Below are 54,928 nucleotides of genomic sequence, written 5' to 3'. Positions count from 1 at the left end.
GGACGAGGTCGAGGCGCGAGTGGGCAGGGGAAGTTCCGATGGCTAGATGGTTGCTGGCGGTGCCGCCTTTGCTGTTCGCGGGGCTGGCAGCGATGTTCCTGGTAAAAATGGAGGATGGCCGCAGCGCGGATGATCTGCCTTCGACCTTCATCGGCAAGCCCGCGCCCGTCTTGCCCGAAACCGGCCTGCCCGGCGTGCCAGTCCTGTCGGCCGAAGACCTGCGCAGCGGGAAGGTGACGGTGGTGAATTTCTGGGCCTCGTGGTGCCCGCCCTGCCGGGCCGAGCATCCGGTTCTGCTGGAGATGCAGAAAAAGGGCGTCCGCGTGGCCGGGATCAACATGATGGACCGCGAGGCGGATGCCGTCGAATATCTGGCCGAGGGCGGCAATCCGTTCTTCGCGCTGGCGACCGATCCCAAGGGCCGTAACCGGGTGGAATGGGGTGTCACCAATCCGCCCGAGACCTTCATCATCGGCGGCGACGGCACGGTGCTGTTCAAGTTCATCGGCCCGCTGGTCGGCACCGATTACGAAACCCGGTTCGTCCCTGCGCTGGAAGAGGCGCTGAAATGAAGGCCGCGCTGCTGCCGGTTCTTCTGGTGGCAGGGGCGGCGCAGGCAGAGGTGCCGCCGCCGGACTATTTCACCGGTCTTTATGAGCGCGTCGGGCGGTCTGCCGGGCCGGAGCCTGCACTTCTGGACGATCTGGTACGGATCGATCCGGCGCCGGATGGCGCGGCGCTGGAGCTTCGGGTCTGTGCGCCCGGAGGCGCGCCGGGCAGTGCGGCGCTGCGGCTGGACTTTGCTGAGCTGGGGGATGTGGAGAACCTGCTGCAAGGCGGGACGGGGGCGGCTGCGCTGTATTGCCAGTTCTTCAATGATGCCGGGAATTACCCGATTCTGGCCTGCAATGGCGGGGCGGAGACGGACGAGGCCCCCGCGCGCTTCCTGCTCTGGGCCAGGACGGATGCGATCCCCGAGGATTGCGGCGGCTGAGGCCGGGTGCGGCAGCCGGGGGCAAGCGATTTTTCGGCGAAAAATCGAGGGCCGATCCTTAGGCGAGGAAAAGAAGTCGATCAGGCCAGGGCCAGAAGCAGGACGAAACCGCCGAAGACCAGCCATTCGGCAAGGGGAAGGACGGGCAATGGCCGCGTTTCGACCCTGACCCGCGATGCGGCCCGCTGGGCGCGCGGTTGCGGGGCGAGGGGCGGGAAGCGCGGGTCCATGGCGGCAGCCTTTCGGTGAGGTCCCGCCAGACTGGCAGGCAAAGGTGAACACCGATTTAACGACGAAGGGGCCGGAACGATCCGGCCCCCCGTTGATCTGCAGGCATTTTGCAGCCTGAGGCTGTGTTGCCGAAATCAGGACGCGGCAAGGTTGCGCAGCACGTAATGCAGCACGCCGCCATTTTCGACATATTCGATCTCGATCGCGGTATCGATCCGGCACTTGATCTGGATCACCTTCACCGAGCCGTCGCCATAGGTGATGGTGCAGGGCACCAGGCTGAGCGGTTTCAGATCGCCTGCAAGGCCCGCGATCGAGACAGTCTCGTCGCCCTTGAGGCCCAGCGACTTGCGGGTGTCGCCATTGGTGAACTCGAAGGGGATCACGCCCATGCCGACCAGGTTCGAGCGGTGGATACGCTCGAAGGACTCGGCGATCACCGCCTTGACGCCCAGCAGCGCCGTGCCCTTGGCCGCCCAGTCGCGCGAGGACCCGGCACCATATTCCATGCCGCCGAAGATGACGAGCGGGGTGCCAGCCTCCTGATAGGCCATCGAGGCGTCGAAGATCGAGGTCTGCTTGCCATCCGGCCCGAGCGTGTAGCCGCCCTCGACGCCATCCAGCATCTCGTTCTTGATGCGGATATTGGCGAAGGTGCCGCGCATCATCACCTCATGGTTGCCGCGACGCGAGCCGTAGGAGTTGAACTCGCGCACCGGAACCTGACGCTCGACCAGATATTGCCCGGCCGGTGTCTTTTCCTTGAAGGACCCCGCGGGCGAGATGTGGTCGGTGGTGATCATGTCGCCCAAGAGCGCCAAAACGCGGGCATCCTTGATGTCCGAGATCACGCCCGGCGTCTTGGACATGCCGCGGAAATAGGGCGGGTTCTGGATATAGGTCGAAGTCGCGGGCCAGTCATAGGTTTCCGAGTCGGTGACCTCGACCGCCTGCCACATCTTGTCGCCCTTGAAGACGTCGGCATATTTCGTCTGGAACGCCTCGCGCGTGACGGTGGCATGGACCAGATCGGCGATTTCCTTGTTGGTCGGCCAGATGTCCTTCAGGAACACATCCTTGCCGTCCGGGGTCTGGCCGATCGGGTCCTTGGTGATGTTGATGTTCATGTCACCCGCCAGCGCATAGGCGACGACGAGGGGCGGCGAGGCCAGGAAGTTCGCGCGCACATCGGGCGAAATCCGGCCTTCGAAATTGCGGTTGCCCGACAGGACGGCGGCGGCCACGAGATCATTCTCGTTGATCGCCTTGGAAATTGCCGGATCGCCCAGGGGGCCCGAGTTGCCGATGCAGGTCGTGCAGCCATAGCCGACCAGGTTGAAGCCCACGGCATCCAGATCCTCTTGGAGACCGGCGGCTTCCAGATATTCGCCCACGACCTGCGATCCGGGCGCGAGCGAGGTCTTGACCCAGGGCTTGCGGGTGAGGCCCAGGGCGCGCGCCTTGCGGGCCACCAGACCGGCACCGATCATCACATAGGGGTTCGAGGTGTTGGTGCAGGAGGTGATGGCGGCGATCACGACCGAGCCGTCGCGGATGGTGTAATCGGTGCCTTCGACCTTAGCGGTCTTGCGCGCATCGACCGGGGCCGCGACCACGCCGCCGCCTTCCCCCGCCATTTCCTGCGCCGGGCTGCTGACGTCGATGCCGCGGTAATCGGCCACGACCTTGTAGAAGGTGCGGGCGGCATCGGTCAGCGGCAGATAGTCCTGCGGCCGCTTCGGCCCCGAGATCGCGGGCACGATGGTGCCCATGTCGAGTTCCAGCGTCGAGGTGTAGACCGGGCTGTAATCGGCGCCGCGCCACATGCCATTTTCCTTGGCATAGGCCTCGACCAGCGCGATGCGGCCCTCGTCGCGACCGGTGTTGCGCAGGTAGCGCAGGGTTTCATTGTCGATCGGGAAGAAGCCGCAGGTGGCGCCGTATTCCGGGGCCATGTTGGCGATCGTGGCGCGGTCGGCCAGCGGCAGGTGATCCAGCCCCTCGCCGTAGAATTCGACGAACTTGTTCACCACGCCATGCTTGCGCAGCATCTGCACGACCTTCAGCACCAGGTCCGTGGCGGTGGTGCCTTCGACCATCTTGCCGGTCAGCTTGAAGCCGACAACTTCGGGGATCAGCATCGAGACGGGCTGGCCCAGCATCGCCGCCTCGGCCTCGATCCCGCCCACGCCCCAGCCCAGAACGGCCAGACCATTGACCATGGTGGTGTGGCTGTCGGTGCCGACCAGCGTGTCGGGATAGGCGACCATCTCGCCATTCTGGTCGGTGTCAGTCCAGACGGTCTGGGCCAGATATTCCAGGTTGACCTGGTGGCAGATGCCGGTGCCGGGCGGCACGACGCGGAAATTGTTGAACGCCTTCTGCCCCCATTTCAGGAAGACGTAGCGCTCCATGTTGCGCTCATATTCGCGGTCGACATTGGCCTGGAAGGCGCGGGGCGTGCCGAATTCGTCGATCATCACCGAATGGTCGATGACCAGATCGACCGGGTTCAGCGGGTTGATCTTCTGCGCGTCGCCGCCCAGGCCCAGGATGCCGTCGCGCATGGCGGCCAGGTCGACCACCGCCGGAACGCCGGTGAAATCCTGCATCAGCACGCGGGCCGGGCGATAGGCGATCTCGATCGGGTTCTTGCCGCCCATCTTGCCCCAGTCGGAGAAGGCCTTGATGTCCTCGACGGTGACGGTCTTGCCATCCTCGAAGCGCAGCATGTTTTCCAGCACCACCTTCAGCGAGGCAGGCAGGTTGGCGAATTGGCCCAGACCTGCGGCCTCGGCGGCGGGGATCGAGTAATAGGCGACGCTCTGGCCGCCCGCGGTCAGCGTCTTGCGGGTCTTTTTGCTGTCATGTCCGACGGTGACGGTCATCTCGATGCTCCCTGAAAGGTAAGGTGGCGGGTTCTGGTCCGGCCCCCGGTCCGCGGCGCGGACAGGCTGTCACGCGCGGTCGGGCGGGGGAGTCGCGGTCGTTGTATGCAATTGTATGCCAAAAATCCAGACCCCTTGTCGCGGTCGCGCGGGCCGCCGTTTTGCAGCCCTATCATGCCCAGATCGGGGCGTGATGCAAAAGACCCGATGCGCAGGATGTGACGGAACACTCGCAAAACCTTGATTGGCGGGGTGCGGCTGGCTTTCCTATAAGCATTGTACGGGTTCAGGGGACCGGGAAAGCGAAGATGCGACAATTGGTCAGTGCCGCTTGCGGCCTCTGGGCTGCTTTTGCGCCCATGGCGCAGGCCGAGAATCTGGTCGTGGTGGAGCTTTTCACGTCGCAGGGCTGTTCGTCCTGTCCGCCCGCCGATGACTTCGTGGCCATGCTGGCCGCCGACCCGCAGGTCTTGCCGCTGTCGCTGCATGTCGACTACTGGGATTACATCGGCTGGGCCGACAGTTTCGCCGATCCGCGTTTTACCGAGCGGCAGAAAAGCTATGCCCGCGCCATCGGCAGCCGCACGATCTATACGCCGCAATTCATCATCGGCGGGCAGGACCGGATCGAGGGTTTTGCGCCCGAAGAAACCGCGATGCGTCTGGCCAAGCATCTTGCCAAGGGCTCTCCCGTGACGCTGACCGTGACGCGGGACGGCGACAATCTGGTGATCCATGCCGAGGCCGATCCCCCGTTGGGCCAGGCGGTGCGGGTGCAGCTTGTCCGCTATATGCCTGAGCAGACGGTTGAAATCCAACGCGGCGAAAACGCCGGCAAGACCATCACCTATCGCAACGTGGTGACAAGCTGGGAGCATGTCGGCGACTGGTCGGGGCAGGGCGAATATGAGCTGACCGCCTCAGCGCCCGGCGATGAGCCTGCCGTCGTCATTCTTCAAAACGAAGGCCCGGCGGCGATCCTGGCGGCGGCGCGGGCGGATTAATCCGCCGTGTGCTGCGCGTTGCGGCCCTTCCAGCGCCGATGGATCCAGAACCATTGTCCGGGGCGCTTTCGCACCAGCGCTTCGAGACTGTCGTTCAGGGCCTGGGTCATCTCCTCCGGCGTGCCGGGCGGGATTGGCTGCTCGACGACGACCTGGAAGCTCAATCCATCGGCCTGACGGATGCCATAGGTTGGCACCAGCAAAGCGTCGTATTTCAGCGCCAGTTCGGCGGCGGAGAGCGCCGTCAGCGCCTGATGGCCGAAGAAGCTGAGTTCCGCACCATGGCGCATGCGCTGATCGACCAGAAGGCCCAGCATCCCGCCGCCGCGCAGATGGCGCACCATATCGGCAAGGCCTGCCCGGCCGCGCGGGAAAAGCGGCGTGCCGATGCGACTGATGGCCTTCACGTAATGCGCATTGAAGAAGCGGTTGGTCATCGGCATGTACAGCGCGCCGACGCGGTAGCCGCGCGCGATCAGGGCGGCGCGGCTGGCGTCGTAGTTGCCGAAATGCGCGGTGACCAAGATGACGGGGCGGTTCTCGGCATTGGCCGCGGCCAGGGCATCGACCCCGGTGCCGGTCAGGGGCAGGCTGGCGGCGCGGGCGATAAATTCAGGGCCGGAATAGATCTCGATGATGGTGCGTCCGACATTGTCGGGCACCTCGCGCACCAGGCGATCGACATCGGCGCGGGGCATGTCGGGCAGGATGAGCGCCAGATTTTCGCGGATGCGGCGGCGATAGCCGGCAAGCGGCGCGACCACGCGGCTGACGACCCAGCCACACAGCGGCACGCGGACCGAATAGGGCAGAAGCAGCAGCCCGCCGATCAGCGCGCGATAGGCGCGATCCTGCAGCCAGTGGCGCAGGGAAAAGGGCGGTGTATTCTCTGGCATCCTCAGGTCCGGGCGCTGCGGGTCTCGCGGTGCCAGACATAGAGACCGGCGCCCACGATCACAAGCGCGCCCAGGATCGTCCAGCGATCGGGCCACTCGTCATAGAGCAGGATGCCCCAGCCCGTGGCAAAGATGATGCCGACATAGGTGAAGGGCGCGACAAGCGAGGCCTCGGCCAGCGAGAAGCTGCGGATCAGGCAAAGCTGCGCGGCGGTGCCAAGGACGCCGATCAGGCCGAACTGCCACAGATGGGCGGGGTCGATCGGGGTCCAGACGAAGGGCAGCGCCAGGCCGGTGAACAGCGCGCCGATGCCGCCGCCCCAGAGCATCGCGGTCCAGACTGGTTCGCGCAGGCCGAGGGCGCGGGTGAGAAGGGCGTTGGCGGTGTAGCAGATGGCGCCCAGGAACGGCAGGATCGCCCAGACGGAGAAGGTGCCGGCCCCGGGGCGGATCACGATCATCGCGCCGATCAGGGCCGCAACGATGCCGGCGATGCGGCGGGGGCCAAGCTTCTCGCCCAGAAACAGCGCCGCGCCCAGGGTGATGAGCACGGGCGAGGTGTCCGCGATGGCGGTGGCCTCGGCCAGACCGATATGGGTGATGGCGAAGAAGAAAAAGCCGATGGCGCCGACCTGGGTCATTGCGCGCAGGACATGCAGGCCGGGATGGGCGGTGCGCAAAAGCGCCGGGGTGCGGCTGCGCAGGATCAGGGCGGCGAGCAGGAACTGGCCGAGGAAGCGGATCCAGACCACCTGCGGCGCGGGGTAATGGGCGACGAGCGACTTGGCGGTCGCGTCCATGCCGGTGAAGAGCAGGATGGCGAAGAGCATCAGCCCGATCCCGAGCGCGGGGTTCTGGGCGGGATGGGGCGCAGTGATCGGGGGGGCATTCATGGCGCGGACCCTAGGGGCGGGCCGGGGCGACCACAAGGGGTGTGAGGGCTATCGGTGCAGACCGGGAGGCCGTGGCGCGACGGGGCGCGCGTACAGTGGGGTTTTGACCGCTTCTGTGACGCAGGCTGAAAGCAAGGTGGGACCCGGATCTCGCCCCTGCCGACATATCCAGGACAGGGGCCCGATGTCGGCCTGTCGCCTTGGGTGTTCAGCGCCTTTCGGCCGGTCGGGTCACGGCTTGCCTAGCCCTCATCCTCGGGGGCAACCAGCGTGACCATGCCCAAGGCCTCGGCCGCGCGCAGGGCGGTCATGAGACGGCGCAGCGCGGTTCCTTCGGCCTGCAACCCCGGCGCTGCGCTGGCGGCCGCTGCCGATGGCCGGGGGCTTGCCCTGCGGCCCTTGTCGGCGATGCCTGGCATGTGGCGCGCCGTGCCGGTTTCGGGGCCGGGATGCTGCGGAGTTGGCATCATCCGTCTTCCTCGGGCTGAACCATCACCAGTTCTCCCGAAGCCTCGAGCGAGCGGATGGCGCTGATGATCTGGTTCATCGCCTCTTCGGCCTCCTTGTCCTTGACCTTGCCGCGCGCGGCCACTTCTTCGCGGATACCCTGCGCCATGCGCTGCGAGATGTTGGACAGGATGAAATCGGTCGACGGCTCAAGATCCGGCTTGCCCGCGGACCAGGCCATCGCTGCGACCAGCGCGGTCTGATCGGTGACGCGCAGGATCTTGGGCACATCGCGCGGGCTGATCCTTGTGGCGATATGCACATAGGTGAAGATCGCCTTGCGCACTTCGGCGGCGAAACCAGCATCTTCGGCTTCAAGCCCCGCCAGAACATCGTCGCGGGTGATCTGGGGCGAGATGTTGAGGATGGCGCCGACGCGTTCCACCGGCCCCTTGTCGAAAGCGCGGGGCGGCTGGCTGTCGATCTGGCCAAGGATGGCAAGGCCGATGCGGTGGACGGTTTCGGGATCGACATTGCCAGTCAGCGAGACGGCAAAGGCGATGCGGCGGGCGCGGTCGCCGGGCAGCTTGCCCAGAATGTCGGCGGCGCGCTGGACGGGCAGCTTGGACAGAATAACGGCCGCGACCTCGACCGATTCCTCCCCGATCACCGGCAGCAATTTGTCCGGGGGCAGGGTGACCAGACGCTCCCACGGGTCGCCCTTGGTGCTGACGCCCGCCTTGCGGCGCAGACGGCTGGCGGCGGTTTGCGAGATATGACCGTCCATCACCGAAAGCGCGCCCTCAAGCCCGCCGGGAAAGGCGAGGCCGACAGAGTCCAGTTCGGCCACGAATTCGGCGACGACGCGGTCCAGCGTGTCGCGGTCGATCAGCCGCATCGCCCCCATCTGCTCGGCCAGCGCGGATTGCATATGGTCGGGCAACTGGTTCAGCGGCAGGACGGCGCCCTGCGCCAAGAGGTAGCGCACGATCACGGCGGCCTTTTCGCGCGGGTTCAGGACCCGGCGCATCGGCCCATCGCCCGACAGGGACATCAAGCCCTGTCCGGCCCCGAACGGCGCGAGAGGAAGCCCCTCTGCGGCCATGCTGCCTCCGATTCTACGACTCGGAGGCAGGCTGGCAGGACCCGGTTAAGAAGGGGTTGCGCGGGCTAGGACGAGGGCTGCACCACGCATTGGCCCTTTTCCGCATCCCAGACCGCACCTTCGATGCAGGACGAGGCGGTCACATCCTTCTTCATCGTGCCATGGCAGCCTTCGGCCAGGGCCAAGGCGGGGGAAAAGGCCAGAGCGAGGGCCATGAGGGCGGTGGCAGGTTTCATCGTCGTCCTCCTTCCGGGGTTGGGCTGGGCTTGGGTGTCAGAACTGATAGGTCAGGCCGGTCGCGATGGCCGAGGCGAGGGCGGTTTCGGCCCAGCTTCCCGCGCCACCCGCCCTGCGGATCGCGGCAAGATGGGCCTTGGCGGCCTCGGTTTCGTTCATCTCGACCAGAAGCTGGCCGTAATAGCTGTGGGTCAGGATGTTGTCGGGGTTGAGGGCGAGGGCGGCCTCATAGGCGGCGATGCCCTTTTCCAAATGGCCAGTCTTGCGCAGAAGGAAACCGCGATAGGTGAGAACCCGGTCGGTCGCGCCCTCTCGCATCGCGGCAAGGACAAGCTGCGCCTCGGAAAAGCGCTCGGCATGGGCCAGTTCGCGGACGGCCCGGAAGCGGCGGTCATCGTCCAGCGCGCCGGATTGCGGATCCACGCATTTCTGCTGGGTGTCGTCATAGACCTGACCGTCCTTGCATTCGGTCGTGGTCTTGGTGCTGGCGGGCGGCGCGCTGTCATCCGAGCCAACGGCAAAGGCCGCCGTGGCGGCCAGGAGCGTGACAAGAGGCAGGACGGGCAGCAGGCGCATGGCAGAGTTCCCGAAGATGGGGAATTCTAGCATGAAATGGCGCCGCACCGAGGCGAGAATTGCGGCGCTGGGCGGAAAAGCCCGGATCGCGCCCGGGGATTGAGGCGGCTGCCCGCAGAACGGGCAGCCGGACAGCTAGCCGAAGACGCGCTTGAAGATCGTGTCGACATGTTTGGTGTGATAGCCAAGGTCGAATTTCTCTTCGATCTCGGCGGGCGACAGGGCTGCGGTGACTTCGGGATCGGCCAGAAGCTCGGTCTTGAAATCGGCGCCCTTCTCCCAGACCTTCATCGCGTTGCGCTGGACCAGACGATAGCTGTCCTCGCGCGACACGCCCGCCTGGGTCAGCGCCAAGAGCACGCGTTGCGACATCACGAGGCCTTTGAACTTATTCATGTTCTTCAACATGTTCTCGGGATAGACCACCAGCTTTTCGACCACGCCCGCCAGGCGGTGCAGCGCGAAATCCAGCGTGATCGTGGTGTCGGGGCCGATGGCGCGCTCGACGCTGGAATGGCTGATGTCGCGCTCATGCCAGAGGGCGACATTTTCAAGCGCCGGGACAACCGACATGCGAATCAGGCGCGCCAGACCGGTCAGGTTTTCGGTCAGTACCGGATTGCGCTTGTGCGGCATCGCCGACGAGCCCTTCTGGCCGGGCGAGAAGAACTCTTCCGCCTCAAGCACTTCGGTGCGCTGCATGTGGCGAATCTCGATCGCGACATTCTCGATCGAGCTGGCGATGACGCCAAGGGTGGCGAAGAACATGGCATGGCGGTCGCGCGGGATGACCTGGGTCGAAATGGTCTCGGGAATCAGACCCAGCTTCTCGCAGACATATTCCTCGACGCGCGGGTCGATATTGGCGAAGGTGCCGACCGCGCCCGAGATGGCGCCGGTGCGGATTTCTTCGCGCGCGGCTTCCAGGCGGCGCTTGCCCCGCGCCATTTCGGCGTAGAACCGGGCGAAGGTCAGACCCATGGTGGTGGGTTCGGCATGGATGCCATGGCTGCGGCCGATGCGGACCGTGTCCTTGTGCTCGAAGGCGCGGGACTTCAGCGCGGCAAGCACGCGGTCCATGCCGGCCAGCAGCAGATCGGCGGCGCGGACAAGCTGGATGTTCAGCGTGGTGTCCAGCACGTCGGAGGAGGTCATGCCCTGATGGACGAAGCGGGCATCCTCGGACCCGATATGTTCGGCGAGATGGGTCAGGAAGGCGATGACGTCATGCTTCGTCACGGCCTCGATCTCGTCGATGCGCGCGACGTCGAATTCCACATCCTTGGCGCGCCAGACGGCCTGGGCGTTCTCCTTGGGGATCACGCCAAGTTCGGCCTGGGCGTCGCAGGCATGGGCCTCGATCTCGAACCAGATGCGGAAGCGGGTCTCGGGCGACCAGATCTTGACCATGTCGGGGCGGGAATAGCGGGGGATCATCGCGGGCCTCTGGCAGATGGGCGGGATGGCGCCCCCTTAGGCGTTCGGGGCTGCGGACGCAAGGGAAGCGGGTGCCGGAAGGGATTGGTTAACCCCGGGCTGGCAGGGTGGCCGCAGGGGGCCTTGCCGGGCGGCACAGGCAGGCCCGGGACCGGGCGGATAGGGCAGGTGACGATGGCGATGGCGACGAAAGCAGAGGCGAGGGCGCGGTTGACGCGGGCGGACTGGATTCTCGCCGGGTTCCAGGCATTGCTGGCGCGCGGCCCAGATGCGGTGCGGGTTGAGCCCATCGCACGGGCGCTGGGCGCGACGAAAGGGTCTTTCTACTGGCATTTCAGGGATCTGCGTGCATTGCATGGTGCGATGCTGGATGCCTGGGAACGGTTGGCCGCGACCGCAGTGACAACGGCGGTGCGCCAGTCGGACCTGCCGCCGCGCGAGCAGGTTCTTCTTCTCGCCGACCGGGTTTCGACCCTGCCCGAAGCCGAAGTGGGCGGGCAGGCCATCGAACCCGCGATCCGGGACTGGGGCCGGGTCGATCCCCTGGCGCGGGATGTGCTGGCGCGCGCCGACCGGCAGAGACTTGAGGATCTGCGCGGGTTTCTGGGCGATGCGGGCCTGGGTGAGGCAGCGGCCGAAGAGGGCGCGACGCTGTTCTATGCCGCGCTGATCGGGCTTGAGGCGCTGCGCGCCACCACTGGCACGCCGATGCGCCCGGCACTGCGCGCGGTGGCCGAGGGCATCCTGGGGATGCGCGCAGTATAGAAGTTCCAATTTTTCAACGAAAAATCGGCGTGTTGCACGGTGATCCTCCCACGCTGGATCAGCATCAGCCCAGAAGTCTCGGATCGAACGGGTAGCGGGTCAGGTTCTCGCAGCCGGTTTCGGTGATCAGCACCTGATCTTCCAGCTTGATCGAGAAATCGCCGCCTTCCGGGCTGACCAGTGCCTCGGTGCACAGGACCATGCCGGGTTGCAGCGCGACGTCAAAGGCGCCGTCGACCCAAGCATCTGCATAGGGCACGAAGGGCCATTCGTCGCACAAGCCGACGCCATGCATCTTGCAGGAGTATTTCTGCTTCCAATACTGGTCTTCCAGCCGGTGTCCACCGAAGGTCAGCTCCTTGATGGTGACGCCGGGCTTCAGCCGCGCCTGATGGTCGCGGATATGATCAAGCGCATGATTCATTGCGGAAATCATCGCATTGGACGGCCGGGTGTCCCCGATCCACCATGTGCGCGAGATATCGACGCAGATGCCGTAGCTGCCGATCAGGTCGGTGTCGAAGGCGACGATTTCGTTCTCCTGCACGATGCGGGGGCCGCATTCCTGGAACCAGGGGTTGGTGCGCGGGCCGGAGGCGAGGAGGCGGGTCTCGATCCATTCGCCGCCGCGGCGGATATTGCCCTTGTGCAGCTCGGCCCAGATGTCGTCTTCCGAGACGCCGCCTTTCGGCACTTCGGCGCGGGCGAAGGCTTCCATTTCGGCGATGGCGGATTCGCAGGCATGGTGGGCGCAGCGCATGGCGAGGATCTCGTCCTTGCCCTTGATGGCGCGGGTGCGTTCGGTAACCTCTTCGCCCTCGAGAACCTCAAACCCCTTGCGTTCCAGGGCCCTGAGTCCCGCAACCATGATCTTGTCAACGGCAAGACGGCGGTTCGAGCCGGCATGGGCACGCATCACCTCATCCACCTGTTCGGCGAAGCTGGAGGCATCTTCCGAGGTGCGGTCACCGCAGACATTGTAGAAGAAAGAGGCCCCGGAGCGCAGTTCCTTGACCAGCGGATTGAAGGTCACAAGGAAGGGTGCCTGCTTGTACTCCCAGATCACCATATGGCCGTCAGCGCAGAGAAGAACGGCCCGGAAGGGATTGTGACTGTTCCATAATTGCATGTTGGTGGTGTCGGTCGCATAGCGGATGTTCAGCGGGTCGAACATCAGCAATCCGCCATAGTCGCGGTCGACCAGCGCCTGGGTCAGCCGCTGCCAGCGATGGGTGCGCATGGCGGTCAGATCGGGGGGCGTCAGGCCCGCCGCCGCCCATTCCGCGAAGGCGAGCTGGGTTGGCCCGATCTCGACCCGGTCATTGTCATTGGGGCTGCCATCGGCCAGGCGGTCGGCGCGGGTCGGGTCGATCTTGCGGCGGGTTTCGGCATAGGTCGCGGTCATGGCATCCCCTTGGGCTGGGGGCAGGTTCGGCCCGCGGGGGCCGAACGTCATGCCGGAAGGCGACGCAAAATGTCGCCTTCCGCCTGTCTTTGCCAGGTCTTGCAAAGGTCTTCCGAACGTCTTCCAAACGTCTTCCGTTCGGGACCCGTCAGGGATCAGACCTTGAGCGCCTCGGCCCGCGCCGCCACGGCCTGTTCCGCCTCGCGACCCGAGAGCTGTTCGAGATGGTGGAACTGCGCGCCGTAGAAGCCCGCGCCCAGGGTCTGCGAGCGCAGCTCGGTGATCAGCCCGTCGCAATCGGCCTCGGGGATCAGGGCCGAGACCTCGTCCCAACCTTTCCAGCCGGGCTTGGCGTCGAAGCCGAGGATCTGGCCGCGCCTTGCGCTGACGATGCGCTGGGCGCGGGGGGTGAAATCCGAGGGGACGGAGAGCGTGACCTCGAGCACGGGTTCCAGGAGCACCGGGTTGCAGCTTGGCAGGATCTCCTGCATCGCCTTGGCCCCGGCCTTCTGGAAGGCGAAGTCGGAACTGTCGACCGCGTGATAGCTGCCATCGGTCAGGCAGACCGCGACATCGACGACCGGAAAGCCTTTAGGCCCGCGATCCAGCGCCGTCTCAACCCCTTTCTGCACCGCCGGGATATATTGCTTCGGCACCACGCCGCCGGTGATCCGGTCCGAGAAGGCAAAGCCCTCGCCCCGCGTGCGTGGGGTGATTTCCAGATGGATATCGGCAAACTCGCCATGGCCGCCCGATTGTTTCTTGTGCCGCGAATGATGGGTGGCGGATTTTGTGATCGTTTCGCGATAGGAGATCGCCGGGCGAGCGGTGCGCAGCGACAGGCCGAAGTCGGATTTCAGCCGGGCCAGCGCGATCTGAAGATGGATCTCGCCCTGGCCTTGCAGAAGCGTCTCGCCGGTGGCGACGACATGGTTGGTGGACAGCGAGGGGTCTTCATCGACCAGACGCGCTAGGGCAGTGGCAAGCTTGGCCTCTTCCGCCGGGTGTTCGGCGCGGATGGCCAGCGCGGCCAGCGGCGCGGGGGGCGCGGGCCAGTTCGGGAAGGGCTGCGCCGCGCCTTCGGTCAGGACTTCGCCAGCCTTGGCCGTGGCCATACGGCCAAGCGCCACCACCTCGCCCGCGGCGGCGCTGCCCTTGGCGGTCTGCTTGCGGCCGAAAAGTGCCGAGACCGAGCCGACGCGATCGGTCCCGAGGGTCATGCCGTCGCGCACCTCGCCCTGCCAGATGCGGGCCAGCGCGGCGCGGCCGGCCTGACCGGACTGGAAGGTCTTCAACACGCTGACCTGGGTGCCCTGGGTTTCGGGCAGGCCAAGGCGGGCGGCGGTCTGGGCCGGGAAGGGGCAGTCATGGCGCAGCGCCTTCCACAGCCGGCGGACGCCGTTTTCGTGTTCGGCCGCACCGAAGAAGACGGGAACGACCAGATCCTGCGCCAGATCGCGCGACAGCGAGGCATAGATCTGGTCCGGCGGCGGGGTGATGTCGGTCAGCACCTGTTCCAGAATGGCATCGTCGAAATCGGCCAGCGCCTCCAGCAGCGCGGCGCGGGCGCTGTCTTCATCGCCCTTCAGCGCCTCGGGCAGCGGAATCAGGTCGGCGGGTTGGGTCGCATTCCAGCGCCAGGCCCGTTCCGAAACCAGATCGACGAGGCCGGTCACATGGCCCGCCGCATCGCGCAGGGGAATTTCGCGCAGGGCGAGCGGGCGGTCGGAGATGGCCTGCAAGGCGTGCAGCGTGGCGCGGACCCGAGCCTCGGGCGCGTCCATGCGGTTGATGAAGATCACATGCGGGATGGCGCGGTCATCAAGAAAGCGCAGCAGGGCCGAGACGGCGACGGCGCGTTCGGGAAACGGGTCGGCCACGACGATCACCAAATCGGCGACCATCATCGCGGCGCGGCTGTCGGAAAGAAGCTCGACCGAACCGGGACAGTCGATCAGCGCCCAGTCCTGGTCCATATAGCGGCAGGCGGCGACGGAAAGCTCGGTCGAGATGCCGCGGGCGCGGGCCTCGGCCGTGCTGTCGCCCACGGTGGTGCGATCCTTGGCGGTGCCGCGCCGGTCGGTGGCGCCGCAGGTATGCAGCATCGCTTCGAAAAGCGTGGTCTTGCCGCTGCCATGCGCGCCCGCCAGCGCGGCGCATCGGGTGCCGGTTGCGGTCCTGTCGGTGGTGCTCATGTCTTCCCTCCCATGGGCCCTGGGCGGCCGATGGGGCGGGGCGCGGGGGCCGGACCACGAAGACCGGGCCTGGCGGCCCGCGTCTGCCCGGCCGCCGGTGCGGGGGCGCCGGTGTCGCGCCCCCTGGGACAAGGATGCACCGGATCGGGCGCGGCGTCTTGCGAAATCTTCGGGCCGGGCGCGGCGTCTTGCGAAATCTTCGGGCCGGGCGCGGGGCCGCCCGGGCGCTCTGCCCCCGGACCGCCGGAGGATCTGGGCCAGAATGAGGGGGATTTTCCTTTTTCATGGCGCACTTTAGGGTGGCGGCATGGAAAACGCCGTCTTTCAGTCCCGCCTGCCGTTCCTGCCCTGGATGGACCCGCGCACCGCGCGCCTGCCGGGGATATTGCCCGTCGAGGGCGATGACTGGTTGCGGGTGGATGAGGCTTTCGCCGGCCAGATGGCGCTGCGCGACGGGCTGATCGCCGGGAAGCGCGATCTGGTGCATGGGCTGTTGCCCGAGGGGCAGGCGGCAGCGGAAGAGCTGTACGATCTGGTGCTCGCGCGGCTGGCGGGGGTTCCGGGCTATCGGGTCGGCGCGGGATCGGTGCAGCGACCCGACGGGGTGGAGGTGGCGCTGGACCGGGCGGCACCCCTGCTGGTGCTGGGGCGGCTGGTGCAGGAGGATCTGTGTATCCTTGAGCAGGCGGGCGAGGAGCATCGCCTGACCGGGGCGATCCTGTGCTTTCCGGCAAGCTGGACGCTGAGCCAGAAGCTGGGCCGGGCGCTGATCTCGATCCACGAGCCGGTGCCGCCCTATGATGGCGGCATCGCGCGGCGGGTGCAGCGGCTGTTCGACGCGATCCGGCCCGAGCAGGCGCTGTGGCGGATGAATTACCTGACTTATGACGACCCCGAGCTGTTCCAGCCGCGGCTGGAGGGGCAGAGGCGGCCGCGGCCGGTGGCGCATGTCTTCGTGCGCTGCGAGCGGCAATGCCTGTTGCGGCTGCCGCGGACGCGGGCCGTGGTGTTCACGATTCACACTTATGTGGTGCAGTCGGACACATTGTCGGCGGACGAATTGCAGGCGCTGCACGAGGCGCAGCACCCGCGGGCGCCATGAGGCGGCCATGAGCGGCGGGCGGCGCTGTCTGATCGTGCTGGCGCATCCGGGGGCGGACAGCCTGGGTCGGCATCTGGCCTTGCGCCTGGAGGACCTGGCGCGGGGGCAGGGCTGGCAGGTGGCGCTGCGCGATCTCTGTGCCGAGGGGTTTGACCCGAGGCTGACGGCCGAGGAGATGGCGCTCTATCGGCAGGGCGTGCCCGGGGCGGCGCGGGCCGAGATGGCCGAGCTGGCGGCGGCGGAGGTGCTGGTGCTGGTCTTTCCGACCTGGTGGTTCGGCTTTCCGGCAGCGCTGAAGGGCTGGTTCGACCGGGTCTGGGCGCCGGGCGTCGCCTATGCGCCCGTACCGGATTTGCGCAAGATGGAGGCGCGGCTGACCGGATTGCGCGCGGTCCTGGCGGTGACGACGCTGGGCGCGCCGGGGTTCTGGGACTGGCTGGCCATGCGGCGGCCGCTGCGGCGGGTGTTGAAACGCGGCATCGTGGCACCCTGCGCGCCGCAGGCGCAGCTTGTCTGGCGCGCGCTCTACCAGGCCGAGACGGTCGCGCCAGATCGGCTGGCGCGGTTCGAGGCGCGGCTGGCGCGCGATCTTGCGGCGCTGGCGCGGCGGCTGGATTAGCGGTCGAGCTTGCGCAGGTCGACGCCGTCGAGATGGGCGATGCCCGCGCGCAGCGCGCCCCAGGGCAGGGCCATGACAAGGATGCCATAGGCAAGCGCACGGGCGGTAGCTTCGGCCATCAGGCGACGGAGGCTGCCATGCCGGGGCGGCGCCACCGGCGCGGCGGCAGGCGGTTCGGACGCTTCGCCCAGGCCCAGCATGTCCTGCGCGGGCGGCGGCGCGGCGGGGCGGATGCGGCGGGCGGCAGCGCGCCGGGGCGCGGCGGCCGTGTCAGGTTTGCCGCCCATGATCAGGCGGATGGCGGCGAGCGAGCTGTCGCGCTGTCCCGGCGGCGCGGCGCCGTCGACCGGATCGTGGGCCAAGGGCGCGGCCTCGGCATCCGGGGCGGCCGGGACAACCGTCAGGACCGGCGCCGGGCGCCGGGCCGGGCTGGCTGGGGTGAAAAGCGTGGCGGGCGCGGTGGGTTCCTGGGCCGGGCCGAGCAGGTGGGAGGAGCGCGACAGGATGCCCCCCGCGCCGCGAATGGTTGCGGCGACGGTCTGGTGATGCGGCAGGTAGCGCCCGGTCCGTCCGAGCCGCGCCTCGGGCACGCGCCAGCGCCCGGAAGCGACGGCATCGCCCGCCGTTCCGGCGGAGAGGGCGCAGCGGCCGAACAGGCCCGCCAGCGCCTCGCGCCCCAAGATCAGGCTGGCCCGCGCGAAGGCGCGCGGCTCGAAAGGGGGGTTCTGCCGGCCCTCGGACCAGATCGGCGTGCGGCCCGGACGGTCGGGATCGGCGGAGGGGCTGCGGCGGGAGGTTTGCTTGGCCATCGGTCTCTCGGAAGTTCGGCAGAATGCGGCAGAGAAAGGCGATGGGGGCGAGTCTTGGGTCGGTTAACGGCGCGAGAGAGGCCGGAACATGGCAGAGCCGTGGAATTGCGCGCGGATTGCCGCGGCCCAAGCGCGGCGGCGGTCACGGAAAAGGGCGGCCCCGAAGGACCGCCCTTTGAAGTTCTGCTTAAGAGACGCGCTCTTAGCAGGAGTAATACATCTGGTATTCCACCGGATGCGGCGTGTGTTCGAAGGCGTAGACCTCTTCCCATTTCAGGCCGATATAGGCCTCGAGCTGGTCTTTGGTGAACACGTCGCCCGCGAGCAGGAAGTCCATGTCCTTTTCCAGCTCTTCCAGCGCCTCGCGGAGCGAACCGCAGACGGTGGGGATGGCGGCCAGTTCTTCCGGCGGCAGATCGTAAAGATCCTTGTCCGAGGCCGGGCCGGGGTCGATCTTGTTCTTGATGCCGTCGAGACCGGCCATCAGCAGCGCGGCGAAGGCCAGGTAGGGATTGGCGGCCGGATCGGGGAAGCGGGCTTCCACACGCTTGGCCTTGGGCGATTCCGTCCACGGGATCCGCACGCAGCCCGAGCGGTTGCGGGCCGAATAGGCGCGCAGCACCGGGGCTTCGAAGCCGGGGATCAGGCGCTTGTAGCTGTTGGTCGCCGGGTTGGTCAGCGCGTTCAGCGCCTTGGCATGCTTGAGGATGCCGCCGATGAAATACAGCGCCTCCTGGCTGAGATCGGCGTATTTGTCGCCGGCGAACAGCGGCTTGCCGCCCTTCCAGATCGACATGTTGACATGCATCCCCGAGCCGTTGTCGCCCTTGATGGGCTTGGGCATGAAGGTCACGGTCTTGCCATAGGCGGCCGCGACGTTGTGGATGACATATTTGTACTTCTGGATGTTGTCGGCCTGTTCGACCAGACCGCCGAAGATCATGCCAAGCTCGTGCTGGCAGGTGGCGACCTCGTGATGGTGCTTGTCGACCTTGATGCCCATGCGCTTCATGGTGGACAGCATCTCACCGCGCAGATCCTGCGCCGTGTCGATCGGGTTGACCGGGAAATAGCCGCCCTTGTAGCCGGCGCGGTGCGCGAGGTTGCCGCCTTCGAAGGCCGCATCGGTGTTCCAGGCGGCGTCTTCGGCGTCGAGCTGATAGGACACCTTGTTCGGCGAGACGCTGTAGCGCACGTCGTCGAAGATGAAGAATTCCGCTTCGGGGCCGAAATAGGCGCTGTCACCGATGCCCGAGGACTTCAGATAGGCTTCCGCCTTGAGCGCGGTCTGGCGCGGGCAGCGTGCATAGGCCTCGCCGGTGTCGGGCTCGACCACGTTGCAATGCACGCAGAGGGTTTTCTCGGCGTAGAACGGGTCGATATAGACCGAGGCCGCATCGGGCATCAGCTTCATGTCGGACTGGTCGATCGACTTCCAGCCTGCGATCGACGAGCCGTCGAACATGAAGCCTTCCTCGAAGAAGTCGGCATCGACCAGATCGGAGACCAGCGTCACATGCTGGAGCTTGCCCTTGGGGTCGGTGAAGCGGATGTCGACATATTCGACCTCCTCGTCCTTGATCAGTTTCAGAGCCTTGTCTACGGCGCTCATCTGACTGCCTTTCGCTGGGGGTTGTCACTGTCGGGGGCTTGCGCCGCCCGGGGTGGCCGGGGCCGGCTGGCCCGGGGGAGTGCGCCACTGGCATTCCCCCGGAACAGGCGGCGAATCTTAGACCGCGTCGTCGCCGGTTTCGCCGGTGCGGATGCGGATCGCCTGTTCGACGGGCGAGACGAAGATCTTGCCGTCGCCGATCTTGTCGGTGCGGGCGGCATTGGTGATCGCCTCGATGGCGGCTTCGACCATGTCATCGGTCAGCACGACCTCGATCTTCACCTTGGGCAGGAAGTCGACGACATATTCGGCGCCGCGATACAGTTCGGTATGGCCCTTCTGGCGACCGAAGCCCTTGACCTCGGTCACCGAGAGACCCTGGATGCCGGCTTCCTGAAGCGCTTCCTTCACCTCGTCGAGCTTGAAGGGCTTGATGATCGCTTCGATTTTCTTCATGGGCCGCCTCCCCCGTCTTTCGGACCGTTCCTTGGGCTGGTCACACCACTTCCCCGGAGGCGGGACAATGTGTCAAGGAAGGTGCAGGGGCGCGGCGATGGTGAAAATGCGGGCGTGTGGTGAAAAATTGTGCATTGCGCCTGTAGATTGGGCAGAATTGAATCGAAAGGTGCCGGTTCTATGACCGAACTCCTGACTGCAGCGCAGATGCGGGCCATCGAACAGGCGGCGATAGCGTCGGGCGAGGTGACCGGGCTTGAGCTGATGGAGCGCGCCGGGCGCGGCGTGGTCGAGGCGATTTTCGAGGAATGGCCGGAACTGAAGGCGACCTCGCACCGGGCGGTGGTGCTGTGCGGGCCGGGCAACAATGGCGGCGACGGGTTTGTCGTGGCACGGCTGTTGAAGGGCTGGGGCTGGGAGGTGGAGGTCTTCCTCTACGGCGACCCGGAGCGGCTGCCGCCGGATGCGCGGGTGAACTATGAACGGTGGCTGGGGATGGGGGAGGTGAAGTCGCTGACGGATGAAGCCATCGACGGCTATGCCGAAGATCATCCTGGAACGCGCATCGCAATTGATGCGCTGTTCGGCACAGGGCTCGTTCGCCCATTCTTAGACCTGAGCCGCGTCCAAATGGAGCTGAACAGCTGGCAGGCAGCGTCCCATTGGGACAATGCTTTCCCGCATGTGGTTGGAGCCGATCTTCCCAGTGGTCTCTGCGCCGATAGCGGTAGGTTCTTGGGCGCGGATCTGGAAAATCCTTTCGACCATGCTCCGATGGCAAACCTGACGGTGACATTCCACAGAAAAAAGAATGGTCATGTTCTCGCCGAGGGCCCAACTGCCTGCGGGCGAGTTGTAGTGAAAGAGATTGGCCTCACTTCTTTGTCGTTCGACGCGGCAGCCGGTAAGTCCACTTGGCTGATAACCGATACGCAGACTCGGGCACTATCAAAGAGCAACGGGCACAAATACTCCCACGGCCACGCCTTCATCCTCTCCGGCCCCTCCGGTCGCGGCGGCGCGGCGCGGTTGGCGGCGCGGGGGGCGCTTCGGATCGGGGCGGGGGTGGTGACGGTGGGGTGTCCGCCGGAGGCCATCGCCGAGAACGCCGCTCGCTTGGATGCGGTGATGCTGCGGGGCGTGGCGGATGGGGCGGCGCTGGACGAGGTGTTGGGGGATGCGCGGATCAATGCGCTGTGCCTGGGGCCGGGGATGGGGACGGGGGCGCGAGAGGCGGGGTTGGTCGCGGCGGCGCTTGGGGCGGTGCGTGCCGAGCACGCACCCTACGGCGTGCGGGGGCTTGTGCTGGATGCCGATGCGCTGACGATCCTGTCGCGAACCCCCGACCTCTTCGCCGCGCTGCATGACGGATGCGTCCTTACCCCTCATGCCGGGGAATTCGCCCGCCTCTTCCCCGACATTGCAGAGAAACTGGCGGCCCCCGCAACGAAAGGTCCCGCCTATTCCAAGGTCGATGCCACGCGCGAGGCTGCCGCCCGTGCTGGCTGCGTGGTGCTTTACAAAGGCCCCGACACGGTGATCGCCGACCCCTCGGGGCGCTGCGCGATCAACTCGGCCCATTACGACCGCGCCGCGCCCTGGTTGGCGACGGCCGGGTCGGGGGATGTGCTGGCGGGGTTCATCACCGGGCTTTTGGCACGGGGCTTTGCGTCCTTTGACGCGGCCTGCACGGCGGCCTGGCTGCATGTGGAATGCGCGCGCAGCTTCGGGCCGGGGCTGATCGCCGAAGACCTGCCGGATGAATTGCCGAAAGTGTTCCGGGCGCTGGGGCTGTGAGGGGCGCAAAATCCCTGTAAGGATTCTGCGACGTTCTTCGACGGATTTTTGGTCAGGCGGTCACGGGGACAGGGCTGCAGGCGAGTTCCAGCCCGCCGGCATAGACCACTTCCTCGCTGGCGAAGCGCAGGGTGAAGAGGCGGACTTCGGCCACGGTCTCGCGGCGGATATATTCGCCATCGGTCAGGCGCTGTGCCTCGACCATGGCGCTGTCGCGGCCGAACAGGGCCTGGGCCCGCCAGTCGCGCACGAAAACCGGCTGGCTGGGGGCGACGAAAAGGTCGGCCTCGGGTTTGTCATGGCCAAGGGCCGAGGCGGAGATGCGCACCATCTCGACCCCGCGCAGAAGCGAGACCTCGATGTCGATGAGCTTGCGCGCGCCCGCGCGGGTGATCACGCGGTCGCCGGGAGCGAGAAACTGGACGGGCAATTCGCCGTCAAGCGTCAGGACATTGGTGCCTGCCGTGATGCCCTGGATGGGCGCCGCGTCGCGCCGCAGCTCGACATCGGATATCGCAAGGGTCAGCTGGGCCATGACGGTCCTCCTGCTGCATGACATGCACTCTGCCTCATGTTTTTTCCGTCAACTATGGCAGCAATGTGCCCCTGCGAGGGAGATATCCGGGCAGGCCCGGCCGTTTCGTCGCTGGGTTGTGGCGGAAATGCGGCAAGATTTTCCGACTCGCATCCGCGCGCGGCCTGTAATAGAAGGGCGCGGAATTTCCGGGGTCCGGTCTGGCGACTTCCTGCAAGGGGGGCGGCGGTCGGGCGTGCCGGGGGTAGGTATGCGGGTGTGGCGGAATTGGCAGACGCACCGGATTTAGGTTCCGGCGCCTTACGGCGTGGGGGTTCAAGTCCCTTCACCCGCACCAAGGATCGGTTGGGAAGGAAGAGAAACGAATGCAGGTCACCGAGACCCTGAAAGACGGCCTCAAGCGCGGCTACACCATCACGGTGACGGCAGCCGAGCTGGACGCGAAAGTCCAGGAAAAGCTGATCGAGGCGCAGCCCGAGGTCGAGATCAAGGGCTTCCGCAAGGGCAAGGTGCCGCTGGCCATCCTGAAAAAGCAGTTCGGCCCGCGTATCCTGGGCGATGCGATGCAGGATGCCGTCGACACCGCCATGAAGGACCATTTCGAGGCGACCGGCGACCGTCCGGCCCTGCAGCCCGACGTCAAGATGGTGGGTGGCGAAGAGTGGAAAGAGGGCAGCGACGTCGTGGTCGAGATGTCCTATGAAACCCTGCCCGAAATCCCGGATTTCGACGCCGGCAAGATCAAGCTGGAAAAGCTGATCGTGAAGGCCGATGACGCGGCGGTCGACGAGGCGCTGAAGAACCTCGCCGACAATGCCAAGAGCTTCGACGACCGCAAGAAGGGGTCGAAGGCCAAGGATGGCGACCAGATCACGATCGACTTCAAGGGCTCGGTCGATGGCGAGCTGTTCGAGGGCGGTTCGGCCGAGGATTACCCGCTGGTTCTGGGCTCGGGCTCGTTCATCCCGGGTTTCGAGGCCCAGCTTGTCGGCGCCAAGGTTGGCGACGAGGTCGAGGTGAAGGTGGACTTCCCGGCCGATTACGGTGCCAAGCATCTGGCGGGCAAGGCCGCGATCTTCGCCTGCACCGTCAAGGCGGTGAAAGAGCCGAAGGCGGCCGAGATCGACGACGAGCTGGCCAAGAAGTTCGGCGCCGAGGATCTGGCTGCCCTGAAGACCCAGGTCTCGGGCCGGCTGGAAGCGGAATATGCCGGCGCCTCGCGCGCGGTGCTGAAGCGCGGCCTGCTGGATCAGCTGGACGGGCTGGTGAAGTTCGACCTGCCCTCGAAGCTGGTCGAGGCGGAAGCCGCGCAGATCGCGCATCAGCTGTGGCATGAAGAGCATCCGGAAGAGCATGGCCACAACCATGGCCATGTCGAGCCGACCGACGAGCACAAGAAGCTGGCCGAGCGCCGTGTGCGCCTGGGCCTCCTCTTGGCCGAAGTGGGCAAGAAGGCCGAAGTGACGGTGACCGATGCCGAGATGACCCAGGCGGTCCTGTCGGCGGCGCGTCAGTATCCGGGCCAGGAGCGCGCCTATTTCGAGTTCGTGCAGAAGAACCCGCAAGTGCAGCAGCAGCTGCGCGCGCCGATCTTCGAGGACAAGGTGGTCGATCTGATCGTGGGTCAGGCCAAGGTGACCGAGAAGGAAATCGGCAAGGACGACCTGCAGAAGGCCGTCGAGGCGCTGGACGAGCTGTAAGCGACAGCGATCCTTCGGCGAAGGATCGGAAGGCCGCGCCGCAGGGCGCGGCCTTTTTGCTGTCCCCAATCGCGATGCCACGGGGACGATGTCCCCCTCTCGTCGCAACTCGGATCTTGCGCCTTGCCTGGTCGGCCCCGTCGGGGCCCATCCGTTGGCGTACAGGGGGATGCGGCTCAGCCTGTCGCTTCGCGGGGTGCGGTCGGGACGGCGGGCTGACGGATCACGATCAGGCCGGCCGCGATGATGACGGCGATGCCGAGCCAGCCGAGGCGGTCGGGCAGTTCCGACCAGAACAGCCAGCCCCACAGGACGCCCCAGAACATGAAACTGTATTCGAAAGGCGCGATCGTGGCCGAGGGGGCGATGCGGTAGGCCTGGGTCAGCAGGGTCAGGCCGATGGCGGCGATCACGCCGCAGGACGCCATGAGGGCAAGATCCTGCGCATTGGGCGTGACCCAGCCGCGGGTGAGGAAGGCCATGGCGGGGTGGCCGGTCTGGGCAAATGCTCCGCTGCCATAGACGGCCGAAAGGACAAGCGCGCAGAGAAGAAAGGCGATGTTGCTCCAGAACGCGAGCGCGGCCGCGCTTTGCGTCCGTCCCATCGGGCGCGCCATGACCATGCAAAGCGCATAGCCGCAAGCCCCCAGGACCGGCAGCAGGGCGGCCAGGTCAAAGCCCGTATTGCCGGGCCGCACCACAAGAAGGACGCCGGTAAAACCCGCGACCACGGCAAGCGCCGAGGCGGGCGGCACCCGTTCGCGCAGGAAAAGGGCTGCGGAGAGCGTGATGAAAAGCGGCGTGGTGAAGAACAGCGCCACGGTGGTGGCCATGGGCAGCGTGGCAAGACCCAGGTAATAAGCGGTATAGGCGCAGAAATTCAGCCCGCCGCGCAGCATCATCAGGGGCCAGCCCGGGGTCAGGATGGTGCCGAAGCGGCCGTCAAAGACCCGGACGATCAGGAGATGGAAGGGCAGCGCGGTGAGGCTGCGCAGGACCATGGCCTGATGCAGCGGGTAATCGCCCGAGAGCTTCTTGAGGATCAGGTCCTGTACGGAAAAGACTGCGATCCCGGTGACCAGGCAGAAGATTCCGGTAAGGGCAGGGCTGCGCGCGGACATGACGTGGCACGATAGCCTGCGGATCGCGCTCTGCTGGGCGTTTCCCGACAGGGTCTTGTCAACGCGCGGCAGGGTCTCGCCGCCCTCACCGGCTTTACGCATGTCGCTTTGCGCGGATATGCGGGCCGGTTGCTTGAGCGCGCGGTGCGATCCCTCTTATGCCGTCAGAACGCCCCGGCGGCCAGGGAGCGCGGCGCGCCAGGGCGGGGCCGGACGCATCCGGCCCGAAGCAAAAGGTCAGTGGACGCGGAACAGCGTCAGGCGCGGGGTGTGGGTCTCGGACGTGTCGGCGGCCGGCGCGGCCACGGCACCCGTCGCGCGGGCCATCCGGGCGCGGGCCCGGGCCAGCGCGGGCGGCACCTCGGCATGCTCTTGCGGTTCGCTGGCGACGCGCATGCCGGGCATCAGCACGAAGAGGCGCGAGGCCTTGCGCCCCACCGAGATCGAGCGGATGTCCATCGCGCCGGGGCGGCCCAGGGCACGGCGGCGGATCGCGATATCGATCATCGTCGGCGCTTCGTCAAAGGCCAGGGTGACGGTGTTTTCGCCCTCGCGCAGCTCGACCAGCCACTGCAATTGACGGCAGGCGTTGATCGCCGCGATCCGGCCTTGCGATGCCCGCGCGGTGAGTTCTTTGCCGGCGATTTCAAAGTTGTGGGTCAGGTCGGTCATGGCGTATCTTCCCTTTTAGGTTGTATGTGCGGGCAACACCCGGCGGGAGAACTCGATAGGCTTGGCGACAGGCGGGGGCCGTGGCCGCAACGGGCTGCGGCCATGAGGTTTGTTCGCTAAGTCGCTGATCTTGTTGAAACTATGGTAATTGTTAACCAGAATTTGGGCGTTGGCAAGGGGTTGAAATCAAGAAGAAATTCGCGATTTTCGGCCATGGAATTGCCGCTATTGGCGCGACGGCGGAACAACCAAGGGCTGTGCTTCTTCTTGATTGTGGCGAAGGCGGGGCAGCGTCTGGCGCCGGTTGGGGGAATTCGTGTCAGTATTGCGGCATCTCGCCGCCGGTCCGGTTTCGCCGCTTCAGTCAAAAATTCACGAATTTTCGCCCTGACGGGCGCCAGATTCGCCGCTGAGGCGCCAAGTGATTCGCGCCGGGTCGGAAAGACGAGCCTGTCGGTCGGGTGGGGCGCGCTGCGATGGCGTGCCGCGGCGCCTGTGATCCGTTGGACAGGGTGCGAGACGGTGCTTCCCTCGGCGCAGGCGCAAGGTGGGGCTCGCGCGCGTGATCCTGGAAGGCGCTTGCGCCATGGGCGCAGGGCGGGCGGCGTGGCACCGCATCGCGCACTCCTGTTGCAGAGCCGTCAAGCGCGAGAGGCTGCTGCAGACCACGCCCATACGACAAAAGCCGCCCAGACGGCGGCCTTTATCATTTTGTAATCTCTAGGAGATTTTGGCTCCGGCGGTAGGGATCGAACCTACGACCAATTGATTAACAGTCAACTGCTCTACCGCTGAGCTACGCCGGAACACCGGGGCCATATAGCAAGCGGGTTTGGGGGCGGCAAGGGGCAAAAGACCAGATTTGTGACATGGTCGAAACGCGCGGATCAGAGCAGACGGAAGCGCGCGCCGGGCAGGGGCAGGGGATCAGCGCCGACCAGGTTTCTTGATGCAAGATCAATCAGATGCGCCAGGGCATTGCGGCTCGCGGCGGGCAGGAGTGCGGGGTCTGTTCCGGCATAGGCGGCCGCCGTGATCGTCGCGAGGTCCTGATGCCCCGCCGCCAGCGCCGCCAGGATCTGCGCCTCGCGGCCAAGGCGATGCGCGGTCAGCTCGGCCAGCCTCGCGGCCGGGTTCTCGATCGGCGCGCCATGGGCGGGCAGGATCAGCCGCCAGTCGCGCGCCGCCAGCCGCGCCAGTGAGGTCATATAGGCGCCCATGTCGCCCTCGGGCGGCGACACGAGGCTTGGCGCCCAGCCCATCACATGGTCGCCGCTGAACAGGATATCGCCCCAGGCGAAGGCGAGATGCGCCCCCATATGCCCCGGCGTGTGCAGGGCGATCAGCGGGCCAGCGGTCGTGTCGATCACATCGCCGTCGGCCAGCAGCCGGTCCGGGGTGAAGGCGGCGTCCACGCCTTCGCCGCCGGTCAGCCCCGCGGCGGCCAGCCTTTCGCTGAGCGGGCTGCGCCCGCTGCCGGCCGGGCCAAAGCCCAGCGAGGGGGCGCGGGTCGCGCCTTGCAGCGCCGGGACAAGCGCGGAATGGTCGCGATGCGGATGGGTGACAAGGATCGCCGCGACATGCTCTCCCGGCGCCAAGGCGCCAAGGATCGCCGTCAGATGATCGGGATCATCCGGCCCCGGGTCGATCACCGTCACCGCGCCTTCGCCCAGGAGAAAGGTCGTGGTGCCGGGCCCGGTCATGGGTGAGGGATTTGCCGCCAGCACGCGGCGCAGACCGGGCAGGGCCGATCCTGCCGAGCCCAAGTCCTGCCCCTTCCCATCCGCGTCCCGCATCTTTAGCCTCGCCGCCATGTTCACCGTCAAAGAGCTGATCCCCCGCGGCATCTATGGCCGCGCCGCGCTGATCCTGATCCTGCCGATCGTCATGATCCAGCTGATCGTGTCCACCGCCTTCATCCAGCGGCATTTCGAAGGCGTGACCGAGCAGATGACAAGAGGCGTCGCGCTGGATCTGGCCTTCGTGCTGGCCGAGTTCAATTCCGGCAGCCACGTGCAGGATGCGCTGCGTCGCGCGCAGGCCGTGGCCGGGCCCTTGCAGGTGACGCTGACCTTGCCGGCCGGGGCAGACGCGCCGACCACGGAGACGCGCGCCTTCTATGACGTGTCAGGCCGGGCGATCATCCGCACCCTGCGCGAATCGCTGCCCGATCTGATCGGGGCCGATGTCTCGGGGACGGATCGCATCGTGCATCTGCGCTTCGCCACCCGTTTCGGCGATCTTCAGGCCGATCTGTCGCGCAAGCGGCTTTCGGCCTCGAACCCGCACCAGCTGCTGGTGATCATGATCCTGGCCTCGGTCCTGATGACGGTGATTGCCTATTACTTCCTGCGCCGCCAGTTGCGCCCGATCCGCCAGCTTGCCAGCGCCGCCGAGGCCTTTGGCCGGGGCGAGCGCATCGCCTTCAAGCCGCGGGGCGCGCTGGAGGTGCGGGCGGCGGGCCGGGCCTTCCTTGACATGCGCAACCGGATCGAGCGCCAGATGGAGCAGCGCACCCTGATGCTGTCGGGGGTCAGCCACGATCTGCGCACGCCGCTTACGCGGATGCGGCTGGGCCTGTCTTTCCTGCCCGAGGATGACGAGGTGAAGGGGCTGAAGGAGGATGTGACGCAGATGGAACGGCTGGTCGACGAATTCCTGACCTTCGTGCGCGGCGATGCGATCGAGGCCGGGGCGGAGGAGGTCGAACCCCTGACCCTGGCGGGCGAGGTGGTCGAGGCCGCGCGGCGCGGCGGCGGCGAAGTGGCGCTTCTGCCGGTCGAGGGCAAGGTCCCGGCGGTGCGGCTGCGGTCCGACAGCGTGCGGCGGGCGCTGGAAAACCTGATCGGCAATGCGCTGCGCCATGGCACGCGGGCGGAACTGGCCCTGCGTGTGACGCCGCATCAGTTGATCTTCGCGGTCGAGGATGACGGGCCGGGGATTGCCGAAGATCGCCGCGAGGAGGCGCTGCGCCCCTTTACCCGGCTTGAGGCCGAGCGCGACCCCAACAGGGGCGGCGGGGTGGGGCTGGGTCTGTCGATCGCCGCCGATATCGCGCGCGGCCACGGCGGGGCGCTGACCTTGGGCAAGAGCGCGCGGCTGGGCGGGCTCAAGGCCGAGTTTTCCGTGGCGCTTTAGGCGCGGCTTCCGGGAGCGCGGCGGCCCCCGGACTTCCCGAGAGGATGGTGCCCAGCGACGGAAGCGGGCGCCTCAACGGTTCCCACGCGCGAAGAACAGGCCCGCATCCTCGGCGGCGCGGCGCAGCGCGAAGGATTTGTTGACCGTCTCCTGATACTCGGCTTCGGGATCGCTGTCATAGACCACGCCGCCGCCCGCCTGGATGTAAAGCTGCTGATCCTTCAGCACGGCGGTGCGCAGGGCGATGCAGAAATCCATCTCGCCATTGGCGGCGAAATAGCCGACGCCGCCGCCATAGACGCCGCGCTTTTCCGGCTCCAACTCGTCGATGATCTCCATCGCCCGCACTTTCGGCGCGCCCGAGACCGTGCCCGCGGGCAGGCCCGCCAGCAGGGCCGAGAGCGCATCCTCGCCCTCGCGGATCTCGCCCACGACGTTCGAGACGATGTGCATCACATGGCTGTAGCGTTCGATGATGAATTTCTCGGTCGGATGCACCGTGCCGATCTTGGCCACCCGGCCCACATCGTTGCGGCCCAGGTCGAGAAGCATCAGATGCTCGGCCAGTTCCTTCTGGTCGGACAGAAGATCCAGCTCCAGCGCCTTGTCCTCTTCCGGGGTCGCGCCGCGCTTGCGGGTGCCCGCGATGGGGCGCACCGTCACTTCGCCGTCGCGCAGACGGACCAGGATTTCCGGGCTGGCGCCGATGACCTGGAAGCCGCCGAAATTGAAGAAGAACATGAAGGGCGATGGGTTGGTGCGCCGCAGGCTGCGATAGAGCGCAAAGGGCGGCAGGGCGAAATCCAAGGACCAGCGCTGCGAAGGCACGACCTGGAAGATATCGCCCGCGCGGATATAGTCCTTGGCCGTTTCGACCGCCGCCTTATAGGCCTCATGGCTGAAATTCGACCGGGGCGCACCGACCGTGGCCGCCTCGCCCAGATCGCGGCTGGCAGCGGCAGGCGCGCGGTCCAGATCGCGCAGCGCATCCATCACCCGTTCCGCCGCCTGGGCATAGGCGGCACGGGCGGAAAGGCCCGAGGCGGCCCAGGCGGGCGCGACCAGCGTGACCTCGCCCTTCACCCCGTCCAGCACAGCCACGACCGAGGGGCGCATCAGGACGGCATCGGGCAGGCCCAGCGTATCGGGTGGGCAATGGGGCAGGCGCTCGACCAGGCGGATCATGTCATAGCCGAGATAGCCGAACAGCCCGGCCGAGACGGCGGGCAGGCCTTCCGGCGTGTCGATCCGGCTTTCCGCGATCAGGGCGCGCAGATTGGCCAGCGGATGGCCGCTCTGCGGCTGGAAGGCCGCCGCATCGAAACGGGCCTCACGGTTGATCTCCGACGCCTCGCCCCGGCAGCGCCAGATCAGGTCGGGCTTGAGGCCGACGATCGAGTAGCGCCCGCGCACTTCGCCGCCGGTCACCGATTCCAGCATGAACGTGTCGGTCCGTGCTTCGCCCAGCTTGAGCATGAGCGAGACCGGCGTGTCCAGATCGGCGGCAAGACGGGCCCAGACAAGCTGGTTCTCGCCCCGCGCCCAGGCGGCCTCGAAGACCTCGAAAGACGGCTCGAGCATCATTTCAGGCTCGAGTTCACGGCCGCGATGGCCGCGTCGTCCAGATGGATGCCGGCCGCATCCTGCAGCGCGCCAGCATAGCCCTGCATCGCATCGCTGGCGAGGGCCTGCTCGATCTGGCTGGCGAGCGAGGCTTTCAGTGCCGTCGCGGCATCGCCGGTTTCTTCGGCGGGCTTGATCGTGTCCAGCCGCAGCAGCGCGACAAATGCGCCGTCCTCGATCACCTTAAAATCGCCTTCCTGCATCGTGAAGACATCGGGGATCAAGGATTTGGGCGCGCCTTCGACAAAGCCGTCGCGGGCGATCTCGGGGGTCACGTCGACGATGCCCAGTCCACCCAGCGCCGTGCCGCCTTCGGCTGCGGCCTTGAAGGCGATCGCCTGCGCGGAAAGCGCCTTGGCAAGCGCGTCCTTGCGCCAATCCTCGGCAACAGTGTCGCGTGCCTCGTCAAAGGGGATCGGGGCGGCGGGGACGGTTTCCTTGAACTCCAGCGCCACGACCCCACCGTCCTCCAGCACGATAGCCTCGGGGAAGTCACCGTCCTTCACCGCTTCGGCGGCGGTGCGGAAGGCCTGATAGCCCTCGACCGGCTCGGGACCCTGCTGGCCCGGAACATGGTCGAGCGTCGAGAATTCCATGCCCATTTCCTTGGCAAGGTCTTCCAGCGTCTCGCCGCCGGCCAGAAGATCGTCGATCTGTTCCACCTTGTCGGCGATGACGCGGCGTGCCGCATCCATCTTCATCTCACCCGCCAGTTCTTCCTTGGCTTCGTCGAAAGTGGTGTTCTGGCCTTCCAGAACGCCATTCACCCGGAACAGCGCCGGGCCAAGGCTGCTGTCGCCCGCCACCACAACCCCATTCTGGCCTGCGAAGACCGCAGCCCCGGCGGCGCCCAGATCGGCCTCGGACACATCGCCCAGGTCGATCGCATCAAGGGTCAGGCCACGCGCTTCGACCAGTTGCTCGAAGGTCTGGCTGCCATCCTTGAGCGCGGCCTCGGCCGCGTCGCGCGCCGCCGCGTCGGGATAGACCAGACGCTCGACCAGGCGCCGTTCCGGCTGGACGAATTCGGCGAGCCGGTCGTCATACATCTTTTTCAGCACCGTCTCATCGACCGGCTGATCCGCCGCGATCATATCGGGCAAGAGAAGCGCATAGGCGATGCGCTTCGATTCCGGCTTGGTGAAGCGGTCTATATGCGCGTCGTAATGCGCCTTCAGCTCGTCATCCGTCGGCTCGGCCAGGGGCGTCGCCAGATCGGCTTCGGTCAGGCGGATCATCGAGAAGCCGCGGCGTTCGGCGATGTAGCGATACAGGGCGTCGACCATGGATTGCGGTGCGGTGAATCCGCCCGAGACCGCGCCCTGCAAAAGCGAACGTGCCACGTCGCCGCGCACGGCACTTTCATATTCGCGCTCGGTCCAGCCATTCTGTTGCAGCGCCATGCGATAGGTGTCGCGGTCGAACTTGCCGGTCATGCCCTGGAAGCTCTGCTGCTTCATCACTTCGGCCGCGACGCTGTCATCGCCGATCGAGATGCCGACGCGCTGCGCCTCATTGTCCAGCGCGGCGCGGGTGACCAGATTGGCCAATGCCTGCTTGTCCAGGCCGAAGGCCATGGCCTCGGAAATCCCGATCTGCGTGCCAATCTGCTGACTGAAGGCCGCCGCTTCCTGCCGCACGGCGCGGGCATAGTCATTGACGCTGATCTGCGCCCCGCCGACCGAGCCGACCGAGGTGACGCCGCCGCCGAAATTGGTGACGCCAAAGCCGCTCAGGCCGCCGACGAGCATCGCCAGCAACAGCCATCCCATCACCGTGGTGCCGCGCTTGCGGGGTTTCTTTTCTTCGGTCTCGGCGGGCTTGGCCATGGTCACTTTCCGCAAGGCTGCAAGGTTCGGAACTGTCTAGAGACAAGGGCGGCGGGGGGCAAGGGCGCGAAGGCAACCGCCTGTGTCTCAGGGTCGGAAGGCGGCGAGGCGGGCGAACATCTCGGCAATGCCCCCCGCGTCGACATTGGCGAATGCGATGCGGATCTGGCGCTTGCCCGCCGCGCTGCCCGCAGGGTGGAACATGGTGCCGGGCAGCATGAGGATGGCGCAATCATCGACCAGCCTTTTGCACAGCACGTCCGACCCCATGTCGAACGGGTGTTCCACGCAAGCGAAATAGGCGCCGCACCCCAGCAGCTTCCAGCCCTTGAGGGCGCCGAAGCCCTGTTCCATCGCGCGGCGGCGGGCCAGGATCTCGTCTCTTTCGCCCGCCACCCATTGCCGCAGGTTCCGCATCCCCCACAGCGCGCCGATCTGGCCCAGCTGGCTGGGGCAGATGGCGACGGTGTCGAGGAATTTCTCGACTTCGGCCAGCCGTTCGGCGCTGGCAACGATGGAGCCGACGCGGTGCCCGGTCAGCCGGTAGGCCTTGGAGAAGGAATAAAGCTGGACCAGTGTGTCGGCCCAGTCGGGATCGGCGAACAGCTCATGCGGGCGGCCGCCCAGTTCCACCGAATGGCGGCTGTCGAAATCGCGATAGGTCTCGTCCAGCACCAGCGCTAGGCCGCGCGCCCGGCACAGGTCGCGGAAGGCGGCGACGGTTTCAGCGGGATATTCCACGCCGCCCGGATTGTTGGGCGTGACCAGCACGATGGCGCGGGTCTTTGCGGTGATCAGCGCCTCGGCGGTGGCGGCATCGGGGATCAGCGTCAGGCCGGTCTCGAGCGGCACCGCCGTGACGCCCTGCATGTCGAGCCACATCTTATGGTTGAAATACCAGGGCGTCGGGAGGATGACCTCGTCCCCGGCGCCGGCAAGCGTGGCCATGATCGCACAGAAGGCCTGATTGCAGCCCTGGGTGATCGCCACTTCCTCGGCCCCGATCGCGCCGCCATAGGCCGCCGAGAATTGCGCGGCGATTTCGGCGCGCAGCGCGGGCAGGCCCAGCACGGGGCCGTAGAGATGCGCCTGCGGATCGTTCAGCGCCGCCTCGGCCAGCGCCTGGCGCAAGCCAAGCGGTGGGCTTTCGACCGGCGCGGCCTGGCTGACATTCAGAAGCGGACGCTCGGGCGTGAAGGTCTTGCCCGCGATCCAGCGCCGCGCCTCCATCACCGGCGGCGGCTCGGTCGCGGCGAAGGCGGGGTTCAGGGGCAGGGACATGGCTTGGTCTCCTTGGGATCGGGGCGCGCGGTGGCCGGGCGGCGGCGCAGGCTGCGATATTCCTGCCAGACAAGGAGGATCATCACCATGTCAAACAGGGCCAGCGCCAGAAGGAAGGGCGAGCCGGTATGCAGGCCCTCGAAGGTTTCATAGGCGGCGAACCCGGCCAGCGCGACCATGGCCAAAGGATAGGCCCAGGTCACGCGTGCGATCAGCAAAAGCATGAAGCCCAGTTTCAGCCCGCCATGAAAGGCGAGATACAGGCCGTAGAAATGCTGATCGGCCAGCGGAAATCCATTTGCCAGCGGGCGCAGGATCTGATGTGCAAGGCTAGCGAGGCGCTCATGCGGCTCTTCGGCAAGCTCATACCGGCTCAACCAGCCTGCCAGGCGGACAAAGGCGATATTCGGGGTCAGAAGAAGGCCCAGACCCGCCAGCGCCTCAAGCCCGCCCAATGCGGCCTTGATCGTCGCCCCGGCCTCGAACAGCCAGTGCAGCAGGCGGGGCCGGTCGGCCATGGGCGTCAGTCGGCGCCGCGATAGGGCTGGACGTATTGCAGCGCCATGTCCCAGGGGAAGAAGATCCAGGTGTCCTGCGACACCTCGGTCACATAGGTGTCAACCTGCGGCTTGCCATGCGGCTTGGCATAGACAGTGGCAAAATGCGCTCGAGGGTACAATTTGCGCACCAGTTCCAAGGTCTTTCCACTGTCAACAAGGTCATCCACCACCAGGATGCCGGTGCCGTCGCCCATCAGATCGGCCTGCGGCGCCTTGATCACCTGCGCTTCGGTGCGCGACTGGTGGTTGTAGGATTTCACGCTGATCGTGTCGATCACCCGGATGTCCAGCTCGCGCCCGACGATCATCGCCGGCACCAACCCGCCACGGGTGATCGCAACCACGGCCCGCCAGGCCCCGGCATCCGGCCCTTTGCCATCCAGCCGCCACGACAGCGCGCGGGCATCGCGATGGATCTGGTCCCAGCTGACATGGAACCCTTTCTCGTGCGGCAGGCGGTCGGAGGACATGGCTCTTGCTCCTCAGGTGGCGGCGATCTTGATCCCCAGCAGCGCAAGGCAGGCGCCGAAGCTGCGGTCGATCAGGGTTTTCAGGCTGATATACTTGGCCCGGGTGCGGTCGAGCGAGAAGATGCGGGCGACGATGGTGTTCCAGACCGTCTCGTTCAGGAAGACGACCACCAGCAGGGCGACATAGACCCAGGGCGCGGTGCCCTGCGGTACGGTGCCCAGGAAGATCGCCGAGAACATCACGGCGGGCTTGGGATTGGCGAGCTGGGTGAAAAGTCCGAGCCGAAAGGCCGAGCCGGGCGAGCGCGGCAGGGGCCGTTCCACGCCCTGGGCCAGCGGTTTCGCCGCATCGCGCCACAGGTGCCAGGCCATCCATAGCAAATAGGCGCCGCCGCCAAGTTTCAGCGCCCAAAGCGCCCAGGGCGCCACGGCGAAGACCAGGTTCAGCCCGAACATGGCGGCCGAGGCCCAGACCACCGCACCCGCGCCGATCCCTGCCGCCAGCATCGCGCCGGTACGGAAGCCCTCGGTCAGCCCGGTACGGGCCGCCATCAGGACGGCCGGGCCGGGGCTGACGGCGGCGAAGAGGGAAAGGCCCGCGAAGGCCAGGAAGGCCCCCGGCGTCATCAATGTCCGCCTTCGGTGCGCCCGGTCAGCAGGCCGATATCCGGCGCGTCGATCGCCTTCATGCCCACGACATGATAGCCGCAATCGACATGCAGGTTCTCGCCCGTGGTGCCCGAACCAAGGTCCGACAGCAGGAACAGCGCGGCCTTGCCCACCTCTTCCTGCGTGACGTTGCGGCGCAGGGGCGAGTTCAGCTCGTTCCATTTCAAGATGTAGCGGAAATCGCCGATGCCGCTGGCGGCCAGGGTCTTGATCGGTCCCGCGCTGATCGCGTTGACGCGGATGCCGTCCTTGCCGAAATCCTCGGCGAGATACTTGACGCTGGCTTCCAGCGCGGCCTTGCACAGACCCATCACGTTATAATGCGGCATGACCTTTTCGGCGCCGTAATAGGTCAGGGTCAACATGCTGCCACCCGGCCCCATCAGCGCGCCGGCCCGGCGGCAGACGGCGGTAAAGGAATAGACCGAAATGTCCATGGACATCAGAAAGTTGGCGCGCGATGTTTCCACGTAGCGGCCGCGCAATTCATTCTTGTCGGAAAAGCCGATGGCATGGACGACGAAGTCAAGCCCGCCCCATTCCGCCTTCACCCAGTCGAACAGCGCATCCAGGCTTTCTTCCGACGAGACGTCGCATTCGAAAAGCCGCGGCGATCCAAGGCTTGCGGCCAAGGGTTCGACCCGCTTCTTCAGAGCGTCGCCCTGATAGGAGAAGGCCAGTTCCGCCCCCTGCGCCGCCACGGCCTGGGCAATGCCCCAGGCGATCGACTTGTCATTGGCAAGGCCCATGATGAGCCCACGTTTGCCTGCCATCAGTCCGGTTGACATTCCCAGTCCCTCACCCTCCCTTACGGCACGTTGACGACGGTGTTTAGGCGGAAAGGTGCTGCGCCGCAAGGGCGCGGCGGCAGCCGCGAATGGAGGCCAGATCATGGGAGCAGCGACAGGTTCGACCATCAGCGAGACCGCGGTCCGCAGTGGTATTTTCGCGGGCGACGACCCTTTTGCCATCGCCGCCGCCTGGCTGGCCGAGGCCGAGAAGAGCGAGATCAACGACCCCAATGCCATCGCGCTGGCCACTGTCGATGCAGCGGGACTGCCCAATGTCCGCATGGTCTTGCTGAAAGAGATCGAGGTCGCGGGGGGCGGTGACGGCGCCTTTGTCTTCTACACCAACTACACTTCGAAAAAGGCTGAGGAGATCGAGCAGGCCGGCATGGCCGCCTTCGTGCTGCACTGGAAATCGCTGCGCCGCCAGATCCGCGTCAGGGGCATGGTAACCCGCGAGGAGGGACCGCAGGCCGATGCGTATTTCGCCAGCCGCAGCCTGAAGTCGCGCCTGGGCGCCTGGGCCAGCAAACAGTCGCAGCCGCTGTCGTCGCGCGAGGCATTGATGGCCGAGGTCGCGAAAGTGACGCTGGCGCAGGGTACGGCCCCGCGTCGACCGCCCTTCTGGGGCGGGTATCGGATTCGGCCCGTCGAGATCGAATTCTGGGCCGACGGCGCCTTCCGCTTGCATGACCGCTTTCGCTGGACACGCTCGGACGCGACGTCAGGTTGGGCAGTTTCGCGCCTTAACCCCTGATGGTTGCAGGGTTCTGCAATTTCTTTGCAGGTGTGACGATTTCCTCTTGAACCAAAGGCCAGTTAAGCGTCATCAACGGGGCGGGCTTAATCTGGGGAGATAGCCTCTGAAATGACAGAAGAAGAAAAGGCCGTGCAGGTGGTGCAGGGTCGGGTAAAATGGTTTGATCCGGCAAAAGGCTTTGGCTTCATCGTTTCTGAGGCATCGAACGCCGATATCCTTTTGCACGCGAATGTGTTGCGCAACTTCGGCCAAAGTTCCGTTGCCGATGGCGCCGGCATCACGGTTCGAATCCAGGCCACGCAGCGCGGCGTCCAGGCTGTAGAAGTCCTGACGATTGAGCCGCCCGAAGGGATCACGCTCCCGCTGGGCGAGGACGCAGGAATGTTGTCCTCGGAAGACCTGCGGGCGCTGCCTCTCGAGCCGGCCCGCGTGAAATGGTTCGACAAGGGCAAGGGCTTTGGCTTTGCCAATGTCTTCGGTCGCCCCGAGGACGTGTTCATTCATGTCGAGGTGCTGCGCGTCTCGGGTCTGGCCGATCTCGTCTCGGGCGAAGCCGTGGCGTTGCGCGTGATCGAGGGGCGGCGCGGCCGGATGGCGGTGCAGGTGCAAAGCTGGGAATCCGCGCTGCGGCCCCGGGAAGACGCACCGGTCGAGGTCGAGGCGGCACGGTGACGGTCCGGGCCGCCATGGCATCGGCGCTGCTTGCCTTTCTGGCGGGCGGCGAGGTGGCAGCGGCCGCGGCCGACTGTTCGCCGGCGCGGCTGGATCTGCGCGGCGAAGGTTTGCATCAGAGCTTCGTGGTCGAACTGGCCGATGATGCCGCCGAACGTGCGCAGGGTCTGATGCAGCGTGACAGGCTCGACGCCGACCGGGGGATGTTCTTCGTCTATGAGACGTCGCGCCGCGCGACTTTCTGGATGAAGGACACGCTCATCCCGCTGGACATGATCTTTGCCGATGATCGGGGCGTCGTGACGCACATTCATGCCAATGCGGTGCCGCTGGACGAAACGCCGATCGACGGCGGCGCTGGCGTGCGTTTCGTGCTGGAAATCAATGGCGGGCTGGCGGCGCGGCTGGGCATCGTGCCCGGGGTGGAGCTGCGCCATCCCGCGATCCCCGCCGCCACCGCCGCCTGGCCCTGCGACTGACCGCCAAGGCCTGCGCGGCCGCGGCGCAGGAAATTTCCGACAAAGCGCGCCAGATGCGGCCTGGCACCTTCCCCTTCGGTCCGAGACAGGCTAAGGGGCAGGGCGTCGGGGCGTAGCGCAGTCTGGTAGCGCGACGGTTTTGGGTACCGTAGGTCGGAAGTTCGAATCTTCTCGCCCCGACCATCACTTAGCAGTTTTCCAAATGCCCGGTTTGCGATCCAGTTCGCAGGACCGTTCCCGTTGCGCCCCTGCGGTGGGCTGGATTCTCGCCGATTCCATCCGCCATTTGGGGCGGCAGGGCGACGTAGCGCTCAATCACTCCGGCCGCGTGCTTGATCGACCATGCGCAGTGCGGGGCGCACATCCAGCACGACCCGGTGGCGGCTCGGTTCGGCTTTCATCCGTCGTTGCCATTCGGAATATCCCAATGGGTGGCCGCAGCGGTCGACCATAGCGCAAGAAGGACAGCTAGATATTGCAGTTGTGCCAAGCGATTTCCTGCGGCAACCTCGTTTGAAAATGGGTGATGCCTATGGATGCCCTGGATAGGAAGTTCGACCTCCGCACTCCGCTTTGCGATCTTCTGGGCTGTGAGCTGCCCGTGCTTCTTGCGGGAATGGGGGGCGTGGCTCGGGCGGAGCTGGCAGTAGCGGTCGCCCAAGCGGGCGGCTTCGCGATGCTCGGGATGGTGCGCGAAAGCCCGGAACTCATCGAGGCTGAGATTCGCGCCTTTCGCGCGGCGACCGACAAACCCTTTGCGGTCAACGTGATCCCCTCCGCCACCGATCCCTTGCTGCTTCAGGCGCAGATTTCCCGCTGTCTTGACCTGGGTGTCCGTGCCTTCACGTTCTTTTGGGATGTGGTCCCGGCGGTGGTAGAGCAGGTCAAACGAGAAGGCTGCCTCGTGCTTCACCAGGTCGGGACGCTGGCATCCGCGCGCCAGGCCGAAGACGCGGGCGCCGATGTGATCATCGCCCAGGGAATCGAGGCTGGCGGCCATGTCCACGGTCGCACCGGCGCTTTCGCGCTGGCCGAGGCGGTGCTTGACGGCGCCAAAGTGCCGGTGGTGGTCTCCGGCGGCATCACAACGGGCCGGGGGCTGGCGGCGGCGCTGACGATGGGCGCGCAGGGGGTGCAATGCGGCACCGCCTTTCTGGCGACAACTGAATCCTGGGCGCACGATTATCACAAGGCGCGCGTGGTGCAGGCGGGCACTGACGACACAGTGCTGACCGATGTCTTCGTGCTGAACTGGCCCAAGGGCGCAGCGGTAAGGGTTCTGGGCAACAGCGTCACGGAAGGTTTGTCCGGGCGGTTGATGGGGCACGACCCCGCCGAACTGCCGCGCGAGGTGATCGCCCATGACAGCGGCCAGCCGCTTCTGCGTTTCAGCACTGACTCACCGATGCGGCACACCACCGGAAGCCTCGAGGAGATGGCGCTCTATGCGGGGCAGGGAGTCAGCGGGGTGACGGATATCGTACCGGCCGCAGAGCGCCTGCGCAGGATTGTGGAGGACGCCGTCGACTGTCTTCGCCATCCAAATCTTCGGCCTGGCTGAGGTTCCGCCAAGCCATTGGCCGATGCGGAAGAGGGGCAGTTCGGGTTTTTCGGGCCTGCCGTAGCTCGGAAGGCCAAATCGTCTCCCCCGACCAGCGTGTTGCAAAAGCTGAAGCGTCCAGTGCTCGTGCAACTTAAGCTTTGCGGGCCATTTGCAGGCCCATCACCCAGATCACTGTCACGGCTGAAAGTTGCGTGGGCACGGCGTCGGTAACGGCAGCAGGGCGGGCCAAAGAGGGGCGCAGCCCAGGCCAAGCAGAGCGACCGATCCGGTCATGGCGATCTCTGGCATCCGCAAATTGCCAGAAAACGCGGCGGCCTCACCTCACTTGAGCTTCGAGCACCATTCGCGCGGCGCCTGACCGGCGGCGCAGGCCTGCCTCAGTTCGCCATGCCAATCGCGCGGAAACGCCGTCCCCACCGGATGGTGCAATTCATGGCACAGCGCGACGGGCACAGCCCCTTTGGGCGGGGTGCCCAGCACCCAGATCTGCGGCTTGCCGTTCCACCAGCCATAGCAGATCGACCCATCGGTCGCGCCATGCAGCCTGTCCTGATCGGCTGGATCGCGCGGCGAGGGCGACGGCGACGGCTTAGTCTCGCTGTCCGGAATGCCGGTCTCGCGGCAGGAACCGGTGCAATCCGGGTTTGGCTTCCAGCCGCCATTGCCGTCCGGGATATCCCACGGAGTGGCAGAGGCGGGGGCGGCCAGCGCAAGGAGAACTGCCAAGACTCGGGTCATCATTTGCGTCCTGTTTTCGACACAGAATTAACACATTCTTAACCATTCGCATTTCTAATGACTGCGTAGCAACACTTATAGTTCGCTATATTGGAAACTCCGTGTTTACCGAAACGACAAGGTCGGCGGTTGGCATGGCCGAAATGTGGTGAATGCGCGACCGTCGCACTGCGGTCCCTGCATGCCTCTGTCCTTGCCGCGGTGCCAGGACCCGGCCATATCGAGGGGGAAAGGGGCGATCATGACCTTCCGCTTCGACAATTCCTGGCTGCGCGAGCTGCAAGGCAGCTTTCTGCGTCTGCCCCCCGATCCGGCACCAGCACCGCAGCTTGTGGCGCTGAACCTGCCTCTGGCGCTGGAACTGGGTCTCGATCCGGCGCTGTTGCGGGCCGAGGGCGCGGGATGGTTCTCGGGGGCGACTCTGCCGTCGGATGCCGATCCTGCCGCGCTGGCCTATGCAGGGCACCAGTTCGGCGGCTTCTCGCCCTCGCTGGGCGATGGCCGCGCGCATCTGCTGGGCGAGTTTCTTTCGCCCGACGGCCGTCGCTGGGATCTGCAATTGAAAGGGTCGGGCCGGACACCCTTTTCGCGTGGCGGCGATGGCAAGGCGGCGCTGGGGCCGATGCTGCGCGAATACCTGATCTCCGAGGCCATGGCCGCGCTGGGCGTGCCGACCACCCGATCTCTGGCGGTCGCGACGACCGGAGAACGGGTGCAGCGCGAGGACGGGGCTTTGCCAGGTGCCGTGCTGGCGCGGGTTGCGGCCAGCCATATCCGCGTCGGCAGCTTTCAGTTCCATGCCGCGCGGGGCGATGCGGCGCGGGTGAAGGCATTGGCCGACTATGCCATCGCCCGCCATGACCCCGAACTTGCGGCGGCCCCCAATCCCTATCTCGCCTTCTTCGATGCCGTCACCGCAAGGCAGGTGCGGCTGATCGCGCAATGGATGGGGCTGGGCTTCGTTCACGGGGTGATGAACACCGACAATATGGCCATCTCGGGCGAGACCATCGACTATGGCCCCTGCGCCTTCATGGAAGGCTACGCGCCGGGTACGGTGTTTTCCTCGATCGACCGGCAGGGGCGCTATGCCTATGCCAACCAGCCGTTGATCCTGGCCTGGAATCTGGCCCGCCTTGCCGAGACGCTGTTGGGTCTTTTCGATCTCGATGCCGACCGCGCGGTCGACCTGGCCAATGCGCGGCTGGGCGCGATCGCCGGGGCTTATCGCGCGGCTTTCGTTCAGGTCATGCGGGGGAAGCTGGGGCTGCGGGGCGAAGATGCTGCGGACGATGCCCTGGTCGATGAGCTTCTGTCGGCGATGGCGGGGGCCGACTGGACGCTGACCTTCTACCGTCTTGCCGGGGCGGCCGGGGGCGATGACAGCCGCCTGCGCCCGCTCTTCGACGATTTCACCGCCATGGCAGACTGGTTGCAGCGCTGGCGGGGCAGGCTTGCCCCGGATGCGGCAGAGCGGATGCAGGCGGCGAACCCGGCGGTGATCCCGCGCAACCATCGGGTCGAAGAGGCGCTGGCGGCGGCGACGGCGGGCGACATGGCGCCGTTCGAGGCACTGCTGGCCGCGATCCGCGCGCCTTTCACGCCGAACGAGGCCTATATGTTGCCCGCCCCGCAGGGTTTCGGCGCCTATGTCACCTATTGCGGCACCTGAGCGGCGGCGCTTGACCTCGACCCCTCGCAGGCGTCAAGTCGGCTCATGACCGGCACTCTCGACATCCATGACCGCCTTGCCCAATCGCTCCGCGCCGCCCGCAAGGCGCGTGGCCTGTCTCTGGACGCGGTGGCCAAGCTGTCCGGCGTCTCGCGCAGCATGGTCAGCCAGATCGAACGCGGCGAAAGCTCACCCACCGTGGCGACGCTGTGGAACCTGACGCAAGCGCTACAACTGGATTTTGCCGGGCTGATGGAAGGTCGGGCCCGGCCCGGCATCGAGGTGATCCGTGCCGCCGCCGCCCCAGTGATCGACCTTGGCGGCGTGCGCACCCGCATCCTTTCCCCCGCCGAGGCGGTAGGCGAGAACGAGGTTTATGAGCTGGATTTCGCGCCCGGCGCCCGGCTGGCCTCGGACCCGCACGGCCCCGGATGCCGCGAGCATCTGACGGTGATCGAGGGGCAGGTGCGTGTGATCTCGGGCGAGCAGGCGGAAGCCCTTGGGCCGGGCGACGTGGCGCGCTATCCCGCCGACCGGGCACATGAAATTGCCGCCGAAGGCGGCGCGGCGCGTGCTATCCTGATCGTGCAGGGCAGCTGAGAGCCCGGGGACGCTTCGCCCCCGGATCCCCAGCGGAGTATTTCGACCAAGATGAGGGGGTGTCCGGTTTTACGGAGATTCATCCGCTATATTGACTTGATCGAGGCGCTGCGGCATCTGTCCGGGAAAGCGGAGGAGGTTCTGTGATGGCGGATTTTGGCAAGACGGCGTTTCTGGATCATCTGGGCGGCATGCTTGAAGGCATCCGCGCCGAAGGCCTGTGGAAGACCGAGCGCGCGATCGAGGGCGCACAGGGCGCCTGGGTGCGCATGGGCAACCGGCGGATGCTGAACCTCTGCGCCAACAATTATCTTGGCCTCGCCGATGACCCGCGCCTTGTTGCGGCGGCGGGGACGGCGATGGAGGCAGCGGGCTATGGCATGGCCTCGGTCCGCTTCATCTGCGGCACGCATGAGATGCACCGCGTGCTTGAGGCGCGGCTGGCGCAATTTCTGGGGATGGAGGATTCGATCCTCTTCGCTGCCTGTTTCGACGCCAATGGCGCGGTGTTCGAACCGCTCCTTGGGCCGGAAGATGCCGTGATCTCGGACAGCCTGAACCATGCCTCGATCATCGACGGCATCCGCCTGTCGAAAGCGCGGCGCTATCGCTACGCCAATGGCGACATGGCCGATCTTGAGGCGCAGTTGAAACAGGCCCGGGCCGAGGGCGCGCGGCATGTGCTTGTCGCGACGGATGGTGTCTTTTCGATGGACGGCTATTTCGCGCCATTGGCCGACGTGCGGCGGCTGGCGGATGAATATGGCGCGCTGGTCATGGTCGATGACTGCCATGCCACGGGCTTCGTCGGCGCGCAGGGCAGGGGCACGCCGTCCCGCGCCGGGGTGCAGGTCGATATCCTGACCGGCACTCTGGGCAAGGCGCTGGGCGGCGCTCTGGGCGGCTATGTGGCGGGGCCGAAGCTGGTGATCGACCTTCTGCGCCAGCGCGGGCGGCCCTATCTGTTCTCGAACGCCCTGCCGCCGGCAGTGGTGGGCGCCGGGCTGGCGGCGCTGGACATTGTCGAGGGTGCCGATGACCTGCGGGCGCAGCTCTTCGACAATGCGGCCTATTGGCGGGCAGGGCTGGAGGCGGCCGGGTTCAGCTTGCTGCCCGGCGAGCACCCGATCGTGCCGGTGATGCTGGGCGATGCGGTTCTGGCGCAGAACATGGCCGCGGCGCTGGGCGAGCGCGGCGTGCATGTTGCGGGCTTCTTCTTTCCGGTCGTGCCCAAGGGGCAGGCCCGTATCAGGACGCAGATGAATGCGCGACTGACGCGCGAGGATCTTGATTTCGCGCTGTCGGCCTTTGCCGAGGCGGGCAAAGCGGTGGGGGTGCTGTGATGAAGGCTCTGGTCAAGGCGAAAGAGGCCGAGGGGCTGTGGCTGGAAGACCGGCCCGTGCCGGAAATTGGCCCGGATGACGTGCTGATCAAGGTGAAGAAGACCGGGATCTGCGGCACCGATGTCCATATCTGGAATTGGGACGACTGGGCGCGTCGCACCGTCCCGGTGGGGTTGGTGACGGGGCATGAGTTTGCGGGCGAGATCGTCGAGATCGGACGCGATGTCACCGATCTGGCGGTGGGGCAACGCTGTTCGGGCGAGGGGCATCTGATCGGCAAGCATTCACGGCAATCGCGCTCGGGCAAGTTCCATCTCGACCCCGAGACGCGGGGCATCGGCGTGAACGAGCCGGGCGCATTCGCCGAATATCTGCGCCTGCCCGCCTTCAACGTGGTGCCGCTGCCCGACACGATCCCCGATGAGATCGGGGCGATCCTCGATCCCCTGGGCAATGCGGTGCACACGGCGCTGTCCTTCGATCTGGTGGGCGAGGATGTGCTGATTACCGGCGCCGGGCCGATCGGCATCATGGCGGGCGCTGTCGCGCGGCATGTCGGCGCGCGGCATGTGGTGATCACCGATGTCAATCCGGCGCGGCTGGCGCTGGCGGGACAGGTGGCGGATATCGTGCCGGTGAATGTGGCGAGCGAGGATCTGCGCGCCGTCATGGCGCGGCTCAAGCTTGTGCAGGGCTTCGATGTCGGCATGGAAATGTCGGGAAATGCCGCGGGCTTCGAGCAGATGGTCGACAGCATGGTCATGGGCGGGCGGATCGCGATGCTGGGCATCCCGCCCGGGCGCACGGCGGTCGACTGGTCGAAGATCGTGTTCAAGGCCCTGACCATCAAGGGCGTCTATGGTCGCGAGATTTTTGAGACCTGGTACAAGATGATCGCCATGCTGGAAAACGGCCTGGATATCAGCCGGGTGGTCACCCATCGCTTCCCGGCCAGCGATTTCGAGACCGGCTTTGCCGCGATGCGCTCGGGCCTGTCGGGCAAAGTGGTGCTGGACTGGGCCTGAACCTGCGCCCCGGCCTGTAGTCGGGCAGGGTCTCCCGCGCGGGAGGTCAATGGGTGAGATAGCATCTCAACCCATTTTCCGTTGTCGCGGCCCGCCCTGACCTGAGCTGCACCGCCTCAGTCTGAACGGCCTTGCTGGCAACCAGGGCGGTTCCCGCGGCGGTGCGGCGGGTTTCGGGCGGCAATCCGCCCAATCCCGCCCATCGCGCCCGATCCCGTCGGCGGTGTGGAGCCGGCGTCCACCCTGTCGCGTTGACGCGCGACCGGCCATGCCGCAGGTCCTGCCGCAACCGATGCCGCGACTGCGATGCCGCTTGCGCCGGGGCGCGCGGGATCGGGCAGCGGCTGGTTTTCGGGCAGATCGGCGGAAAGATGCTAACGGGATGCAACTCAGCCATGCAACGTCATGTTTTAAAACGAATCGCCATTGAACGACTCGCGGCGCCAGAGTATGCGGAGCCGGCAGAAGGATGCTGCGGGTGCGAAAGCCGCGGCGCGGAATCTGTGACGACGGCGAGATGGCCCGGTGCCAGGGGACCCCAGGAGGGAAGCCTTGGTGCGCGGGCCTTGTTCGTGTGGGGCGCGACGTGACGGGCGTGGATCATCACCCGCAAGGGGCGGGCGGGGCGAAGGGTGTGGCGGGCGGGGCGGCATCGGACCGGCCTCCGCGCAAGGTGCGGGACCTGCGGCTGGATTTCTTCCGCGGCCTGGCCATGATCATCATTCTGATCAACCATATCACCGACAATCCCTGGACGCTGTGGACACCGTCGCGCTTCGGCTTTTCCGACGCGACCGAGATCTTCGTCTTTTGCTCGGGCATTGCCTCGGCGCTGGCCTTCGGTGTCCTCTTCACTCGGGCCGGATTCTGGCTGGGGACGGTGCGGGTGATCCATCGGATCTGGCAGGTCTATTGGGTGCATCTGGGTATCTTCTTCGTGGGCCTTCTGGCCATGCTGCTGCTGAACCAGTCCGGCTGGTTCCCGCGCGACGAGGTGGGGGCGCTGAACCTCTATCCTTTCCTGCGCAACACCGGGCCGAATTTCATCGGCCTGATGACCCTGACCTATGTACCGAATTTCTTCGACGTTCTGCCGATGTACATCGCGATCCTTGCCATGATCCCGGCGATGATCCTGATCGCGCGCATCGATGTGCGTCTGGCGATCCTGTGCAGTCTGACCCTGTGGGTCACGGCCCAGGCAGGCTGGCTGGAGATTCCGGCGGAGTGGTGGTTCGCCAATGGCTCGACCCGGGCCTGGTTCTTCAACCCCTTCGCCTGGCAGCTTGTCTTCTTCACGGGCTTCGCGCTGGCTTCGGGCTGGTTGCCTGCACCCGCCGTCAAGCGCGAGCTGGTCTGGATCGCCATCGCCGTCGTCGTGCTGACCGTGCCCTTCGCCTGGTACAAGACGATCGGCTGGCTTCCGGCGGTCCAGGATTGGCGGCGCGACTGGGTGATCCTCTATGACAAGACCCATTTCGGCCTGCTGCGCTATGTGCATTTCCTGGCGCTGGCCTATCTGGGCTATGTCCTGGCCGGGCCGAAGGGCGCCAACCTGACCGCGCGGGCGGGCATGGCGCGGGTCACGGCCATTGTGTCGCTGATCGGCACGCAGTCGCTGGGCGTCTTTGCGGTGTCGATGGTGCTGACGCGCGTGCTCGGCGCTTTCCTGCGGCTTTACGAGTTCAGCTTTGCCGCGACGGTGGCGATCAATCTGATCGGACTTCTGGTGATCTATGCCACGGCCTGGGGCCTGGGCTGGATCAAGGCATCGCCCTGGAAGGCTGCGGCGCAGCGTCACAGCGCGGGAACCGATGCCGCAGGTGCTATATTGATGCTGCATGGCAGCGGGCGGGATGCGGCCCTTTCCGCGTCGAAGGGAACTGAGGTGAAGGCATGAGCGGCGGTTTCGATCCGACGCGGCGCGGCGTTCTGGGGGCGGTCCTGGCCATGGCCACGGCCCCGGCTGCGCTCTGGGCACAGACGGAAGGCGGCGCGGAAGGCGCAGCGGCTCCGGCCACGGCGGGCGAGGCGCCGACGTATGGCGTGACGCTGGGCGAACCCACACCCTTCAGCCGCGAGACCGTGATCGAGGCCGCACGCAGCCTTGCCGCCAGCCCCTATGCCACGCCGCCCGAGATTTCTCAGGACTGGCGCAACCTGACCTATGATCAGACCCGCGAGATCTGGTTCGAAAGCCTGAACGCGCTCTATCGCGGCACCGACAGCCCGGTGGCGGCGGAAATGTTCGTGGCGAGCCTGTATCAGACCGCCGAAGTCCAGATCAACGCGGTGGAGGGCGGCCAGTCGCGCCCGCTGGTCTTCGAGTTGCGGCTTTTCGCGACGACCGACCGTTTCCCCGCGCTGCCCGAGGCGGGAACCGGCTATGCCGGCTTCCGGCTGACCCATCAGGCCGAGGAACCGGGCCAGTACCAGGAATTCGCGGTCTGGCAGGGCGCGAGCTATTTCCGCGCCGTCGGCCGGGGCCAGGTCTATGGCCTTTCGGCCCGCGGCATCGCGCTGCGCACGGCCTCGACCACCGGGGCCGAGGAATTCCCGATGTTCCGCAGCTTCTGGATCGAACGCCCCGCAGCGGGTGCCGCCGAGGTGGTGGTTCATGCGCTCTTGGATGGTCCCTCGCTGACCGGCGCCTATACGTTCCGCATCACCGAAGGCGCCAATACCGAGATGGTGGTCGAGGCGGTGCTGTTCCCGCGCGTGGCGCTGGACGAGGTGGGGCTGGCAGCCCAGACCTCGATGTTCCTGTTCAACGACCTGAACCGGCTGCGTTTCGACGATTTCCGCGAAGGCGTGCATGACAGCGACGGTCTTCTGGTAGCCAATGGCGCGGGCGAGCATCTGTGGCGGCCCCTGGCCAACCCCGTCGAAGGGGTGGAGGTCAGCTCGTTCTCGGACACCAATCCGCGCGGCTTCGGGCTGATGCAGCGCGCGCGCGATCCGGGCAGCTACGGCGATTTCGAGGCGCATTACGAACAGCGCCCCTCGCTTTGGGTCGAGCCGCTGGAAGACTGGGGCGCGGGCCGGGTGATGCTGGTCGAGATCGCCGCCGACAAGGAAATCTACGACAATATCGTCTGCTTCTGGCGCCCCGATGCGCCGATCGCGGCCGGGGCCGAGACGCGGTTTTCCTATCGTCTCTACTGGGGCGAGGGCGCACCGCCGGTCGAGGGCGAAGTGGCCCGCATCCTTGCCACGCGCACCGGAGAGCGCGTCTTCGAGGAAGGCCGCATCTTCACGGTGGATTTCGAAGAACATCCGGCGCTCGGGGATGACCCCTCGATGCTGGAAGCGCGCGTCACCGCTTCGGCGGGCGAATTGCGCCATGTGCAGGTCAAGCCCAATCCGGTGACGGGAGGCGTCCGGATCGCGGCAACCCTGGTTCTGCCCGACGATGTGTCGACGGAGCTGCGGGCCGAATTGTGGCGCGGAGGAGCGCGCGTAGGGGAGGTCTGGCTTTACCGTTGGGTGCCGAGATGACACTTGCCTTGCGTCCGCTTCGGGGTTTTCGGGCGGCGCCGCCCCTGCCGCAACCGCTGGCCATGCCGGACCAGCCGCTTGACTGGCATTTCCGCGATCCGGCGGCGCCCGGCGTGACGCCCCGCCACAGCCGCTTCGCGCGGCTGGCGGTGATGCTGGTGCCATTGGCCGTGGCCGTGGGCTTCGCCTATGCGCAATCGCAGGCGCTGGCGGGCGAGGGGGCCGAGGGCGTGGTCCTGGCGGTGCTTTCGGGCATAGCGGTGTTCTGGCTGGCGCAATCCACTGTCACCGCGCTGATCGGGGCCTTCCGCCGGGTGCCGCCGCGCCCCAATTCGGCGGTGCCAGGCTTGCGGGTGGCGATCCTCGTGCCGCTTTATGGCGAGGATGCCGCCGAGGTCATCGGCCGCGCAGCGGGGCTTCTGGACCGGCTGAACATGCCCGGCCATGCCCATCGCTTCAGCCTGCACGTCCTCTCCGACACGCGCGACGCGCGCAAGGTTCTGGACGAGGCCGCCATCGCCGCCCGCTTCTCGAAGGGTCGGGGCGAGGGCGCGATCCAGTATCGCCACCGCGCCCGCAACATCGATTATAAGCAGGGCAATATCCGCGACTGGATGATCCGCCAGGGCGCGGCCTTTGATGCGGCGCTGATCCTGGATGCCGACAGCGTCATGGGGGCGGAAACCGTGCTGGCCATGGCCGATGCACTGGTCACCGATCCGGGCTGCGGGCTGGTGCAATCCTCGATCATGGTCGTGCCGGGGGAAACGGTCTGGCAGCGGCTGCAAAGCTTCGCGAACCGCGTCTATGGCGGGCCGCTGGGCCGGGGCTATGCCCATTGGACCGGCTCGGAAGGCAATTTCATGGGCCATAATGCCATGGTTCGCGTCCGGGCCTTTGCCGCTTCGGCCGGTCTGCCGCATCTGTCGGGCCCGCGCCCGTTGGGTGGGGTGATCCAGAGCCATGACTTCGTCGAGGCCGCGCTGTTGCGCCGCGCGGGCTGGGGCGTGCGGATCATGCCCGAGGCCGCCGACAGCCATGAAGAGGCGCCCGAGACGCTGGCGGGCCATATCCGCCGCGATGCGCGCTGGTGCCAGGGCAATCTGCAACATGTCCGCCTGCTGACCGTGCCTGGCCTGCATTGGGTGTCGCGTTTCCATCTGCTGTCGGGTGCCATGGCCTATCTCGGCTCGGCGCTCTGGCTGGCGATCCTCTGCCTTGGCGTCGTCACCGGCGGCGGCGGCCCGCTTCTGGCGCTGGGCGTCGTGGCGCTTCTGCTTGCCCCGCGCCTGATCGGGCTGGTCGATCACATGATCCGCGTCGGTGTGCCGCGCGGCAACCGGCTGCGCTTTGCCGCGACAGCTGTGATCGAATTCGTCGTGGCCACGCTGGTCGCCCCGGTCATGCTGGTCCAGCATGTCATGATCATCGCCCGCGCCTGTACCGGCTTTGACGCGGGGTGGATGCCGCATGAAAAGGGCGCTCTGTCGATCCGCCGCGCGATCAAGCTGCACGGGCTGGAAACCGCGCTTGGCCTGGCCCTGCTGCTGGGCATTGAGGCGGGCCTCCTGAGCCTGTGGCTCGCGCCGGTCGTGCTGGGTCTGTTGCTGGCCGCCCCGGTCGCGGTGCTGGTCGGGCGCGGCGGGCATTGGCTGGCCGAGGCGGGCTGGAAGGCCTAAAGCCGTTCCGCTACGAAACAGGGGCCGGTTCCGCAGGGAGCCGGCCTTTTTTATGGCCCCTTCGCCCGTCGCGCTTGGCACGGTCCAACGGCGCGAAAGCAAGCAGCCGGGCAAGACCCCTGTGTATTTTTTGCGGTGCGATTTGCCGAGACTCTGGAAGCTGAATGACCGCTTGACCCACTCTCGCGGCAGTGCTTTCTTGCCGCTGGGGAAATCAGTTTCGCTCTGACGGTTCGGATCGCCCCTGTCGCAGTTGCAGTCGAGCTTTGCGATAGAAACAGTCAGATCGCCGGAATTTTCTTACAAGTTTTCAATATCATGGCGACCCGGCTTAGTATTCCACCCGCTTGCGTCTTTTTCCGACTGTTCCCAGCTGCGCCCTTCTGAAAAGTGCTGTCTCCCATGTCCGTTCCTTTGCCAGTCCAGGCAGATCGCGCCGCCCTGCGGCGACGGCTTGCATTGGTGCAATTCGACGTGGTCGGCGGCTGTCAATTGCGCTGCGTCGGCTGTCCGAATTCGACCCTCGATCCCCGACCCGAGTTTATTGCGCCGGATCTTTTCCAGCGCTGTCTTGCCAATATCGACGTGCAGAAGATCAGCCTGCTGCGCTACTTTAATTATGGCGAACCGCTGCTGCATCCGCGTCTTGAGGAACTGGGGTGGATCGTCCTTGACTGTCCCACCGATATCCGCTGGCGCGAAATCTCGACCAATGCTCAGTGCCATGCCGAGGAGCGTCTTGAGGCGATGGTGGCCATGGGCGCCGTCAATCTGCTGACGATCAGCTGTGATGGCGATGGCACCCCGGCGAAATACGAGGCGCTGCGCCCGCCGGCCAAATGGTCGCGGCTCATGTCCTTTCTGGCGTTTTCCAGGGATCTGGCGGCCAGATACCCCGGTCTGAAGCGGCAAGCGCGCTGCGTTATCGAGGATCCTGCCGATGCGCTGCGCTGGCATGAGGTGCTGAAACCCTTCGGGGTCCGTCCCGAGTTCCGGGGCTGGATCCAACTGCCCGACAGTCTTCTGGACAAGCGCCGCGACACGGTCGTCATGGGCGAAGGTGGCTGCGCTATCGCCTTGGACCCGGACAACCTGTATATCGACCATCGCGGCTACATCGTGCCTTGCTGCTTCCATCCTGGTGCGGCCTTCCTCGGCAATCTTGGCCAGTCTCTCTACAGCGACCTTTATGCCGGGCCCATGCGGGCCGCGTTCCTGGATGCGCTGACCACGCGCCGCGCCGGAATGCCGATCTGCAACCGATGCGAGATGGGCGGGGACAAGCAGGCAAGCCCGGCAGCCGAAGCCGTGACGCTGTTCCAGCAGAAGGTTCGGGCGAAGTGAACAGCGATCTGCCGGAACGCCTTGCGGTGGACCCGCGCCTTGACCGACATGCCAGTCTGGTCGAGGTGCTGCAGCATCATGTGCAGACGCGGCAGGACAAGATCGCCCTGCGATTTCTCGAGCGGGGCGAGGGCGAGGGGACCTGTCTGACCTATCGCGACCTTGACCTTCAGGCCCGCAGCTTGGGTGCCCGACTGGCGGACCTGGGGGCACGGGGCAAGACCGTCCTCCTGATCTATCCGGCGGGGCTGCCCTTCGTCATCGGCTTCTGCGCCTGTCTCTATGCCGGGGCGATCGCGGTCCCGACCCCTTTCATCACGCCCGCGCGCTCGGCCCCGCGCATCGCCGCCATCGCGGCAGATGCCGCACCCTGCGTGATCCTCACCTGCGCCGCCCTGGCAGACGAGCCAATGATCCGCGACAGCTTTCCGGCGGATCAGCGCGATATCCCCTGGATCGTCACGGATCGGATCGCGCCCGAGGCTAGGGCGGAAGACTGGCTGCCGCTGCCGCTGACCGCAGCGGACGCGGCCTTCCTGCAATACACATCGGGATCGACGGCCGATCCGCGCGGCGTGATCGTGACCCATGGCAATCTGATGGCCAATATGGAGATGATCCGGATCGGTTTTGGTCACGACGCCGAGACGCGGATGGTCTCATGGCTGCCCCTGTTTCACGACATGGGTCTGGTGGGGGGGCTTCTGCAACCGCTCTACCTCGGGGCTCTTGCCGTGCTGATGGCGCCGATGGATTTCATCCAGCGGCCCTTGCGCTGGTTGCAGGCCATCTCACGCTATGGCGGCACCACGAGCGGCGGGCCGAATTTCGCCTTCGCCCTCTGCGCCGACCGCATCCGACCGGATCAACTGGCGGGTCTGGACCTGCGTTCCTGGCGCGTTGCCTTTTGCGGCGCCGAGCCGGTTCGGGCCGACGATCTGCGCCGCTTCGCCAGCAGCCTGGGCAGCACCGGCTTCGATCCCGGCGCGTTGTTTCCCTGCTATGGCATGGCCGAGACCACGCTTTTCGTCTCCGGCGGGCCAGCGGGAACCGGGCTTGCCTGCGCCAGCGCCGCCGCTGCGCCGGGCGAGGGCGACCGGGCCGAACGGGTGATCTGCGGCGCGGGCGCTGCGGGGCAGGTCCTGGCGATCGTCGATCCCGAAACCTGCCGTCGGCTGCCCGAAGGCGAGGTGGGCGAAATCTGGGTCTCGGGTCCGCATGTCGGGGCGGGCTATTGGCGCAAACCGCAGCAGTCCCAGGCGACCTTCCAGGCCCGGCTCTCCGGCGATCCCGAGGGCACGGCCTTCCTGCGCACCGGCGATCTTGGCGCCCTGCGTGGTCGTGATCTCGTGGTTGTCGGGCGGTTGAAAGAGGTGGTCATCGTCCGGGGCGTCAAGCACCACCCCGAGGATATCGAGGCCGCCGCGACCCGTGCCCATCCGGCCCTTTCGCCCGCCGCAGCCGCCTTTGCCGTTGATGTTGACGGAAGCGAGGCGCTTGTGCTCCTTCAGGAAGTGAAGCGGGGTCATATGGCCGATCCCACGCTGGGCCTTGCCGCCCAGGCGGTGTCGGCGGCGATCTGCGATGGCTTCGGCCTGCGACCGGCGGAAGTGCTGCTGCTGCGGCCTGGAACCCTGCCGCGCACCACCAGCAACAAGATCCGCCGCGGCGCCTGCCGTGCCGCCTATCTGGCCGGGGATCTGGCCATCTTGGCGCAGGACAAGCCGCAGATCCGCCCTGCCGCTCCGCAAGGCGCCAGGACCCCGGCTGAACGCCCCGGCCTCGCGCCATTCAGCGCCTCTCTGGGCCGCTCCGATGCTTGATCTGGCCGCGTTCAACAGTCTGGCGCCGATCCTGCGGGATGACCCTTATCCGGTCTATGCCGCGCTGCGCGCCCAGGCTCCGGTCTTCTGGTCCGAAGGGGAGCAGGCCTGGATCCTGCTGCGCCGCGCCGAGGTGAGCGCGGCCTTCACCAGCCCCGATCTGCTTGCCCTGGATCTTGGCGACTATGTAAGGAAAGTGTCGCGCGCCCTGGCGCAAGACCCCGAGGACCTGCTGCGCCTGCTCGACATGGCCCTGTTCTTCCGCAATCCGCCTGCGCATGCGCCACTGCGCTCGCTGGTCGCGCGCCTTATGGCCGTCCGCTCGCAGGCAAGCTGCGCCGATGCCGTCGATCGGATAGCGCAGCGCCTGATTGCCCCCCTGGCCCGGGACGGCGGTATGGATCTGATGCGCGACTTTGCCGGTCCCCTGCCGCAGCTGTTCATGGGCTGGCTTCTGGGTCTTGCCGAGGACGAGGCGCTTTGGCTGGGCACCACGCTGGCCGGCGTGCCGGTCGTTCTCAACCGGGGATGTTCGATCCGCGACTACAATTCGGCAAATCTCCGGCTGGAAGAGGCGCACCGCTTCCTGCGCGACCGGATCGCCCAATGCCGCCGCAGACCGGCGGAAGACGGGCTTTGCCTTCTTGTCGCGCGCAACGACACGGCGGATCAGCCGTTGGATGACGCCCGGCTTGCCGCTCTGGCCAGCTTTGTCTTCCTGGCTGGCTTCGAGACGACATCGGCCTTGATCGGCAATGGTCTCTGGCTTCTGCTGCACGAGGATGGGCAATATGACAGGGTGGCAGCCGATCCTGGCCTTGTTCCCGGCGCGGTGAACGAGGCGTTGCGCCTGGAGCCGCCGATCCAGCAGGTGCGGCGGCGTGCCGCTGCGGATCAGCTTGTCGCCGATTGCCAGATCAAGGCCGGTCAGCAGCTTGCCCTGATGATCGCCGCCGCCAATCGCGACCCGCAGGCCTATCCCGAACCCGACCGGTTTCTGCCGGGACGTGCCGGTCTGCCGGTGCAGTCCTTCGGGGCCGGTCTGCATCACTGCCTGGGCGCCTGGGTCGCGCGGATGGAGGCCGAAGCGGCCATGCGCGCGCTTCTCGGGGGGCCGCGTCCCGTCCTTGGCATCGAACGGCCCGCCTGGCTGCCCCACCACAATCAAAGGCGCATGAGCAGCCTTCCCGTTGCGGTCTGATCCTCATGCGCGTCCGACATCATCCGACAACGAGGAACTTATGCTGAAGGCAGACGCGATCCGGGCGTGGATCACCGAATTTCTTGCATCTCTGCTGGGGATCGACCCGGCCGAAATCCATGGCGCTTCGCGCTTCAACAATCTCGGACTGGATTCCGTCGATGCGGTGGTCATGGCCGGCGCGATGGAAGAGCATTTTGCAACGCAGATCGACGCGACGCTGGTCCTGCGCAATGCCACGATCGACGAGCTTCTTGCCGATCTGCGCGCCAACGGCATTGTCGAATGAAATCCACCGGTCCCGAGCTCAGCCTGATCGTGGTCAGCCACGAGATGACGCGGGAATTGCCGCGCACGCTTTACAGCCTGTCCCCGGGCTACCAGAAGGGGATCGCGGCGACCGAATATGAAGTGATCGTGATCGACAATGGCTCGCGCATCCCGCCCCAAGCCGAGGATTTCGCCGATCTGGGCCTCAATCTGCGCATCCATTCCTTTGCGGATCCCAGCCCCTCGCCGGTGCGGGCCATCAATCACGGGCTGAGCCTCGCGAAAGCGCCGCTCGTGGGGGTCAATATCGACGGTGCGCGGATGGCAAGCCCCGGCCTGCTGGACGCATGCAGGCGCGCGGCGCGGGTCGACCCTGAGGCGGTTGTCACGACCCTGTCCTATCAGC

Annotated in this window: 52 protein-coding genes and 3 tRNA genes (2 of these 55 only partly in view); 28 read left to right on the top strand and 27 right to left on the bottom strand. The window is 66.3% G+C overall.

The features are described 5' to 3' along the window. The 3 genes in view from ccmD to ACED67_RS04900 are tightly spaced (each overlapping or abutting the next) and all read left to right on the top strand, a layout consistent with a single transcriptional unit that may run on beyond the window. Positions 1-46: the 3' end of a heme exporter protein CcmD gene (gene ccmD, locus ACED67_RS04910; protein WP_395540413.1), read on the top strand. 122 nt of this gene lie to the left of the window's left edge; only the last 46 of its 168 coding nucleotides appear in the window; the start codon falls outside the window, past its left edge; the stop codon is at positions 44-46. After that, complete coding sequence (locus tag ACED67_RS04905; protein ID WP_395540412.1) at positions 39-572, top strand: DsbE family thiol:disulfide interchange protein; 534 nt, start codon at positions 39-41, stop codon at positions 570-572. The genes ccmD and ACED67_RS04905 overlap by 8 nt, the downstream gene beginning before the upstream one ends. After that, a complete protein-coding gene (locus tag ACED67_RS04900) occupies positions 569-994 on the top strand; it encodes a hypothetical protein (protein WP_395540411.1) in 426 nt (141 codons plus the stop codon). The genes ACED67_RS04905 and ACED67_RS04900 overlap by 4 nt, the downstream gene beginning before the upstream one ends. Before the next feature lie 80 nt (positions 995-1,074). Here the strand turns inward: ACED67_RS04900 and ACED67_RS04895 are convergent, their stop codons facing one another. Together ACED67_RS04895 and acnA are read right to left on the bottom strand one after the other, a co-directional pair. Next, positions 1,075-1,224, bottom strand: coding sequence for a hypothetical protein (locus ACED67_RS04895; RefSeq protein WP_395540410.1), 150 nt, complete (start codon positions 1,222-1,224; stop codon positions 1,075-1,077). Between the two features lie 135 nt (positions 1,225-1,359). Further along, the gene (gene acnA / locus ACED67_RS04890) at positions 1,360-4,113 is read right to left on the bottom strand and encodes an aconitate hydratase AcnA (protein WP_395540409.1); all 2,754 of its coding nucleotides are present in this window, start codon (positions 4,111-4,113) and stop codon (positions 1,360-1,362) included. A 308-nt stretch (positions 4,114-4,421) separates the two neighbouring features. On the opposite strand from acnA, the gene ACED67_RS04885 reads away from it, so the two are divergent. Then, on the top strand, positions 4,422-5,117 hold the full coding sequence (locus ACED67_RS04885) for a DUF1223 domain-containing protein (protein WP_395540408.1): 696 nt from the start codon (positions 4,422-4,424) through the stop codon (positions 5,115-5,117). Here the strand turns inward: ACED67_RS04885 and ACED67_RS04880 are convergent. From ACED67_RS04880 to purB, 7 genes are all read right to left on the bottom strand, one after another. After that, positions 5,114-6,013: a lysophospholipid acyltransferase family protein gene (locus tag ACED67_RS04880; protein ID WP_395540407.1), complete on the bottom strand. Its 900-nt coding sequence runs from the start codon at positions 6,011-6,013 to the stop codon at positions 5,114-5,116. The two genes, ACED67_RS04885 and ACED67_RS04880, sit on opposite strands and share 4 nt — an antisense overlap. 2 nt (positions 6,014-6,015) lie before the next feature. Further along, on the bottom strand, positions 6,016-6,906 hold the full coding sequence (locus tag ACED67_RS04875) for a DMT family transporter (protein WP_395540406.1): 891 nt from the start codon (positions 6,904-6,906) through the stop codon (positions 6,016-6,018). A 242-nt stretch (positions 6,907-7,148) separates the two neighbouring features. Continuing rightward, positions 7,149-7,376 (bottom strand): hypothetical protein, encoded by a 228-nt coding sequence (locus tag ACED67_RS04870; protein WP_395540405.1) that lies wholly within the window; start codon positions 7,374-7,376, stop codon positions 7,149-7,151. Continuing rightward, positions 7,373-8,407 (bottom strand): flagellar motor switch protein FliG, encoded by a 1,035-nt coding sequence (locus ACED67_RS04865; RefSeq protein WP_395540404.1) that lies wholly within the window; start codon positions 8,405-8,407, stop codon positions 7,373-7,375. The genes ACED67_RS04870 and ACED67_RS04865 overlap by 4 nt, the downstream gene beginning before the upstream one ends. A gap of 116 nt (positions 8,408-8,523) precedes the next feature. Continuing rightward, positions 8,524-8,694, bottom strand: coding sequence for a hypothetical protein (locus tag ACED67_RS04860; protein WP_395540403.1), 171 nt, complete (start codon positions 8,692-8,694; stop codon positions 8,524-8,526). Positions 8,695-8,731: 37 nt separating this feature from the next. Then, positions 8,732-9,271: a tetratricopeptide repeat protein gene (locus ACED67_RS04855; protein WP_395540402.1), complete on the bottom strand. Its 540-nt coding sequence runs from the start codon at positions 9,269-9,271 to the stop codon at positions 8,732-8,734. A 135-nt stretch (positions 9,272-9,406) separates the two neighbouring features. Then, positions 9,407-10,708, bottom strand: coding sequence for an adenylosuccinate lyase (gene purB, locus ACED67_RS04850; protein ID WP_395540401.1), 1,302 nt, complete (start codon positions 10,706-10,708; stop codon positions 9,407-9,409). A 180-nt stretch (positions 10,709-10,888) separates the two neighbouring features. On the opposite strand from purB, the gene ACED67_RS04845 reads away from it, so the two are divergent. Next, positions 10,889-11,473, top strand: a complete 585-nt coding sequence (locus ACED67_RS04845) for a TetR/AcrR family transcriptional regulator (protein WP_395540400.1) — start codon at positions 10,889-10,891, stop codon at positions 11,471-11,473. A gap of 64 nt (positions 11,474-11,537) precedes the next feature. Here the strand turns inward: ACED67_RS04845 and dddP are convergent, their stop codons facing one another. Both dddP and ACED67_RS04835 read right to left on the bottom strand, forming a co-directional pair. Beyond that, positions 11,538-12,878 (bottom strand): dimethylsulfonioproprionate lyase DddP, encoded by a 1,341-nt coding sequence (gene dddP / locus ACED67_RS04840; RefSeq protein WP_395540399.1) that lies wholly within the window; start codon positions 12,876-12,878, stop codon positions 11,538-11,540. Positions 12,879-13,033: 155 nt separating this feature from the next. Next, a complete protein-coding gene (locus ACED67_RS04835; protein WP_395540398.1) occupies positions 13,034-15,073 on the bottom strand; it encodes an elongation factor G in 2,040 nt (679 codons plus the stop codon). Positions 15,074-15,380: 307 nt separating this feature from the next. Between ACED67_RS04835 and ACED67_RS04830 the strand changes: the two genes are divergently transcribed. Together ACED67_RS04830 and ACED67_RS04825 are read left to right on the top strand one after the other, a co-directional pair. Continuing rightward, positions 15,381-16,175: a heme-dependent oxidative N-demethylase family protein gene (locus ACED67_RS04830; RefSeq protein ID WP_395540397.1), complete on the top strand. Its 795-nt coding sequence runs from the start codon at positions 15,381-15,383 to the stop codon at positions 16,173-16,175. A gap of 7 nt (positions 16,176-16,182) precedes the next feature. Continuing rightward, positions 16,183-16,794 carry an NAD(P)H-dependent oxidoreductase gene (locus ACED67_RS04825; protein ID WP_395540396.1) on the top strand — a complete coding sequence of 204 codons (612 nt, stop codon included), beginning with the start codon at positions 16,183-16,185 and terminating at the stop codon, positions 16,792-16,794. Here ACED67_RS04825 and ACED67_RS04820 read toward each other — a convergent pair. The 3 genes from ACED67_RS04820 to ACED67_RS04810 all read right to left on the bottom strand — a co-directional run bounded on the left by ACED67_RS04820 (position 16,791) and on the right by ACED67_RS04810 (position 19,671). Next, positions 16,791-17,603: a hypothetical protein gene (locus ACED67_RS04820; protein WP_395540395.1), complete on the bottom strand. Its 813-nt coding sequence runs from the start codon at positions 17,601-17,603 to the stop codon at positions 16,791-16,793. The genes ACED67_RS04825 and ACED67_RS04820 overlap by 4 nt on opposite strands. Before the next feature lie 202 nt (positions 17,604-17,805). Further along, positions 17,806-19,215, bottom strand: coding sequence for a type I glutamate--ammonia ligase (glnA, locus tag ACED67_RS04815; protein ID WP_395540394.1), 1,410 nt, complete (start codon positions 19,213-19,215; stop codon positions 17,806-17,808). A gap of 117 nt (positions 19,216-19,332) precedes the next feature. Continuing rightward, the gene (locus tag ACED67_RS04810) at positions 19,333-19,671 is read right to left on the bottom strand and encodes a P-II family nitrogen regulator (protein WP_395540393.1); all 339 of its coding nucleotides are present in this window, start codon (positions 19,669-19,671) and stop codon (positions 19,333-19,335) included. A 180-nt stretch (positions 19,672-19,851) separates the two neighbouring features. On the opposite strand from ACED67_RS04810, the gene ACED67_RS04805 reads away from it, so the two are divergent. Then, entirely contained in the window at positions 19,852-21,468 is a 1,617-nt protein-coding gene (locus ACED67_RS04805; protein ID WP_395540392.1) for an NAD(P)H-hydrate dehydratase, read from the top strand. A gap of 52 nt (positions 21,469-21,520) precedes the next feature. Here ACED67_RS04805 and ACED67_RS04800 read toward each other — a convergent pair whose 3' ends face one another. Then, positions 21,521-22,003, bottom strand: coding sequence for a Hint domain-containing protein (locus ACED67_RS04800; RefSeq protein WP_395540391.1), 483 nt, complete (start codon positions 22,001-22,003; stop codon positions 21,521-21,523). Positions 22,004-22,255: 252 nt separating this feature from the next. Here ACED67_RS04800 and ACED67_RS04795 point away from each other — a divergent pair. Together ACED67_RS04795 and tig are read left to right on the top strand one after the other, a co-directional pair. Beyond that, a tRNA-Leu gene (locus tag ACED67_RS04795) sits at positions 22,256-22,340 on the top strand. 28 nt (positions 22,341-22,368) lie between these two features. Then, positions 22,369-23,703: a trigger factor gene (tig, locus tag ACED67_RS04790; RefSeq protein WP_395540390.1), complete on the top strand. Its 1,335-nt coding sequence runs from the start codon at positions 22,369-22,371 to the stop codon at positions 23,701-23,703. Between the two features lie 176 nt (positions 23,704-23,879). Here tig and ACED67_RS04785 read toward each other — a convergent pair whose 3' ends face one another. From ACED67_RS04785 to ACED67_RS04770, 4 genes are all read right to left on the bottom strand, one after another. Further along, complete coding sequence (locus ACED67_RS04785; protein WP_395540389.1) at positions 23,880-24,926, bottom strand: DMT family transporter; 1,047 nt, start codon at positions 24,924-24,926, stop codon at positions 23,880-23,882. A gap of 135 nt (positions 24,927-25,061) precedes the next feature. Further along, the gene (locus ACED67_RS04780) at positions 25,062-25,496 is read right to left on the bottom strand and encodes a hypothetical protein (protein WP_395540388.1); all 435 of its coding nucleotides are present in this window, start codon (positions 25,494-25,496) and stop codon (positions 25,062-25,064) included. Positions 25,497-26,227: 731 nt separating this feature from the next. Next, positions 26,228-26,302, bottom strand: a tRNA-Asn gene (locus tag ACED67_RS04775). Positions 26,303-26,383: 81 nt separating this feature from the next. After that, positions 26,384-27,292, bottom strand: coding sequence for an MBL fold metallo-hydrolase (locus tag ACED67_RS04770; protein ID WP_395540387.1), 909 nt, complete (start codon positions 27,290-27,292; stop codon positions 26,384-26,386). 16 nt (positions 27,293-27,308) lie between these two features. On the opposite strand from ACED67_RS04770, the gene ACED67_RS04765 reads away from it, so the two are divergent. Next, entirely contained in the window at positions 27,309-28,634 is a 1,326-nt protein-coding gene (locus tag ACED67_RS04765; protein WP_395540386.1) for an ATP-binding protein, read from the top strand. A 72-nt stretch (positions 28,635-28,706) separates the two neighbouring features. On the opposite strand, the gene trpE is transcribed toward ACED67_RS04765, so the two are convergent. The 7 genes from trpE to fabI all read right to left on the bottom strand — a co-directional run bounded on the left by trpE (position 28,707) and on the right by fabI (position 35,854). Then, positions 28,707-30,218, bottom strand: a complete 1,512-nt coding sequence (trpE, locus tag ACED67_RS04760; RefSeq protein ID WP_395540385.1) for an anthranilate synthase component I — start codon at positions 30,216-30,218, stop codon at positions 28,707-28,709. Then, positions 30,215-32,086, bottom strand: coding sequence for a peptidylprolyl isomerase (locus ACED67_RS04755; RefSeq protein WP_395540384.1), 1,872 nt, complete (start codon positions 32,084-32,086; stop codon positions 30,215-30,217). Before ACED67_RS04755 ends, trpE begins: the two co-directional genes overlap by 4 nt. A gap of 87 nt (positions 32,087-32,173) precedes the next feature. Continuing rightward, positions 32,174-33,367 carry an aminotransferase gene (locus tag ACED67_RS04750; RefSeq protein WP_395540383.1) on the bottom strand — a complete coding sequence of 398 codons (1,194 nt, stop codon included), beginning with the start codon at positions 33,365-33,367 and terminating at the stop codon, positions 32,174-32,176. Next, a complete protein-coding gene (locus ACED67_RS04745; RefSeq protein ID WP_395540382.1) occupies positions 33,352-33,885 on the bottom strand; it encodes a DUF2127 domain-containing protein in 534 nt (177 codons plus the stop codon). The genes ACED67_RS04750 and ACED67_RS04745 overlap by 16 nt, the downstream gene beginning before the upstream one ends. A 5-nt stretch (positions 33,886-33,890) precedes the next feature. Beyond that, positions 33,891-34,397, bottom strand: coding sequence for a xanthine phosphoribosyltransferase (gene gpt, locus ACED67_RS04740; protein ID WP_395540381.1), 507 nt, complete (start codon positions 34,395-34,397; stop codon positions 33,891-33,893). A gap of 12 nt (positions 34,398-34,409) precedes the next feature. Then, positions 34,410-35,024, bottom strand: coding sequence for a LysE family translocator (locus ACED67_RS04735; protein WP_395540380.1), 615 nt, complete (start codon positions 35,022-35,024; stop codon positions 34,410-34,412). Then, entirely contained in the window at positions 35,024-35,854 is an 831-nt protein-coding gene (gene fabI, locus ACED67_RS04730) for an enoyl-ACP reductase FabI (RefSeq protein WP_395540379.1), read from the bottom strand. The genes ACED67_RS04735 and fabI overlap by 1 nt, the downstream gene beginning before the upstream one ends. Positions 35,855-35,957: 103 nt before the next feature. Here fabI and pdxH point away from each other — a divergent pair, with 103 nt between their 5' ends. The 5 genes from pdxH to ACED67_RS04705 all read left to right on the top strand — a co-directional run bounded on the left by pdxH (position 35,958) and on the right by ACED67_RS04705 (position 39,326). Next, a complete protein-coding gene (gene pdxH, locus ACED67_RS04725) occupies positions 35,958-36,611 on the top strand; it encodes a pyridoxamine 5'-phosphate oxidase (protein ID WP_395540378.1) in 654 nt (217 codons plus the stop codon). Between the two features lie 111 nt (positions 36,612-36,722). Then, on the top strand, positions 36,723-37,286 hold the full coding sequence (locus tag ACED67_RS04720) for a cold-shock protein (RefSeq protein ID WP_395540377.1): 564 nt from the start codon (positions 36,723-36,725) through the stop codon (positions 37,284-37,286). Continuing rightward, positions 37,283-37,765, top strand: a complete 483-nt coding sequence (locus tag ACED67_RS04715; protein WP_395540376.1) for a DUF192 domain-containing protein — start codon at positions 37,283-37,285, stop codon at positions 37,763-37,765. The genes ACED67_RS04720 and ACED67_RS04715 overlap by 4 nt, the downstream gene beginning before the upstream one ends. Before the next feature lie 106 nt (positions 37,766-37,871). Next, positions 37,872-37,948: transfer RNA gene (locus tag ACED67_RS04710), tRNA-Pro, on the top strand. Between the two features lie 349 nt (positions 37,949-38,297). Continuing rightward, positions 38,298-39,326 (top strand): NAD(P)H-dependent flavin oxidoreductase, encoded by a 1,029-nt coding sequence (locus ACED67_RS04705; RefSeq protein WP_395540375.1) that lies wholly within the window; start codon positions 38,298-38,300, stop codon positions 39,324-39,326. Between the two features lie 324 nt (positions 39,327-39,650). On the opposite strand, the gene ACED67_RS04700 is transcribed toward ACED67_RS04705, so the two are convergent. Next, the gene (locus ACED67_RS04700) at positions 39,651-40,067 is read right to left on the bottom strand and encodes a hypothetical protein (protein ID WP_395540374.1); all 417 of its coding nucleotides are present in this window, start codon (positions 40,065-40,067) and stop codon (positions 39,651-39,653) included. Positions 40,068-40,308: 241 nt separating this feature from the next. Here ACED67_RS04700 and ACED67_RS04695 point away from each other — a divergent pair, with 241 nt between their 5' ends. The 12 genes from ACED67_RS04695 to ACED67_RS04640 form a co-directional block, all read left to right on the top strand. Further along, complete coding sequence (locus ACED67_RS04695; RefSeq protein WP_395540373.1) at positions 40,309-41,739, top strand: protein adenylyltransferase SelO; 1,431 nt, start codon at positions 40,309-40,311, stop codon at positions 41,737-41,739. 45 nt (positions 41,740-41,784) lie between these two features. Further along, positions 41,785-42,339 (top strand): helix-turn-helix domain-containing protein, encoded by a 555-nt coding sequence (locus tag ACED67_RS04690; RefSeq protein ID WP_395540372.1) that lies wholly within the window; start codon positions 41,785-41,787, stop codon positions 42,337-42,339. 146 nt (positions 42,340-42,485) lie between these two features. Beyond that, positions 42,486-43,682 carry a glycine C-acetyltransferase gene (locus tag ACED67_RS04685; RefSeq protein ID WP_395540371.1) on the top strand — a complete coding sequence of 399 codons (1,197 nt, stop codon included), beginning with the start codon at positions 42,486-42,488 and terminating at the stop codon, positions 43,680-43,682. Next, positions 43,682-44,707, top strand: coding sequence for an L-threonine 3-dehydrogenase (gene tdh, locus ACED67_RS04680; RefSeq protein WP_395540370.1), 1,026 nt, complete (start codon positions 43,682-43,684; stop codon positions 44,705-44,707). Before ACED67_RS04685 ends, tdh begins: the two co-directional genes overlap by 1 nt. A gap of 586 nt (positions 44,708-45,293) precedes the next feature. Further along, the gene (locus tag ACED67_RS04675) at positions 45,294-46,607 is read left to right on the top strand and encodes an OpgC family protein (protein ID WP_395540369.1); all 1,314 of its coding nucleotides are present in this window, start codon (positions 45,294-45,296) and stop codon (positions 46,605-46,607) included. Beyond that, positions 46,604-48,205, top strand: coding sequence for an OpgD/OpgG family glucan biosynthesis protein (locus tag ACED67_RS04670; RefSeq protein WP_395540368.1), 1,602 nt, complete (start codon positions 46,604-46,606; stop codon positions 48,203-48,205). Before ACED67_RS04675 ends, ACED67_RS04670 begins: the two co-directional genes overlap by 4 nt. Then, on the top strand, positions 48,202-49,884 hold the full coding sequence (gene mdoH / locus ACED67_RS04665) for a glucans biosynthesis glucosyltransferase MdoH (RefSeq protein ID WP_395540367.1): 1,683 nt from the start codon (positions 48,202-48,204) through the stop codon (positions 49,882-49,884). Before ACED67_RS04670 ends, mdoH begins: the two co-directional genes overlap by 4 nt. A gap of 402 nt (positions 49,885-50,286) precedes the next feature. Next, on the top strand, positions 50,287-51,228 hold the full coding sequence (locus tag ACED67_RS04660; RefSeq protein ID WP_395540366.1) for a radical SAM/SPASM domain-containing protein: 942 nt from the start codon (positions 50,287-50,289) through the stop codon (positions 51,226-51,228). Further along, positions 51,225-53,051: a fatty acyl-AMP ligase gene (locus ACED67_RS04655; protein WP_395540365.1), complete on the top strand. Its 1,827-nt coding sequence runs from the start codon at positions 51,225-51,227 to the stop codon at positions 53,049-53,051. Before ACED67_RS04660 ends, ACED67_RS04655 begins: the two co-directional genes overlap by 4 nt. Continuing rightward, entirely contained in the window at positions 53,044-54,252 is a 1,209-nt protein-coding gene (locus ACED67_RS04650; RefSeq protein ID WP_395540364.1) for a cytochrome P450, read from the top strand. The genes ACED67_RS04655 and ACED67_RS04650 overlap by 8 nt, the downstream gene beginning before the upstream one ends. A gap of 40 nt (positions 54,253-54,292) precedes the next feature. Further along, positions 54,293-54,541 carry an acyl carrier protein gene (locus ACED67_RS04645; RefSeq protein ID WP_395540363.1) on the top strand — a complete coding sequence of 83 codons (249 nt, stop codon included), beginning with the start codon at positions 54,293-54,295 and terminating at the stop codon, positions 54,539-54,541. Then, positions 54,538-54,928 carry the beginning of a TylF/MycF/NovP-related O-methyltransferase gene (locus tag ACED67_RS04640; RefSeq protein ID WP_395540362.1) on the top strand. Its footprint extends 1,382 nt past the window's final position, so the window shows 391 of its 1,773 coding nt (coding positions 1-391); it begins with the start codon at positions 54,538-54,540; its stop codon lies off the right edge, out of view. Before ACED67_RS04645 ends, ACED67_RS04640 begins: the two co-directional genes overlap by 4 nt.

The sequence above is a fragment of the Neotabrizicola paludis genome, assembly GCF_044142105.1.
In the GTDB taxonomy this organism is placed as follows: domain Bacteria; phylum Pseudomonadota; class Alphaproteobacteria; order Rhodobacterales; family Rhodobacteraceae; genus Pseudogemmobacter.
Note: the sequence above shows the minus strand (reverse complement) of the source record. Positions and strands in the feature narration are given on the sequence as shown.

What these genes read in the sequence shown, in the direction of transcription:
- ACED67_RS04650 (WP_395540364.1), top strand. Translation starts at nt 53,044, where the DNA reads ATGCTTGATCTGGCCGCGTTCAACAGTCTGGCGCCGATCCTGCGGGAT.
- ACED67_RS04770 (WP_395540387.1), bottom strand. Translation starts at nt 27,292, where the DNA reads ATGCGGGACGCGGATGGGAAGGGGCAGGACTTGGGCTCGGCAGGATCG.
- ACED67_RS04705 (WP_395540375.1), top strand. Translation starts at nt 38,298, where the DNA reads ATGGATGCCCTGGATAGGAAGTTCGACCTCCGCACTCCGCTTTGCGAT.
- tig (WP_395540390.1), top strand. Translation starts at nt 22,369, where the DNA reads ATGCAGGTCACCGAGACCCTGAAAGACGGCCTCAAGCGCGGCTACACC.
- ACED67_RS04785 (WP_395540389.1), bottom strand. Translation starts at nt 24,926, where the DNA reads ATGCGTAAAGCCGGTGAGGGCGGCGAGACCCTGCCGCGCGTTGACAAG.
- ACED67_RS04690 (WP_395540372.1), top strand. Translation starts at nt 41,785, where the DNA reads ATGACCGGCACTCTCGACATCCATGACCGCCTTGCCCAATCGCTCCGC.
- ACED67_RS04810 (WP_395540393.1), bottom strand. Translation starts at nt 19,671, where the DNA reads ATGAAGAAAATCGAAGCGATCATCAAGCCCTTCAAGCTCGACGAGGTG.
- ACED67_RS04695 (WP_395540373.1), top strand. Translation starts at nt 40,309, where the DNA reads ATGACCTTCCGCTTCGACAATTCCTGGCTGCGCGAGCTGCAAGGCAGC.
- ACED67_RS04755 (WP_395540384.1), bottom strand. Translation starts at nt 32,086, where the DNA reads ATGGCCAAGCCCGCCGAGACCGAAGAAAAGAAACCCCGCAAGCGCGGC.
- ACED67_RS04870 (WP_395540405.1), bottom strand. Translation starts at nt 7,376, where the DNA reads ATGATGCCAACTCCGCAGCATCCCGGCCCCGAAACCGGCACGGCGCGC.
- ACED67_RS04835 (WP_395540398.1), bottom strand. Translation starts at nt 15,073, where the DNA reads ATGAGCACCACCGACAGGACCGCAACCGGCACCCGATGCGCCGCGCTG.
- ACED67_RS04830 (WP_395540397.1), top strand. Translation starts at nt 15,381, where the DNA reads ATGGAAAACGCCGTCTTTCAGTCCCGCCTGCCGTTCCTGCCCTGGATG.
- ACED67_RS04720 (WP_395540377.1), top strand. Translation starts at nt 36,723, where the DNA reads ATGACAGAAGAAGAAAAGGCCGTGCAGGTGGTGCAGGGTCGGGTAAAA.
- ACED67_RS04845 (WP_395540400.1), top strand. Translation starts at nt 10,889, where the DNA reads ATGGCGACGAAAGCAGAGGCGAGGGCGCGGTTGACGCGGGCGGACTGG.
- ACED67_RS04875 (WP_395540406.1), bottom strand. Translation starts at nt 6,906, where the DNA reads ATGAATGCCCCCCCGATCACTGCGCCCCATCCCGCCCAGAACCCCGCG.
- ACED67_RS04660 (WP_395540366.1), top strand. Translation starts at nt 50,287, where the DNA reads ATGTCCGTTCCTTTGCCAGTCCAGGCAGATCGCGCCGCCCTGCGGCGA.
- acnA (WP_395540409.1), bottom strand. Translation starts at nt 4,113, where the DNA reads ATGACCGTCACCGTCGGACATGACAGCAAAAAGACCCGCAAGACGCTG.
- ACED67_RS04645 (WP_395540363.1), top strand. Translation starts at nt 54,293, where the DNA reads ATGCTGAAGGCAGACGCGATCCGGGCGTGGATCACCGAATTTCTTGCA.
- ACED67_RS04800 (WP_395540391.1), bottom strand. Translation starts at nt 22,003, where the DNA reads ATGGCCCAGCTGACCCTTGCGATATCCGATGTCGAGCTGCGGCGCGAC.
- ACED67_RS04865 (WP_395540404.1), bottom strand. Translation starts at nt 8,407, where the DNA reads ATGTCCCTGTCGGGCGATGGGCCGATGCGCCGGGTCCTGAACCCGCGC.
- ACED67_RS04820 (WP_395540395.1), bottom strand. Translation starts at nt 17,603, where the DNA reads ATGGCCAAGCAAACCTCCCGCCGCAGCCCCTCCGCCGATCCCGACCGT.
- ACED67_RS04825 (WP_395540396.1), top strand. Translation starts at nt 16,183, where the DNA reads ATGAGCGGCGGGCGGCGCTGTCTGATCGTGCTGGCGCATCCGGGGGCG.
- ACED67_RS04895 (WP_395540410.1), bottom strand. Translation starts at nt 1,224, where the DNA reads ATGGACCCGCGCTTCCCGCCCCTCGCCCCGCAACCGCGCGCCCAGCGG.
- ACED67_RS04900 (WP_395540411.1), top strand. Translation starts at nt 569, where the DNA reads ATGAAGGCCGCGCTGCTGCCGGTTCTTCTGGTGGCAGGGGCGGCGCAG.
- dddP (WP_395540399.1), bottom strand. Translation starts at nt 12,878, where the DNA reads ATGACCGCGACCTATGCCGAAACCCGCCGCAAGATCGACCCGACCCGC.
- ACED67_RS04880 (WP_395540407.1), bottom strand. Translation starts at nt 6,013, where the DNA reads ATGCCAGAGAATACACCGCCCTTTTCCCTGCGCCACTGGCTGCAGGAT.
- trpE (WP_395540385.1), bottom strand. Translation starts at nt 30,218, where the DNA reads ATGATGCTCGAGCCGTCTTTCGAGGTCTTCGAGGCCGCCTGGGCGCGG.
- ACED67_RS04700 (WP_395540374.1), bottom strand. Translation starts at nt 40,067, where the DNA reads ATGACCCGAGTCTTGGCAGTTCTCCTTGCGCTGGCCGCCCCCGCCTCT.
- fabI (WP_395540379.1), bottom strand. Translation starts at nt 35,854, where the DNA reads ATGTCAACCGGACTGATGGCAGGCAAACGTGGGCTCATCATGGGCCTT.
- tdh (WP_395540370.1), top strand. Translation starts at nt 43,682, where the DNA reads ATGAAGGCTCTGGTCAAGGCGAAAGAGGCCGAGGGGCTGTGGCTGGAA.
- purB (WP_395540401.1), bottom strand. Translation starts at nt 10,708, where the DNA reads ATGATCCCCCGCTATTCCCGCCCCGACATGGTCAAGATCTGGTCGCCC.
- gpt (WP_395540381.1), bottom strand. Translation starts at nt 34,397, where the DNA reads ATGTCCTCCGACCGCCTGCCGCACGAGAAAGGGTTCCATGTCAGCTGG.
- ACED67_RS04685 (WP_395540371.1), top strand. Translation starts at nt 42,486, where the DNA reads ATGGCGGATTTTGGCAAGACGGCGTTTCTGGATCATCTGGGCGGCATG.
- ACED67_RS04765 (WP_395540386.1), top strand. Translation starts at nt 27,309, where the DNA reads ATGTTCACCGTCAAAGAGCTGATCCCCCGCGGCATCTATGGCCGCGCC.
- ACED67_RS04885 (WP_395540408.1), top strand. Translation starts at nt 4,422, where the DNA reads ATGCGACAATTGGTCAGTGCCGCTTGCGGCCTCTGGGCTGCTTTTGCG.
- pdxH (WP_395540378.1), top strand. Translation starts at nt 35,958, where the DNA reads ATGGGAGCAGCGACAGGTTCGACCATCAGCGAGACCGCGGTCCGCAGT.
- glnA (WP_395540394.1), bottom strand. Translation starts at nt 19,215, where the DNA reads ATGAGCGCCGTAGACAAGGCTCTGAAACTGATCAAGGACGAGGAGGTC.
- ACED67_RS04805 (WP_395540392.1), top strand. Translation starts at nt 19,852, where the DNA reads ATGACCGAACTCCTGACTGCAGCGCAGATGCGGGCCATCGAACAGGCG.
- ACED67_RS04780 (WP_395540388.1), bottom strand. Translation starts at nt 25,496, where the DNA reads ATGACCGACCTGACCCACAACTTTGAAATCGCCGGCAAAGAACTCACC.
- ACED67_RS04905 (WP_395540412.1), top strand. Translation starts at nt 39, where the DNA reads ATGGCTAGATGGTTGCTGGCGGTGCCGCCTTTGCTGTTCGCGGGGCTG.
- ACED67_RS04750 (WP_395540383.1), bottom strand. Translation starts at nt 33,367, where the DNA reads ATGTCCCTGCCCCTGAACCCCGCCTTCGCCGCGACCGAGCCGCCGCCG.
- ACED67_RS04735 (WP_395540380.1), bottom strand. Translation starts at nt 35,024, where the DNA reads ATGACGCCGGGGGCCTTCCTGGCCTTCGCGGGCCTTTCCCTCTTCGCC.
- mdoH (WP_395540367.1), top strand. Translation starts at nt 48,202, where the DNA reads ATGACACTTGCCTTGCGTCCGCTTCGGGGTTTTCGGGCGGCGCCGCCC.
- ACED67_RS04860 (WP_395540403.1), bottom strand. Translation starts at nt 8,694, where the DNA reads ATGAAACCTGCCACCGCCCTCATGGCCCTCGCTCTGGCCTTTTCCCCC.
- ACED67_RS04670 (WP_395540368.1), top strand. Translation starts at nt 46,604, where the DNA reads ATGAGCGGCGGTTTCGATCCGACGCGGCGCGGCGTTCTGGGGGCGGTC.
- ACED67_RS04855 (WP_395540402.1), bottom strand. Translation starts at nt 9,271, where the DNA reads ATGCGCCTGCTGCCCGTCCTGCCTCTTGTCACGCTCCTGGCCGCCACG.
- ACED67_RS04745 (WP_395540382.1), bottom strand. Translation starts at nt 33,885, where the DNA reads ATGGCCGACCGGCCCCGCCTGCTGCACTGGCTGTTCGAGGCCGGGGCG.